The following is a 43,518-nucleotide window of genomic DNA, read 5'->3' as shown; positions in this document are numbered from 1 at the left end:
AGAGTATTTTGATTATCATCTTAAAGAAACAGAATGGCGTTGGATGAGGGAGCCTAATGAGCTAGCAACAGAGTTGTGGGACCTCATTAGGTAAAACTAAGTGCAAATCTGCTAGTCTAGAGCCTTTTTATTATGGCGCGAACGGGATCGTATTTGCTTATCCGCTGTATGAATTGGCGAGCTACGCAGAGGGCATGCCTGAGCTAAAACTTCCATATTTTATGGCTAAAGGGCTATTTAAACCTGAATATTTACCAAGTTTGCCAAATTACGAAACCAAATAAGACAATTTGCAGCAAGATTATTGGTCTAATAAGGGGCAGCTGTAAGCTCGGTCACTGTATTTTTGAGTGTTAAGAGCTTACACTATAGCCAGTTTTTTTCTTTACTTAAGATTGGCTATGATCGACCCGAAATTACTCAGAAATAATATTGAGGCTGTAAACTTAGCCTTAGCAAAACGTGGTGTTCAACTCAACGTAGCAGAGTGGGCAGACCTTGAAGCTCGCCGTAAGGAAATTCAGTCTAAAACTGAGTCGTTACAAGCTGAACGTAATGCTGGTGCAAAACAAGTTGGTCAAATTAAAAAAGCTGGCGGTGATGCATCTGAAATCATGGCACGTATGTCTGCCATTGGTGATGAAATTAAAGCGGCAGAACTCGCACTTTCTGACCTTCAGGCTGAACTCGAAGCCAAATCTTTATCGATTCCAAATTTACCTCATGAGTCTGTGCCAGAAGGTAAAGACGAAAATGACAATGTTGAAGTTCTAAAATGGGGTACACCACGTCAGTTTGATTTTGAAGTCAAAGACCATACTGATCTTGGTGAAATGATGGGCGGTTTAGAATTTGAAACCGCAACTAAATTGACAGGTACTCGTTTTAGCGTACTCAAAGGCCCATTGGCGCGTTTACAACGTGCAATTACCCAATTTATGTTAAATACACATACCTTGGAAAATGGCTATACCGAAGCTTATGTACCTTATTTGGTTAATGCAGACTCTTTACGTGGTACAGGCCAATTGCCTAAATTTGAAGAAGATTTATTTAAACTTCAAGGCGAAAAAGAATACTACCTGATTCCTACTGCAGAAGTGCCTGTAACCAACTTCGTGCGTGACGAAATCATTGACCCAGAACGTTTGCCATTAAAATATGCAGCGCATACACCATGTTTCCGTAGTGAAGCAGGTTCGTATGGTCGTGATACGCGTGGCTTAATTCGTCAGCATCAATTCGACAAAGTTGAAATGGTTCAAATTGTAAAACCTGAAACGTCAATGGAAGCATTGGAACAGTTAACAGGTCATGCTGAAGGAATCTTGCAAGCGCTTGGTTTACCATACCGTAAAGTCGTGCTTTGCGGCGGCGACATGGGCTTTGGCGCAATCAAAACGTATGATTTAGAAGTTTGGGTACCAAGTCAAAATACCTACCGTGAAATTTCATCTTGCTCATGCATGGGTGACTTCCAAGCACGCCGCATGAAAGCGCGTTACCGTGCTGACCAAAAGAAAACTGAGTTTGTGCACACGCTGAATGGCTCAGGTTTGGCCGTTGGCCGTACTTTACTTGCCGTGATGGAAAACTATCAACGTGCAGACGGTTCAATTGAAATTCCAGCAGTACTTCGTCCATATATGGGCGGTGCTGAATTTATCGATTAATAGTCGATAAAGTGCATACATTTGTGCACAAAAATTGCTTAAGACAATCAGATTTAAACTATTGAGGTCGTGTGTGGATATCTTTCCAATCTCTTTGAAGTTGCAGCAGCAACCTTGTCTGATTGTTGGTGGTGGTCGAATTGCATATCGAAAGGCTGTGCTGCTTGCAAAAGCGGGCGCTCAGCTGACAGTTTGCTCACCTGAAATTGAAGATGATTTATTGAGCTTGGTTAATAAAACCCAAGGTCAATATCTCAACTCGATTTATCACGAATCGGTTTATCAAGAAAATGCCATTGCGCTGCGTCAATTTCGTTTAGTGATTGCAGCAACCAATGACAAAGCAGTCAATCAGGCGGTTTTTGAAGCCTGCGAAGCTGAAAATGTCTTGGTCAATAGTGTTGATGATCCGCCGCATTGCCGTTTTATGGTTCCTGCGATTATTAACCGTTCTCCGCTGGTCATCTCCGTAGCATCCAATGGCACATCGCCAGTACTCTCGCGTCAAATACGCACCCAGTTAGAAAGCTCAATACCGCATGGCATGGGCAAACTGGCTGAGTTCTCAGGTAAGTGGCGCGCAGCCGTTAAATCCAAAATCGTCAATCCAGATGAACGCCGTATTTTTTGGGAAGACTTGTATGCAAGTCCGCTCAAAGAGCAGGTATTTAATGACAATTTGACCGAAGCCAATCGTTTGATTGAACAGGCCATATTGGAATGGAAACAGCCGAAAGGCGAGGTGTATTTGGTGGGTGCAGGGCCGGGTGATCCTGAACTGCTGACCTTAAAAGCCCTGCGTTTAATGCAGCAAGCGGATGTGGTGATCTATGACCGTTTGGTTTCTCAGCCGATTATGGACCTCTGCCGCCGTGACGCTGAAAAAATTTACGTAGGTAAAGCACGATCTAATCATGCTGTTCCGCAAGAAGGCATCAATGCCTTACTGGTGAAATATGCAAGTGAAGGCAAACGTGTCTGCCGTTTAAAAGGCGGAGATCCATTCATCTTTGGCCGCGGCGGTGAAGAAATTCAGGAACTTTTTGCGGCAGGCGTTGCCTTCCAAGTCGTTCCAGGGATTACTGCTGCATCAGGTTGTTCGGCTTATGCAGGGATTCCTTTAACGCATCGTGATTATGCGCAAAGTGTACGCTTCCTGACAGGCCATCTGAAAGAAGGTTCGCCTGAGCTGCCTTGGAATGAGTTGGTTTATCAAAATCAAACGCTTGTGCTGTATATGGGCTTGGTCGGTCTAGAAAAAATTTGTGAGAAACTCATCGCGCATGGGCAGCGTTCAGACATGCCTGTCGCATTGGTTTCTAAAGGGACGACACCTGAACAAAAAGTCGTGGTCGGGACATTGGCAGATATTGCATCTAAAGTCAGTGAATACCAAATTCAGGCGCCTACATTGACGATTATTGGTGATGTGGTGAGTCTGCGTGAACAGCTTCAATGGCATGAGCGAGGATAAGCAACGCAACGCGTTGCCCGAGCGCAAGGCGAAGGCTATGCCTGAGCAAAGAGGATAAGCAAGTTCTGGTATTGTCCAATTGCAATGCGCAAGCTAAGCAAAGAGGATAAACAAGTTCTGGTATTATCCAATTGCAATGCGAAAGCTAAGCAAAGAGGATAAACAAGCGCTTGTAGTATCATCTAAACTTATGCTTTAGCTTTGTAACTATAGCCTGAGTTTTAAGCCATTATTTAACTAAAGAGTAGAGAAAAAAACTGTGATCCATGTTGTTTTATACGAGCCAGAAATTCCTGCAAATACAGGGAATATCATTCGTTTATGTGCCAATACTGGAGCGCAGTTGCATTTGGTCAAGCCATTAGGTTTTGAGCTGGATGATAAAAAACTTCGCCGCGCCGGTTTGGATTATCATGAATGGGCGCACATGAAAGTGTGGGAAAACTTTGAAGAATGTCTTGCGGGCTTAAAAGCGCAAGGTATTGAGATGGATGCCATTTATCCATTAACCACCAAAGGTTTTGAAACACCGCATACCTCCAATTTAAACCGTCCTGTGGCGCTGTTGATGGGGCCAGAAACACGTGGTTTGCCGAAAGATGTCCGTATGATGTTCCCGAAAGAACATTGGATTCGCCTACCTATGGCACCAAATTCACGCAGTTTAAACTTGTCTAATGCTACTGCTGTGATTTTATATGAAGCTTGGCGTCAGCAAGACTTTAAAGAATTGGTCTAAGTGTGATCTGTTCAAAAAGCCGCTCTATCGAGCGGCTTTTTTATTGGGAGTGAACACAGTGAACCATTTACAGCAATGAAGTTTTGTAAAATAAGGGCTTAAAAACTTCAGCATCAATATAAAAATGTGTATAAGAACACTGTGAAGAAATAAAATGGGTACTTAAAACTTGAAATCTATAAATTTAAAAGCTTTTGGTGTCGTATTTGCGACCGGATTCATTTCATCAATGAGTTGGGCTAATCCAACCGTATCAACCACAACGGAACAGACAGCAGTGACCGTCACTGCAACTACAGAAAATGTTCCAGTTGTACCGAAGGTTGAGGTGATCAAGCCTTTTACTAAGGCTGAAATCCAGCAGGGCATGCTGGAAATGCAGCAAAGACAAAATCAGCGTATTGAGGAATGGGGAAAAACACTAAAAGCCGACGATTTTGAACGTTCATGGTATGGTGGTCGTCAATTGAAAAAGTCCAAGCGTCAGGAAGTTTGCGGGATCTATCAGGGTTTAGTGAATGAAACCTATGGGTTGGCACAAAAAAATAAAGCAAGATTGAGTCAAGCGGATCAAAAACAAATATCAGACCGCAATCAATTTATTCAAAGCTTAGGTTATGAAAATAATATCGTTGATACCAAGATGGGTTTTAATTGCCGCTTAAAATAAGTGATTTTTATCACTGCTTTGATTTATGTGAATGATCCATGTCCTTGATGTAAAAAATAAAGGACATGGAAAAGCTCGAGATACCTCATGAATTAATCAATTAAATTAAAGTCACTCAGTTCTGTTTGTAGATGTTTTGGATTATTTGCAAACAGCAGTTGACCGCTGGTGTATAACCAACCCAATTGACCTTGCTGCTGAAGACGTTTCAGTAAGACGTCGTTAAATGTCGACGTTGCAAAGACAGTTTCACTAAAGACTTTAAACTCACCGACATTAGTGTTTTCGCTGTCTTTCATAAACAGCATGCCGTTTTTGGTGGTTGAACTCATATCTAAAGCACGGCTGACTAAGCGGTAACCGTCTTTAGCTTGCTCATCAATCAACTCCTGTAATTTTAAGCTGCGCTCTACACTATTGCTGCCGGTTGGGTAAGTTTTATAGCGATAGCTGTAGGTGCCATGGTGTGCGCTGCTATTTATACAGGTTGCAACTTTAGGACTGTTTTGATTGCCGTTTAGAATTTCAGGACGTAAACCAGTGAAATAGCTTTTGAATTGAATAATACGGCAGCCTTGGGCACCCAGTGTATTGAGCATTGTTTCTAGCTGCACTGGGTCAACGAGTGGGGAAACATAGCCGCTGTCATAGGTATATGTCGCGGTATCATTTTCCTTTTTAATGAAATAATCTTTGAAATTCAGGGTATTGGTTGGTCTGACGCTATGCAGGTATTGATAGCCTGATTTGCCTTTTTCGTTTAACTGATTACGCCATGTAAAATAAATGTCAGCGGTAGAGGGTGCTGTACGATCTGCCACAACATGATTGAAACGCGTATTTTCATTGGCAAGTTTCATGTAGCTATTAACATTGCCATTGTCCAAAGTTTTAGAATCATAGCCAATTAACTTATAACCGCTTTGTCCCATTGTATTAAGCTGAGCCAAGAAGTTCACTGTGTCGGTGGTATTAATAAAACTCTCAGACTTAAAGTCTGCAGTTGTGATTTTGGCTTTCGGTTTTAAATTAGTGAAGAATTCATTGGAGTTTTTTGTATAGCAGCGGCTGTCCTTGAGTGGGTCAGTAATTAGACCGCGTTGCATGATGATATAGCTTGGATTTGAAATCGTCGCGTTGATCACGCAGAAAGAATTATTATTTAAAAAAGTTAAGACACGGTTGCTCGTCGCGCCACCCCTGACTGGTTGAAACTTAATCGCATGATATTCAAAGTTATTTAGTGTTGCAGCCGGCTGTATTTCACTTATAACCATGTCATGAAGTAATTGATAGCGTTTGGAAATAAATTCGCCGCTGCAGGTTTTGCTTGAACTATTGTGTACCGCATATTTAAGTTCTTCGTTCAGTGCACTGACTGAGTTTTCACTGGTTTTATGAATTGAAATTTGTGGTAAATCGCAATTACTGTTACCGAGGGCAGAGTTCCCTTGAATCCATTCACCTGTGAATTTATCCGCTACAGTTGTTGGCGTTGGCGTTGGCGTTGGCGTTGGCGTTGGCGTTGGTGTAGGTGTAGGTGTAGGTGTAGGTGTAGGTGTAGGTGTAGGTGTAGGTGTAGGTGTAGGTGTAGGTGTAGGTGTAGGTGTCGCGCCATCATCATTGGAGCTTGATCCACCACAGCCCACCAATGTCGTAAATACAGCAGCGATAATGCTGATTTTGTGATTATTATTCATGACTAGTGCTCAATAGAGTGAAGTTGTTATGTACGGCTGATGCAGTTGTATACACTTTTAAAATCTAGATTTATTGCACAAGGTGTGACTCAATCCAGCCATTGCCATGTTCTGTAGTGACTTCGATCAAACCTGTTTTAGTCATGTTTCCCGCAAAAATAATGTCTGCATTTTTTGACAGTTTATTAATGACTTGGCTCGACTTATCGGCAGTTTGATAAAGCGTTAGATTATTAATTTTAGGTCTGAGTTGCTGTCCCATACTGAAACCATTCGCAGCATAATTTGAGTTAGTCGTGGCCCGACTGCCTGTCCATTCTTTTGCGGTATTCGATACTTCTTTGGATGTTTCATTAAATTGATTCAGTGTATTTCTTAAATCACGCATGGTATCGGCAAAACCTGCATATACCGGTATTGAAGCTAAAGACAGACTGCTAACGATGACTAAATGACGAATTTTCATGAACTTTCTCCTTTACTTTGTTATGTCATTCCGCATGAGTTTTGTCGGATTCATAACATTCGCGGTGTTTAAATAATTATAAAATGCGAAAATTTAGCATTTTTAAAATAGATCATTTATACTTCACTTGTAAAGAGGGTGGAGTGGTGAAGATGAATGTAGAAAGCCAGAGTGAACATCTAAAGCAAAGTAAAAATTGGTATCAATCCTTACCGATGGAATGGCAAAATTGGTTGAATGAAAATATTGAAAATGGTTGTGATGTACAGAAAATAAGTCTAATTTTACAATCACATGGATTAAGCCCAAGGGCGGATCAATACTTATTTTCTGATGCAGACCAACTTTCAGAGCAGCTGCAAAATGAACTTTTGGACTACTGTCTTGAGGGCTCAGAGACAGTTGAAATTTTAGAAAAAATTAAGCAAAAAAATATTTCAAATCATTTGATCATTCAGTTTTTAAAGCATGTAAACAATAACGTAATTTTTAAAAAACTGAAGCAAGTACAGCAACAGCAGAATAAACAGCGTTGGCTATTACAGGTGATGGGTCAATTGAATCAATTGAATGACCACAGTCCATCCACAATCGATTGCATAGAAACACCTGATTTTAAAACATTTATAGAGCAGTATTATAGTCAGATGCGACCGGTCATTTTAAAAGGTGGGATGCAACATTGGCCTGCATTGCATAAATGGAGTCCTGAATATTTTGCACAGCATTTTGAAAATGAGTTGGTTGAAGTCCAGATGCATCGTGAGCAGTATCAAGATTTTGAAAAAAAATCGGTACAGTTGAAACGCATTATTTTGATGCAAGATTTTGTCGCACAAATCAAAGCCACTAAGCGTAGCAATGACATTTATTTAACTGCGAATAACGCCGCTCAAAATAAGCAGTTCATGCAAAAGATAAGTGAGGATCTAGGTGACTTCGCCAAAGGTTATTGTCAAAAAGAGATCAAAGATCGACATTTTTTATGGTTTGGCCCTGCAGGCACATTTACACCACTGCATTATGACTTAACCAATAATATGTTGGCACAAATCTATGGACGTAAAAAAGTGACTTTGATTCCTGCATGGCAGATGCCGTATATGTATAACGATCATTGGGTATTCAGTCAGGTTTCAGATGTTGCAAAGGCTGATCTCGCAGCCTATCCATTGTTAGAAAACGTGACGCCGTTCGAGTGCATTTTGCAGCCAGGGGAAACCTTATTTATCCCAATTGGTTGGTGGCATAGTGTTGAAAGTTTAGATATCTCGATCAGTGTTTCTTTTACGCATTTTAATGTAAATAATCATTTTTTTACTGAATATCCTCAAGATCTCATCAGATAAAAATTGTGAAGTAGATTAAACAATGCGAAAATTTCACTTATGCAGTCTAATTTTCATGGCAATTCAATGAGCAAACTTCTCACTAATGAGGCAGATCAAAATTTACAGCAAGTATTGGTGCTGATGAATGAGCTGAGCCAATGGCTGATTCGCTCCGGTGTGGGGTATACCGAGTTTACTGCTGCATTGAAACCAGTTTTTTTCCAACAAGCTGTACATGAGTTAGAGCGTATCGATCAAAAACCGACGATTTCCGCGATCAGTTTACTTTCTGGTCTACACCGTAAGGACGTGACTGCTTATAAAGAAGTGATTTCTGAAGGTAAGGATCTGACTGAAGCGACTGTTTCGGAGCCGATTAGTGTGCCATCACGTGTGATTGGTTTGTGGCTTGCAGAAGGCTGGGGGGATTCATTGCCCTTTAGTAGTGAGTCAGAAAATAGTTTTGAAATGTTAGTGAAACGAATCTCCACCGAGCGCCATCCACGTTCGGTACTCAATGAACTTGTGCGTTTGGAAATTGCCACTGAAAAAGATGGGCTGGTGTATTTACAACAACGTCGTTTTATTCCTGATCCTTCGCAGTTAGAAGCACGTAAAATTTTAACGCGAAATGTTCAAGCACATTTAGAAGCGGGTTTGCATAATTTATTGAATCCTGATGAAATACCTTACTTAGAACAAGCCATTTGTGCCGACGAATTAACAGAAGAATCGATTAATAAATTACATGAAATGAGCTTGGAGCTTTGGCAGAAATACTCACTACAACTTTTAAAACTTGCCGCGGAGCGTTGCGCAATGGATGACGGGAATCCTGAAGCAAATCGTGCATTTCGCTTTGGAGTTTATCAACATGATGCGAAAATTAAATTTTAAAATACTGACACTTTGCAGCCTGATGTCCGTATTGTCAGGCTGTGAGATTGATTTTTTTTCGAGCGGTGGGGTAACGATCGAAGGCACAGGTGATCCAATTATTGATATTGGTCATGCGGGTGAGCAGAATGGTAGCTTTATACTTGGAACACGCTATCTAGAATTTTCTACGCCTGAGCAAGATACCTGTCATGGTGTAGAGCGCGAATTGACGTTCTTAAATCCGCTTGACCGTGAAAAAGTAGACACTCAGACGTTTGTAGAAATACCAGCTGCACTGTCTGAACTAAATTCACAAAATGTACGTCTGACATTAAAGAACACCAATAGCGTGCCAGTCACGATTCAATTGCAATGTGATATGCCATTAACTATGCATTTGGATGAGCAAGTTCGACCGTATTTTCCAAAACAGACTTGCGAAACGCCAAGTGAAATCAAGCTGTATCCGCAGCAGCAGCATGTCTTTGAAGCAGCAGTCAATCTAGAAACCGTGGAAGTAGGTACATGGACCCACGGTGTGGGAACCGCTGTTGAGTTTAAAGGCAATACAGGCGAGAAGTGCGAAGAAATGACAATCCACTTTAAGCAATCAGCTAAGCGTATTCAGCCTTAGAGATCATTAGGCTAGACATAAAAAAAGGCGCTTAAAGCGCCTTTTTTATGAGATGGAAAACTTATAGTTTGTCATCAAATTCGTTATGTTGTGGTGCAGGGTGTTTAAAACCTTTAGTTTTATAACCAAGGTATAAAATACCGAACATTGCCCACCATAAACCATATTTCAAAGCAGTTTCTTCAATTTCTAACCACATCGCAAAGATACTGATAAAGCCAAGCATTGGAATAACGACAAAGCTAAAAATATCTTTGGCTGTTTTTGTGCGGCCATCACGAAGTGCATAACGTGAAATCACAGATAAGTTCACGAAAGTAAAGGCTGTCAATGCACCAAAACTAATCATCGAAATGACAATATCAAGATCCATAAAGCCCGCAGTTAATGCAACCGCACCTACGATCATGATGTTATATGATGGTGTGAAGTTTTTCGGACTAATATGACCAAAGATCTTCTTGTTAATGACGCCATCACGACCCATCACGTACATCAGACGTGATACGCCAGCATGTGCAGAAATACCTGATGCCATTACTGTCACAATCGCAAAAGTTAAAACATAGGATTGGAACAGTGAGCCGCCGACGAGCATGAGTATCTCTGGCTGCGTTTCAGCAATATTCTTGAAATAGTTGCCCGGCTCAGCAGGGAAGAACAGCTGCATGAAGTAGGTACTAATAATGAAGATAATCCCTGCGATTAAAGCAGTTAAGAAAATCGCTTTCGGCAGTGTTTTCTCAGTATCTTTGGTTTCTTCTGCCAATGAACTTAATGAGTCAAAACCAGTGAACGAGAAGCACAGTAATGTTGCACCTGTAATCAGTGCACCCACAGACGTCAGTTCATTCCAGAATGGCTCAAGGCTCCATAATTGGTAGCGTTCTGCCGCAGAAATCGGGCCATCAGCATTGAAGCCCATTTGAAGCTTGCTGTAGACCATCCACGTGAAAATACCAATTACTAATAACTGCACAAGTACAATCAGGCTGTTAAAGTTAGCAACAAAACGCGCGCCGCGTAAGTTAATTCCAGTCATGAATGCCGTTAGCACAATGACCCATACCCAGTGGTTTACTGTTGGAAATAGTGCTTCAAGGTAAATCACTGCAAGAATAATATTCACCATTGGAGACAGCAGGTAATCTAGCCATGACGACCAACCCACCATGAAACCAACGTTCGGGTGAATGGATTTTTGAGCATAGGTATACGCCGAACCCGATGATGGATAGCGACGGATCATATGTCCATAACTGATAGAGGTAAACAAAATTGCAATCAGGGCAATAATGTAAGATGTCGGCACGTGTCGATGACTTTCTTCAGAAACTAGACCGAAGGTATCGAACAAGGTCATCGGCTGAATGTAAGCCAAACCAATAATAATAATGTGCCAGAGTCCAAGCGTTTTTTGCAGTTTAGCTGCCGATTGAGTCCCAGAGATATTTGTCAACGGCGTTATCCTCTTATCGTTGATCAAGGATCAGTCATATTCTAAGGATCGTTTGAGACGAACGATCCCCCCTACGTTTTAAAACAAAAGTGCGCCAATCTACTCCAAATTGGTACATTTTGTCAGTAACTTTGAAATTATTTTTAGCAGAAATTATGCCAGTTTGTTTAAAAAATAACTGATATTGCGTTCTGCAAGTGAAAAGCCCGATGTTTAAAAAAACATCAGGCTTAATTTTTCGCTATATTCGCTTATTTTTCAGCAATTACCAAGCTTTTTTTAGAATAGTTTTGAGGTCTTCTAAGCTGGCTTCTTTAGGGTTGTAAATAATCGATCCATCATTCAGTGCTTTCTCTGCCACTTCATCCAATTGAGCTTCTGTCACCTTGCCAGTTTCACTCAAAGTACGAGGTAATTTGGTTAAACTAAATAGGCGGTCACGCATGGCTAAAAGCGTTGAAATGGCTTTTTCAGCACGGAGGTTGGCCGGTGTTTGTGCGTAAATATCAGGACCAGCCAGTGGTAATAGCAATTCAGCAATCTTATCGCCATTCACTTCTTTGTTGTATTCCAACACATACGGCAAGAATAAATTCATGCATAAGCCGTGGGGCAGATGAGCGACTGCACCCAGCGCATGACCTAATGAATGCACTAAACCGACCATTGAGTTCGAAAATGCAATTCCTGCCATCGTAGAGGCTTGTGCAAGTTCTAAGCGCCCATGTGCATCACTGGTATTATCTAAGACACCAAATAAGCTATTGCTAATTTTCTTGATTGCGGCAGTTGCATAGGCATCTGAAATCGGGTTCGCCGCCATGCACGTATAGGCTTCAATGGCATGCGTCATCGCATCCATCGCTGTCATCGCCGTAAGATGAGGTGGCAAAGTTTGCGTCATACGTGGGTCAAGAATTGCCGCATGTGGCATCAAATAATTCGATGCAAAGGCCATTTTTACATTCTTTTCAGGGTCAGAAACCACAGCGACCATAGTCACTTCTGAACCTGTACCCGAGGTTGTTGGAATCACAAAAAATGGTTTTAACGGTTTTGGTAAGTTGTGCGCACCTGAGTATTTCAGTAGGTCATCACCACCTTCAGATACCAAGATATTAGTTGCCTTAGAGGTATCAATAACTGAACCGCCACCGACTGCAATAATGGCATCACATTGGTTGTCGCGGTAAAGTTGAGCCGCTTTACGTACGGTTTCTAAACTTGAGTCTGGCGGTACATCATCAAATATATAGCCAATCACCGTCTCGGTGCTTTCAAATGCCGCTTCAATCGGTGCGAGTAATTGATTGCTGCGAACGCCTTTGTCAGTAATGATCATGGGGCGTTTAGCACCCAAAGTAGACAGTTCGAATGGGATGTGTTCTAAAGCAGCATGGCCAGCAATCACTTTTACAGGACAGAAAAATTCGTAATATGGTTTAGCCATGTGTTATGCGCTCCGTTTTAAATAAGACTGGGCTACTTTTAAATAAATATTTGCAGCACCGCTCAGTTTTTCTTTTAGGCTTAAATGTGTTGGATATTCTTTGACAGCCAATTCAGCCACCAATTTAGGTAAAATTAACGCTTCCATTTTGTTGAGACAACGCACCAATCGGATTGCATAAGACAAATCACCATCGGCGATCATGCGGTCATTGGCAAAGGCTTGTGCGGTACTTTCTTGAAATGAGAAGACCAAAAAGGCATGACTCAAATGCTTAAACGTAATGGTTAAGTCAGGCTTTTGAGTGCCGGGTGTGAGGAGTTTGAGTTGGTGGTCTTCCGTGACTTGCGCGACAAATGCAGCACCATTTGGAAAAACATTCATAGATAAAATAAAATTAACTGGAAATTTAGCAACTTCTTGTTTAATTTCTTCATCGACCTGGCTCGCCATGACCAGACCTCTGCCAATCACATCCATCATGAGTTTGACATAGGCCTGCTGGAGCGCGGGTTTAACGGATTTAGTTGCAATCACGTGTACATCCCTTATCTATAATTATTAAATTTAGAGCTTTTACTCTAAATTATTTTATTTGAGAAAGCAAAGTCTTTTATAGTTGTTTGACTGTTACGTCTTTAAAGTAACCACTGTTTTTCAAAGTATCAATGATATCGACGCATAAGTTTTCAAATTTAGGGTAGTCCTGTACTAAATCTTGTATGCGCACCATTTCCAATCCTGCATAGCCACATGGATTGATGGTATGAAACCCAAATAAATCGCAATCAATATTCAGTGCTAAACCATGATATGAACGGCCTTTACGAATTTTAAAGCCCAAGGAACCAATCTTTCGTTCATTGACATATACACCCGGTGCATCAGGCTTGGCATAAGCTTGAATACCATATTTGTTCAGCAAATCGATCATGAGGGTTTCGGCATACGAAACCAATGTACGAACATTCCATCCCAAACGGTTTAGGTCAAACATGAAATAAGCCACCAATTGACCCGGCCCATGCCAAGTGACTTGCCCACCACGGTCTGTTTGTACCACAGGGATGTTACTATGCACCAAAATATGTTCAGGTTTGCCAGCTTGCCCCTGAGTTAATACATCGGGATGTTGCAAAATCCACAGTTCATCAGGTGTGTTTTCATCGCGCTGTTCAGTGAGTGTTTTCATCTCTAAAAAGCGGTCTGCATAAGGGGTCAGGTCGTTATATTGACGAATGATTAATTCGGGTTTTTGAACAGTTTCAGTCACGTATTTCGTGTCCTTTTCTATCAAAGTCATGTATGGATTATAATGAATTAGACGTACAAAAGGGGGGTTAAATACTGAATTACTTGAGGGTATTACTATTATACTTAGACATAAAAAACACGCCCTAAAGCGTGCTTTTTTATTTAAATCAACAGAATTACAGCGCGGTACGAATGTGTTTACAAGCTGCTAAATCCGCATAGACCGCATGTACTTGTTCTAACTCTTCGAAACGTAATTGAGCAGTAATTGAATGATATTTACCTGTACGAGATGGAGTCACAGTCATTTTACTGCCATCAAAATCAGGAAAATGTTTAACAAAAATTTCATTCACTGCAAGGCGAAGTTCTTCACCTGCATTACCAATCAATTTAATAGGGTAGTCCATAGGGAAGACCCAAAGATGCTCTTGCAATTCACGTGAAGGAGCGCGATTAGTCATATCAGTCATGGGACACCTCATTATTTAAAAATACCTGCAATGAGCAGGTATTTGGAATCATTTGCTACATGCTCATAATATGGGGCGGAAAACCCCATATTCAAGCCTGCATTGTCCTAGTTATAGGTTAATCATTCTCAAGGAATGAACGCAAATGCTCTGAACGTGATGGATGGCGAAGTTTACGTAATGCTTTCGCTTCAATCTGACGAATACGTTCACGTGTTACGTCAAACTGTTTGCCCACTTCTTCCAAGGTATGGTCGGTTGGCATATCGATACCAAAACGCATTTTCAAGACTTTTGCTTCACGTTCAGTCAAGTTTTCAAGAACTTCACGTGTTGCTTCTTTTAAGCCTTCAGACGTTGCAGCATCAATCGGAGAGGTGATGTTGCCGTCTTCAATGAAGTCACCAAGATGGGAATCTTCATCATCACCAATTGGTGTTTCCATTGAAATTGGTTCTTTCGCGATTTTAAGCACTTTACGAACTTTCACTTCGTCCATTTCTAGACGTTCACCTAATTCTTCAGGTGTCGGTTCACGACCCATTTCTTGAAGAAGTTGGCGAGATACACGGTTGATCTTGTTAATGGTTTCGATCATGTGTACTGGAATACGAATAGTACGTGCTTGGTCGGCAATCGAACGTGTAATCGCCTGACGAATCCACCAAGTTGCATAAGTAGAGAACTTATAACCACGACGATATTCGAATTTATCCACCGCTTTCATCAAGCCGATGTTACCTTCTTGGATCAAGTCGAGGAATTGCAAACCACGGTTGGTGTACTTTTTCGCAATCGAAATTACCAAACGTAAGTTGGCTTCAACCATTTCCTTTTTCGCACGGCGAGCTTTTGCTTCACCAATCGACATACGTTTAGAAATGTCTTTGATGCCTTTAACATCTAAGCCAAGTTCTTTTTCGATGTCAGCGATTTTTTGTTGGAATGCCAGAACGTCAGGGCGGACTTTTTCAAGATAGTCTTTCATTTCTGCAGGTGCTTTAGCAATTTGTTCATCTAACCAAGCAAAGTTAGATTCTTGACCTGGGAAAGACGTACGGAATTGAGTACGGTCCATACGACCACGACGTACTGCATAGCGCATAACTTCACGTTCAGAAGTACGGATTTGGTCATGGGTATTACGAATCAAATCAGAGATGATGTCGAATAAACGTGGTGTGAATTTGAACATCATGAACACAGTCGCAAGTGCTTCAAGTGCAGCAGCAGCTTCTTTACTGTTACGTCCATTTTTTTCAATAGCAGCTTTAGTCACTAACCATGCTTGTTCGAGCTCAGTAAAACGTGCTTTAGCAATTTCAGGATCTGGACCAGATTCGCCTTCAGAATCATCATCACCTTCAGACTCTTCTTCTTCATCGTCATCATCAAGTTTGACATCTTTAGTTGGCTTGTTGGTTGACGCTTCATCTTCATCGATCTCAGAATCATCTTCGTCGATCACTTCAGGGATGGCTTCGTCAGATTCTGGATCTAAATAACCAGAAAGAATATCAGCTAAACGGCGTTCACCCGCTTCATAATCTTTATATTCTTGCAATACAACTTCGACTGCATTTGGCCAATAAGCAATAGAATGTAAAACGTCACGAATACCTTCTTCGATGCGTTTTGCAATGCTAATTTCGCCTTCACGTGTCAAAAGCTCAACTGTACCCATTTCGCGCATATACATACGCACAGGGTCAGTGGTACGACCGGGTTCATTTTCAACAGATGCAAGTACAGCAGCGGCTTCTTCTTCAGCAACTTCGTCAGTCGCTTCGCTGCCACCTTCAAACATTGTATCGTCAGTTTCTGGTGCACGATCATGTACCGGAATACCCACGTCATTCAACATCTGAATGATGTCTTCAATCTGTTCACTTTCAGTGATTGAGTCCGGGAGATGATCGTTAACCTCGGCGAAAGTTAGGTAACCTTGCTCTTTGCCTCGGCTAATCAGAGCCGCTACTTGAGAAGTAGGGGAAGTCATATCGCTCATCTTTGCTTACTCTTCGTTGAATCTGTGGCAGTAAAAAACCGTGCATTTTAGCACGATCGTCTCATTAAATCTTGTTAATAGCTGGCTTATCCCATTAGGACGGTACAGCATCAAGCTGTCCAATGAGATATTAAAAATTTAAATTCAGTAATTTAGGTGGGGCTGAAATTGTTGTTTTCAAGTTCATCCCATGCATCGATTATTTTACGAGTCATCTTTGACTGTCATAAAAATGAAGGACGCAGGGTGGATTATATCATGCCACAGGTTTTGGTAAGAAAAAAAGACCTATTTTTAAAGTTTAGTTGTTAAAAAAACAAATAAAACTTGACAATATTTTATATCCCATATAAATAGCGGCTAGACCCCTTCAATTTTTTTCATTATGAGGTAGTTTTGGTGTCTTCTACAGATTTTGAACTAGATGATAACTACGGTGATGATGATGTGAATTTCGATGAGGCCAGTGCAAAAACTAGCGCGAAAGAATCGTTAGAAAAGCGCCGACTTATTGATGACCTTCTGGCTCAGCGCCGTCTTGAACGTGAGCTTAAAGATTTTGATTACGACATCGACGATGACGATGATTTTGATGACGAAGAAGACTAAATAGCGATTTAGCATAGCGCTTGAAAATGCTATGCTTACGCATTAAGTTTCTAACTCTGGATTTGAAATGAGTGCTTTAGATTTAGACCTTTTGAGTGACTATTTAGACGGCGATGACAACGAGCATGGTCTAGATTTTGCAGCGACTCATGGTTTTTTATGTGCAATTGCAGTAGGCCCAGCTTTTGATAAATGGCTAGACGAACTTTTTGATAACAATCAGAAAAAAGTACCTGCTGAAATTATTGCACAAGTAAAAGCATGGCTCGAATCGATTCGTCAGAATCTTGCCAATGAAGATGGTATTGAATTTCCATTTGAAATTGAAGAAGCCGATGTTGAATCAAGTCTTGGTGACTGGAGTGTTGGCTTCGTTGATGCCATGTTCCTAAACGAAGATGCATGGTTCACCGACGAGTTTGAAGAACAATTGGTAGATTTAACTTTGCCAATCATGGTGTTCAGCGGCATTGATGAAGAAGATCCACAAATGGAATCTTTCCGTCGTAATGGTCAGTTGATGGATGAACTTGCAGAAGAAATCCCAACCAATTTGAACGAATTATATTTGATGTATCACACACCAAATTAATTTCGACGAAATTTAAAAAAAGCACCTTGGGGTGCTTTTTTTAGCGCTATACCTTTTCAATTCAAAGTTAGTCTAAAGGCTTAACTACGTTTGGCTTTTAAGAAGCTCTTTGCCATCCATCCAAAAGATAAAGCCAACATGAGATAATGGATGAATAAGGTAAAGCTGATAGCAAGCAGCCAGACCCAAGCGGGTAATTGCGTTAGCGCCATTTGAATAAAGGCTTGGGTTTCAGGGAAGATCAAGAGACAAATGACTGTAGCAACGACACTGATGAGAACCGAAGCTAAAATACAGCTCCAAATCAAAGTTCGCTTTTCTAACTTATTTGGCACTCGCTGATGGTCTTTAACAAAGCTGGATGCCGCAGCAAAACCGCCCACGATGAGACAGGTAATAGATGAACCACCGGGTAAATCAAAGAAAGACTCTATGGCTGCGACAGCGACCATGGCGAGGGCATAAGCAATGCTAAATGTGATGATGTATTTTTTCATTATTTAATGTTCATGTTTTCGTTTTATAAAGAGCGAGTATAGCTTGCCCGAAGTTTCTTCACTCAATTTTAAGTTTCAGTGAAGGGTATTGATTCAAATTCTAACGGAATAAGTTAAAAAAATTTATAATTTTTTAGCGCAGTAGTCTGCATACCAACCGTAGGCAATATGAAATATCGTGCCATGAATGGCGACCATGCAGAGCATAATTACAGCAGTTAGCCCAATGCCTGCATTATCCACAGACTTCATAATGCTTTCGGCATTGGGATTCATCAGCACCAAGAACAGCACAAAAAAGCTACCAATGATGATTGCAACGGCACTGGAGCCCCAAACCAGTTGGATCTTTTCATGGTTGCTAGGCACACGTTGTTCTTTCTTTACAAAATGCCCAACGCTGATTAATGCACATGCCACCAATGTAGGAATTAATGTAATACCACCAAGATTTAATCCAAAAATTAATACGGTAATCAAAAGCACCAAGGCGATGCTATAAACAGCAGCAAAGTGTAGGAGATAGTGTTTCATTTAAGCCCCAAAACAAAAAATTAACGAGGTCGACGTTGATGTCGACGGTACAAAATCCAACTAATAATGATGACTGTGATCAGAATAATCACATGGCCAACTTTACTAAATATTTGCTGCATTAACTGCTGATTTTCACCTAAATAAAAACCCATACAAGCTAAAAAAGTGGTCCAAATAATCGTACCTAAACCACTATAAAACATAAACTTCCAAAATGGCATGCGGCTCATTCCAGCAGGAATACTAATGAGAGAACGCACAGCTGGAATCATTCGTCCGAAAAATACAATGCGGTGACCGTATTGCTCAAACCATGCTAGAGATTTTTTTACATCTGCCGATTTGATAAATAAATACTTTCCATAGCGATCGACGAAGTGAAAGATGGATTCATGCTTAAATTTATAACCAATCCAATATAGCAATGCAGCCGCCAGTAAAGAGCCGACACAACCTGAAATAATGACACCAATGAGCAGTAGTTGACCTTGGGAGGCAGAATAGCCAGCCGAGGGCATGATGATTTCTGAGGGGATTGGGGGGAAGACATTGTCAAGGAACATGAGTAGGGCAATACCGAGATAACCCAATTGTTCCATGATTGAAATGATCCATTCAGTTAAATTCATGGCAGCCAAGGCAGAGAAAAGGTGTATTTATCCTATGTTGAAAAGCGCAGTGGGTAAAGTTCCGTTTTAAATATTCCTGAAACCACCTAAGCAAAAACAACAAATGTTGAGTTCATCTTGTATTAAGTAGCACGTAGGCTTAATGAGAAGGAAAATGTATGAATGAGTAATGGTATTGAGCAATGCTGAATGATATAAGATTGAAGAATTGAAAGGCTTGGATCATAGTTTTTATAGTATTGAGTGTACGCTGTTCAGTTTGGATTTTATTTTTGATTTTTGGCGCTTTAGCAGCCTTAAAAATCGTTTTATGTACTGAACAGCGTAGGACAAAGTTGCAATAAGTAGCGTTGCAAGGTGCATAAATTAATCATCATGTTCCATATTTAACAGTGTGTGAATATAGACTTGGCGTAAGCTCAGAGATAAAGCAAATGGAATCACACAAAGTCCAAGAATGTTGAGCATAGTGGGTTGTAAGTGCAATGTATAAGCAATAAATAAGGCAAAAATTGCACCAATGCATGTAGCAATACTGACTATCAAAATATGCGACTGTTGGTTAAGGAGGTGTTTTAATTCTCCTACACTTTCTTTTACACGGGGAGCGGGTAAAACAAGGTGCCTTGAGGTTGCAATTGGAGAGTTGATTAATTTTGGCATAATGCTTTCCTTTTCAATTATCTATAATGATTTTCTCGGATCAATTGATCAGAATAAGCATAAATGCGCGAACTGATTCTCGTAAATAACCAGATATAGTTATTTTGTCAAAAAAATTAAGTCACTGTTGAGAATGCGTAAAAAAAGCCCTAAAAATAGGGCTTTTATTTATATATCGTTACAACAAATTTTCCTTAGAGACGCTTACGTTTTGCTGCCACAATTTGTGATTGACGCATACGGAAGCCTGCTTTTTGCTGTTCAGTAGTTTTGTCGATACAGTATTTGCATGATACGCCGTGTTCGTAGCTCGGAAGTTCAACTTCAGCAGGAGCCAGTGGCCAACCGCATGCGTGACATTTGATATTTTCGCCTTCTTCCATACCGTGAGTGACAGCAGTACGACCGTCAAATACGAAACATTCACCTTCCCACATGCTTTCTTCAACAGGGGTTTCTTCTAAATATTTTAAGATACCGCCTTTAAGGTGATAAACCTCATTAAAGCCTTCTTGAAGTAAAAGTGAGGTTGATTTTTCACAGCGAATACCGCCTGTACAGAACATGGCAATTTTCTTATCTTTATGCTGCTCAAGCTCTTTTTTCACGTATTCAGGGAATTCACGGAAAGTCTCAGTTTTCGGGTCAATCGCACCCTTAAATGTACCTGCTTTGTACTCATAGTCGTTACGTGTATCAATTAGGATTACGTCATCACGTGTAATTAGTTCATTCCATTCTTTAGGATCAAGATAGTGACCGACTAAATCACGTGGTTTCACTTCCACACCTAAAGTCACGATTTCTTTTTTCAGTTTGATCTTCATTTTACGGAATGGTTTATCCGCACTATGCGATTCTTTGTATTCCATCGCATTGAATCCTTCGTTGAGAAGGAACTGATGGATGATATCTACAGATTTACGGTCACCAGCAACTGTACCGTTAATACCTTCACCTGCCACAATTAGAGTACCGCAAAGGTTGATGGTTTTTACCAAGTCTAAAAGACGTTGTTGAAGATCAGCAGGATCTTGAACTTCTTTGAATTGATAAAGTGCGGCAACAACCCAACCAGAGGTCGCTTGCTGTTCTACAGGTGCAAGCTGTTCTACAGTAGCGTTCATGGAGTACTCCAAATGAATAAAACAGGATAAAAATTAAGGCGCACATTCTACCGCGATTTGGATGAATAAGCGAGTAATGCGGTGGCTTTTAGCCACACATTTCATCATGGCTTCATTTCAGCAGTTTTAGCGTGTATAGTCATGCCGAGTTGTTTCTATCCCATAAATATTGATTGAATGGAGCCGGTTTTGAGTACTGATCGTCGAATTGCCTCGTTGACCCCATGTGCAGGGCGTTGTTCTACGGTATTTGGTGATTCAGTCTGCCGTGGTTGCCGCCGCTTTAACCATGAAGTCATAAAATGGAATACCTATACAGCCGAGCAACACACGGCCATTTGGTGTCGTTTAGATGCGCAGTTAGATCAAATTTTAATACCGATGTTGCCGCAAGCAGATATCGTTCATGTCGAAGGCTTTGTTTTGTCTAAGCGAGTTCGCTTACGTCCAGATGCAAGTAAAGGCCGTAAACTGTATCACGCACTCAAGCTCTGCGAAAAAAACCGTCATTTCACAGATGAAAGTGGACTCGGGATACATTACAAACAGGTGCGACCGTTGTGGGATGAATTTGAGCGTCGTGTTTTAGCACTCGCCACAGCCAGCTATGATTTGGCATTTTTAAGAGCAGATGCCATTCGCTTGCATTTATTGCAAAACATGGATGAAGAGGACTAAGTCCTCTTTTTTTATTTATGAAATTTATCGTGATGTAAAAAAAATAAGTGAAGGAATCTCAGCGTGAATTATTCGGAGTACTTTTTATATTGTGTGGCAGTCATCGTAATGATTGCAACACCTGGACCTGTCATGCTGTTGGTCGCGAGTGCAGGTTTACAAGGCGGATATAAAAAGGCATTTCAAACCATTGTCGGGACAAATTTTGCGTCACTGATTTTGATTGTGCTGTCAGTGTGTATTTTAAAAGGCATTTTAAATGTGAATGCGCACTGGCTCGATGGCATTAAAATACTGGGTTGTATATATATTGCTTATATTGGGTTTGATATTTTAAAAGAAGTGATGACACAGCCCACTGAGCAATCTCTGCAGTTAAAAGCAGCTCAAGGGGGCTTTAAGCAAGGACTGATCGTGGGGATTTCAAATCCTAAGGATATTATTTTCTTTGCTTCATTTTTTCCGCAGTTTGTAGGAATTACTCCTCATCTTGATCTGAGTTTAATTGTGTTGACCCTCAGTTGGATCGTTTTAGATTTTGCGACCTTGTCTTTGGTGTATTTATCTTTTCATCGATTGTCGAAATCACGTTGGTATAAAAAATTGTTGGCCCTGTGTGGGTTGATTTTAGTGGTGGTTGCCATCTATGGCATCTATAGCACATTCACGGCTTAATTCTTAACTTGAAATGTGCAGTAAAAAATAAAAAGGCTGATTCAATCAGCCTTTTTATGAACGTGTAGAGCTTTAATTTATTCGAACTAGAGATTGTGCTGTAAGCGATATTGCACAATTTCGTCAATGGTGAGTACAGTCAAATGATGGGTTTGTGCATACGCTAAAACTTGTACGCCATTCGCCATCGTACCGTCTGGGTTGGTTAATTCACACAAAACACCTGCAGGTTTTAAACCGGCTAGACGGGCCAAATCAATAGTCCCTTCAGTATGTCCACGACGGGTCAATACGCCGCCTTCACGCGCACGTAAAGGAAAAACATGACCCGGACGGTTTAAGTCAGCAGCAACAGCACCATCTTTAATTGCGGCTTTGACTGTAGTTGTTCGGTCTTTTGCAGAAACTCCAGTAGTAACACCTTCCGCCGCTTCAATGGTGACGGTAAAGGCAGTTTTAAAATGGCTAGAGTTATCAGACACCATGGGTGGAAGTTCTAAATGATTAGCCTGAGCATCGGTTAAACACAGGCAGACAATCCCTGAACCGTCACGAATCATACGTGCCATGGTTTCTACAGTGAGTGTTTCTGCAGCAACAATCAGGTCGGCTTCATTTTCACGGTCAAAATCGTCCATGACTAAAACAGGCTTGCCATGACGAATGTCTTCTAAGGCTTGCAGCATGCGCTGTTCTGCAGGTGGAAGGGCAGAAAAGAAAATTTCGGGTTGAATTAAACTAGACATTGAAACGCTCGCGTAAATTTTAGATACGGTTGAACATTTCAGGACATGTGAAATAGTGGCGTTACGATATATATTGAAAATGATCAATGATATAGAGATGTGACGTCGTCTTCTTTCATCCGGACTATACCGTCGGCTCAGGCATTGCACCTGATCTGCGAATCGCGTTTAAACGATTGGCTCGTGGGCTTTTTGCAGGGCGTTCAACCCAGCAAATTTACCACCGGTGGGGAGTTTCACCCCGCCCTGAAGCGATGTGTCTTGAGTATAGACCTGTTTGTGTGGTGATGGGGAATTATTGCGTAGAATCATTTGCAAAATTTTAGATAAGTAAAGTTATAAGATTGGATTTGTAAGCATTTTTATAAAGTGTGCCAAAGCATGCTATCGTGCCGATAAATCAACCATGATTGCATAATGATAAAAAATGACGCTTCCTCAGCATTCTCAGCAGCAGAATATAAAGCTGCATCGTTCACAGTTAGATCAAGAGTTTTCAACAGATCTGTTCCAAGATGTACAGGTCATTCGGTATCTGCAAGTGATCGGTGTTGCACTGATAGCAGCCAGTTTCGTGTATTTGATCGCGGCAAACTGGCTGATGTTACCCAAATTTATTCAATTGGCAATTCCAATGTTGCTGTTGGTACTGAGTGCTGTGACGAGTGTATATTTTGTAAGGCATGCTTGGATTCAGCAAAGCTTAGATGCTTTAAGTGCTTTGTTGCTCGGATTAAGTTTAGCTGTGATTGGGCAGGTCTATCAAACAGGAGCAGACAGTTATCTGTTATTTTTGGTCTGGGCTTTGCTGCTTTTACCTTGGTTATCTCGACCGAATATTGGAGTCTTTGCGTTACTGTGTTTGATCAGTCAATTGGCATTATTTTTATATTTTAAACAAAGCTATTTAATCGTTGATCATTCATGGTGGTATTTACTCTGCATGAATGTATTGACCGCAATATGTGTGACCTTGTGTTTGAAATATTATGCTGCACTGCGCTTTGTATTTGTTGCATTTATTACACTAATGTCGATGTATTGCATGTTTTTATACTGCGGAAATGGGGCAGAGCAGTATCAATGGCAATATTTAATTTTTGCATTGTTGCTTCCAATTTATCTGATTATCTATTTTTATCGACAACATCGTGCATTAGAAACCAGTTTACAAGCTGCAGGTCTCGCCGCGAGTTTCAGTATTTTGATTTTCCAATGGGCAGAACATATTTTATCTGACTCGAGTGCAGGATTGTTGGTTTTTGCCTTGCTGATATTTGCTTGGTTTGCGGTGATCAGTTGGGCACTGATGAAATTTCTGCCACAGACTAAATTTGCAGTTATTCCTTTAGCGATTGGGGCATGGTTCGCAGGCATTATTTTATCGAGCTTATTGCTGACCTATTGGAAGGCGTTTTCAATCGTCATGGGCTTAGTTTTTGTGGCTGTGGCTTGGTGGTTGATTCGACGAGCTAAAAGTATCTTTAGTCGCCAATTTGCTTACTGCTTATGGGTATGTGGCCAATCTGCGGTCTTCATACATACAGAGAGCTTGACCGATAGCATTGGGTTTATTTTAGTATTACAAATTGGCGTTATCTTGCTCTGTTTGTTTAGTCGAATGCATTGGTTTATTGTTTTTATTCAACTCATTGCAGGATATGGCCTTGCAGTGGCCACACTATTTGATGCCGATCTTTTTATGAGCGATGAACATGTCATCTTAGCTGTGATTGGATTGAATTATATTCTACTGATTTTCTTGCTCGGGAGTGCAACAGCTTGGTTGCACTCGATGTATCGAAAAAGTGTTGTGTTGTGGATGTTATGCATCGTATTGGCGGGTGTGGTGTTGCAGACCTTGTCAAATAACATTCTACAGTTTGAACAGACCCAACATGGTGTTCTTGACCTGTTTATCGGTTATCTGTTGCCTGTAGTTTGGCTTGGCCTTTACATCGCAAATCAGAAAAAACAGGCGGGGAGCGAAAAATGGCTGTTACTGCTATTGGGCCTTGTGCTGATTGCGATGGGCTATTTTGAAATTTTCTTGTTATTGGTTTTATTGGCATGGGCGCAGGTCTATCAGCAATCTTTGGTTAAAGCCCTTTGCATCGTGTTGATCATTTTTAGCTTATGGATGCTGTATTACAATTTAGGGTTGAGCTTTTTACTGAAAAGTTTAACGATTTTGATCTCTGGTCTTTTGCTGCTTGGCATCACCAAAATGTTAACTGCGATACAGCATAAACAAGGGGAAGGAGCATGATGAACATACTCAATAAAAAAATGCTTCCTATTGGTTTGGCTGTACTCAGTATTCTTTTATTTGTACTGATGATTGCACGGCATGAATGGCATCTGGCAAACAGTCAGAGTATTTATGTAAAGCTGCAACCGGTCGATCCTCGCTCTTTGATTCAAGGAGATTATATGGCCTTGAATTATCAGCTCTATTTTGGTGGTCAGCCTTCTGAAGAGCAATCTGCTAATGGGCAGACTGCCAAAGCGAACAAAGAAGAAAATGTACACCGTGACTATTTTGTCGATCAAAAAAGTATTGTGAGTTATGTGCAGCTTGATGCACAGCGTAGAGTGATTCGAACCAGTTTCAATCCAAAGTTATTAGTGCAGTATCCAAGCTCATCTACAAAACTGGTGCTCAAAAATCCTGACAATAGATTTGAGGGTTTATATCCCGCTGCAAGCAGCTTTTTGTTTGCCGAAGGCTTGGAACCGTGCTATCGCGATGCGCAATTTGCAGAGCTGAAAGTACAGGAAAATGGTCAGCCTTTATTGGTGGGTCTAGTGGGTGAAAACCTGCAGTCACTTCTGTGTGAGCAGAAGAAAGTTTGGTGGAAGGGGCCACGAAGTGAATAAAAGCGGATTATGTGATTGATCGCATAAAAAAGCCCGCAAATTTGCGGGCATTTAGAATCTTTGAATGCTTGAATTAAGCAACTTGAACTGGAATACAGTTCGCTGTGTGGTTCACTGTGTTATTTGGGTTCGCATAGACTAAACGTGGCTTATGTGCATTTGCTTCAGCTTCTGTGAAATCGCCAAAAGTTGCAATAATCATCAAATCACCAATATCTGCTTGGTGAGCAGCACCGCCATTTACAGAGATAATGCCAGAACCTTCTTCACCACGAATGGCATAAGTGGTAAAACGCTTACCATTAGTCACGTTCCACATATGAATTTCTTCATATTCACGGATACCGGCTAAATCTAGAAGAATACCGTCAATTGCACAAGAACCTTCATAATGTAATTCTGCTTGTGTAACGACGCAACGGTGGATTTTAGCTTTTAATAAACGAGATAGCATGGCTAGCGTCTCCTTGGTAGACCTAAGATCGTATCTTATGGTGGAACAATCTCTTGAATGCTGGGTGAGCAGTCAAATGCAAGCGCATTTTGCTCTGAAATCATTCAGATGGCAATAAGTATTGTTCAACAATTTGTGGAATTGTCAGTTCTATTTGTAAGCGTTGATCTGGTTCATGGCTTGCTGAATCTCACCACTTACCAACAATTTAGTACGTGATAAGGCATGTGCAATAGCATCATCCATTAAACCTTGTTCACTACTTGGTGCTTTACCTAAGACATGGCCTGAGACACGTTCTTTAGAACCAGGATGACCAATACCAATACGTAAACGATGGAAATTTGGACCAATATGCGGGACGATATCGCGCAAACCATTATGACCACCATGACCACCGCCAGTTTTCAGGCGAATGACACCAGGGTTCATATCAAGTTCATCGTGTGCGATAAGCATTGCTTCGGGAGCAATTTGATAGAATTTGGCGAAGGGAACAACACTTTGACCAGAGAGGTTCATAAAGGTTGTAGGTAACAGCAGACGAACGTCTTGACCTTCGATATTACCACGACCACTGATGCCTTTATATTTAGGATCAGCTTTAAGTTGGATGCCATATTGTTCTGCAAGACGTTCTACAAACCAGAAGCCTGCATTATGGCGGGTTTGGGCATACTCAGAACCTGGGTTACCCAAACCAACAATCAGTGAAAGTTTACTCACTCATTTACACCATTTAACACTTATGCGCGTTTGAAGTCAGCGTGCATAGGAGTGTTTTTAGCTGGGTGACGTTGTAAAGCTTGGATTTTAACGCTTTCAGCTTTACCGTCAATGTTGATTTCAACAACTTCTTCAAAGAATGCGTTGTTTTCTAAAGCTTTAACAAGTTCGCGAAGTTCCAAAGTAACTGCTACAGGTTCAGCTGCACCACCGTAGATGATTGCTGGTACTTTATTTTGAAGACGAAGGCGGCGGCTCGAACCTTTCCCTTGTACTGCTTCTTCACGTGCTACTGCATTTAATACGAAGTTTGCCATGATAGACATTCCTATTTAAGTTTAATTGACTAGACCTTCGACCAGTCTAGTGATAGAAAGCCCCACCAAAAGGTAGGGCTTTTAAATTTAGCGCTATATTATAGATAAGAATCGAACATTGCGCTAATAGATTCTTCGTTGTTAATACGACGAATTGTTTCAGCAACCATACTTGCAACTGAAACTTGGCGAATCTTACCAAGAGCTTGAGCTTCTTCTGAAAGCGGAATGGTGTCTGTTACAACCAATTCGTCAATCACAGAGTTTTTCAAGTTTTCTAAAGCTTTACCAGAAAGTACAGGGTGAGTTGCGTAAGCAACAACTTTGCGAGCACCAAAAGTTTTTAGTGCGTCAGCAGCTTTACACAATGTACCTGCTGTATCCACCATATCATCAACGATGACACAGTCACGGCCTTTAACGTCACCGATCAAGTGCATTACTTGAGATTCATTCGCTTTTTGACGGCGTTTGTCGATGATCGCAAGATCGATATCACCCATTTGCTTAGCTACAGCACGCGCACGTACTACACCACCAACGTCAGGAGAAACAACCATTAAGTTGTCGTGTGACTGTTGACGAAGATCTGCTAAAAGTGCAGGAGTACCGTAGATGTTGTCTACAGGAATATCGAAGAAACCTTGGATTTGGTCAGCATGAAGGTCGATCATGACAACGCGGTCAATACCAACAGTTGTGAGCATATCTGCAACAACTTTTGCTGTAATTGGCACACGGCTTGAACGTGGACGACGATCTTGACGAGCATAACCAAAGTAAGGAATGACAGCAGTGATACGACCAGCACTTGCACGACGCAAAGCATCAGCCATAACTAAGATTTCCATAAGGTTATCGTTAGTTGGGGCACAAGTTGGTTGTACGATGAATACGTCTTTACCACGAACATTTTCAGTAATTTCGACAGCGATTTCACCGTCAGAAAATTGACCTACAGATGCAGCACCTAGAGGGATGTGAAGGTGGCTAACGACTTTTTGGGCGAATTGTGGATGTGCAGATCCACTAAAAACGACAAGATTGGGCATGAAGCACCCTTGGCGGTTGGCAAATTAGGGAATTAGATGGCAGGGGCGGCTGGATTCGAACCAACGGATGCCGAGATCAAAACCCGGTGCCTTACCACTTGGCGACGCCCCTAATGCGGCAGAACTTTAATATTTTTGCGGTATTTTGTCAAGTTGAAACAACAAAGATACTGCAAATTATGCTCTGTCTTTTTTGAAGTTAATGGCAGGGGCGGCTGGATTCGAACCAACGGATGCCGAGATCAAAACCCGGTGCCTTACCACTTGGCGACGCCCCTAAATTGATGAAATAGCGAATAAAGTAAATGGCAGGGGCGGCTGGATTCGAACCAACGGATGCCGAGATCAAAACCCGGTGCCTTACCACTTGGCGACGCCCCTAATACTTTACAGCAATTACATCTACAGGTGAAAAATGATGGCAGGGGCGGCTGGATTCGAACCAACGGATGCCGAGATCAAAACCCGGTGCCTTACCACTTGGCGACGCCCCTATATCAAACTTCAAAATGACGTAATGGTGATTCTTGTAAACTGCGAACCAAGTAAGATTTACATGGTGCATTTTTCAATATGTCATCAATATTCATATTTTCAGTTACTTCAGTAAATACACAAGCACCTGTACCTGTAAGCTTTGCTCCACCGAACTGATCTAAGTACTGCATTGCTTCATCGACTTCGGGATATAAGCTTCGTGCCACAGGCTCAAAGTTATTTCCAAAATCAGATGGTGTTTCCTGATAGCCGCAAAATTTAGTGGGCTTTGAGTCTCTTGTCAACGTTTTTTGTGAAAAAAGCAGTTGAGTGCTGATAAAACAGTCAGGTTTTAACACAATGTACTGTTTTTGAGCTAAATCTATGAATGTTAAGTGTTCACCGATGCCTTCTGCCCATGCATTTAGACCATGTACAAACACGGGAACATCTGCCCCAAGTTGTAAGCCGAGCTCTGCAAGGTGTTCAGTATTTAGACCGCATTTCCATAGTTGATTGAGCACGATTAGGGTGGTGGCTGCATTGGATGAACCACCACCGAGCCCTGCACCCATGGGAATATTTTTTTCAATGTGGATTTTTTGTGCAGTCAGTGCTTTAGCAAACGGTTTGAGTATTTGAGCAGCACGATAAATTAAATTTTGCTCTAGATTGACGCTGTTTAAGCCCTCAATTTGAATAAAATCTTCATCAGCTGAATTTGCAAGTGGGTGAAATTCCATCCAATCCGATAAATCGATGAGCTGAAAAATCGTTTGTAATTCGTGATATCCATTCGGACGTCGGCCAGTAATGTGCAAAAACAAATTGAGTTTTGCAGGAGAAGGTACACGAATCACAGAAGTCATAGCTCAGCTTTTAGGCAAATTAACGATTTTGAATCACCATTGTAATACGGTTTTCCTGACCGGATTCAAGTGCTTGTTTTAAAATTAACTTGTTCGGTACCGTTGCAGTTTCATTATAACTCAGGTCAACCGTCCAACCATCTTCAATAATCTGTTGTGGGCGCTGCGCAGTATCGCGTTGAATTTTTGCTTGCGTGGTTGCAGGGCGCGCCTGTACCCAGTCGACAAGGTGGGTAATGGGAGCTTGCCAACCGGTAGCACGTTCGAGTAATTCTTCTGGTGTTGCTGCTTCAATCAAACCGGTTTTTGCACTATTGAGTTGAACTTGACCGGGTTTACCGTTGATTTGAGTTTTTCCAACACCTAATATGCCACTCAGTTCGATATCATATTCATTGCGGTCTTGAACCCAAGTAAAAAAAGCACTTCCTGACTGTTGTGGCGTGCGCACACCAATCTTACCTTGTAAGTTGAATTGATTTGCAGCGACCTCTTCAGGGCTAGGTTGAGCGGGTGTTTTAACATATTGCTGACAACCGGTAAAAAATAAAGCGCAGCAGGTCAGGGCAGATACCCCAAATTTTGAAGATACTTGCATAAAGTCTTTCTAACTCTTTTTCATGGGTTGGGGTAACAATAACGAATGTAGTTGCTCTAATTGCGGATCATTCGGATGTTTTTGTTGGAGTTGTTGTAACAACGCGTCAAACTTATTCATATCACCTTGCATGAAGACTGATCGTGCGTAGCGAATGCCAATTTTTAAACTATTACTCAGTTCATACGCTTTGGCCAAAACAGATGCAGATGTACTAAAATCATTTTGCAAATAACAAATATAACCGAACGTATCTAAAATTGAGGCTTGCTCAGGAGCATATTCTAAGGCATGTTCGACGTATTTTCGGGCTTCATCTAAGCGTCTATTTTGTACCGCCAAGGTATAGGCATATGCATTTAAATAGGTCGGGCTATTGGGTTCAATTTCAAGTAATTGTTTTAGTAATTGGTCGAGTCTATCTTTATCTTGATGGGCGTCGAGCAGTAGAACTTCGGCATAAATGAGCTCAGGATCTTCGGGCAAGTTTTTTACCGCTTCATCAAGCAAACGAACTGCTGCTTTTTTATTGTTCATGCGTTTTAAAATATCTGCCTGAGCAAGATATAAAAAACTGGCATGTTGAGGATAATTAACCCGCTCTTGGGTTAAAAAACGCAGCGCATCATGCAGCTTATTTTGCCGGCTAAAAATGCTGATCATATTGCGCCGTGAAACCGTATAAAGGCTGCCATCTACAAGGCGATAATAGGCTTTTGCCGTTTCATAATGCTGTTTGCGTTCAGCATTTACTGCGAGATAGTAATACGCTTCATTTTGGTATTTGCTCGAATAACGTAACTCCACCAAATACTTTTCGGCTTTTTCATAAAGCTCTAAGTCAATACTGGTCAAACCTGCCATAAATAGCGGTTCTTCAGCAGATGGCCATTTCTTTAGTATATCTTCGAGTTTTTCTAGACCTAATTCTGACTGATTGATTTTAATTAAATATTTTGCTTCTGCTAAGCGAACTTCCATATTGTTGCGGTGTTTACGGCTGGATTTTTCGAACCATTTTAAGGTTTCTTCTTCATCACCTAATGACATAAGTAAATTGGCTTTCATTAAGATATAGCCAGTCACTTTCGGGCGTTTTTTTAGTGCTAAATTAATGGTGTCTAAGGCATCAGCAAAGGCACCATTTTGAGCTTGTAAACCTGCGACTAAGACCAAAATAGAGGGATTGGTTTTTTCTTTGCTGGCGGTCAGTGCTTGGATCAGATAAGCACGATCTTCCTCTGACTCAGGGGAAATACCCGCCAAAATTTGTTCTAAATCTGCATTCGGGTCAATGGTTAAAATTTTATCAAGTGTTTCTGCGGCAAGCTCATATTCATGGGCTTTCAGGGCAATATGTGATAAATAAAATAATGCCGGGACATCTTCAGGTTCTTGGACGACCCAATGTGTGGCAATGTCTAAAGCTGCTTGTAGATCATTTTGCTCAATTGCAACGTTTAAAGCACGTTGTTTGACCATGGTGGATTTACTTTTGATTGCAAGCACGGTGTAGTTATGAAGCGCGGTTGGAATGTCGTTATAGGCTAAGGCAAATTCCGCAATCATACTTTGTTTAATTGCATCATATCCTGAATTTGCATGGTAAACTTCTCCCACGGCCCGAATTGGGGCAGTAGAAGCCATGCTACCGACAAGTAAGAATGTGGTAGAATACTGCTTTATTGTCTGGCCGTTCAGTCGGCTATTTGTTAGACGCAATTTTTCTTGATCCAAGTAATGCTTTTTATGACACCGATGTTGCACAATAGCATAAATTTAGCGAAATGATGATCTGATATGTCTTTCTTTGCATTGGGTGTCAACCATCAAACCGCTTCTGTAGAGCTGCGTGAACAGATTGCATTTAACCCTGAAAAGTTAACTGCACTGCTTGAACAGCAAAGCCATACGCCTGAACTCAATGACATGGTGGTGGTGTCTACATGTAATCGTACCGAAGTCTATGCGATGTCTGAAAATGCAGACGTGGTATTGAATTGGCTCGCCCAATCAAATGGTATCGATGTAAAGCAATTGTCAAATCATGTGTATCGTTATGAAAATGCACAAGCGGTGACACACCTCATGCGTGTGGCTAGCGGCTTGGATTCGCTCATGCTTGGTGAGCCTCAAATTTTAGGTCAAGTCAAAACGGCTTTGTCCTTAGCCAAAGATGCCGAAACCGTTTCCCCAAATTTAAACCGTATTTTTGAATATGCCTTTTATGCGGCAAAACGTGTGCGTTCTGAAACAGCCGTTGGAAGTCATGCGGTGTCGATGGGCTATGCTGTTGCTCAGCTCGCTTTACAGGTCTTTAGTCAGCCTGAAAAATTGACGGTGATGATTGTTGCTGCTGGTGAAATGAATAGCTTGGTTGCAAAGCATTTGGCCGAAATGGGTGTGGGCAGAATTATTATCTGTAACCGTACACGTGCCCGTGCCGAAGCTTTATCGCAAGAGATTGCTCATCGTGTAGAAGTTGAAATTATTGATTTTGCAGATTTGGCAGACAATTTACATCGTGCAGATGTAATTTCAAGTTGTACCGGAAGCTTGCATCAAGTGATTTATTTTGCGGATGTCAAAGCAGCACTGAAAAAACGTCGTTATAAACAAATGCTATTGGTTGATTTGGCTGTACCACGAGATATTGAAGCCAAAGTTGAAAGTCTAGATGGCGTTTATTTATATGGTGTCGATGACCTGCAAACTGTCATTGAAGAAAATTTGGCTCAGCGTCGTCAGGCGGCAGTTGAAGCCGAAGTGATGGTCAATCAGCTTGCGACAGATTTAATCACACAGCAAAAAGTGAATTTGGCTGGTTCGACGATTCATGCATACCGTGAACATGGTGAGTCATTACGTCAAGAAGAACTGACTTTGGCGCTGAATCGTCTACAAAAGGGTGAAGATGCTGCGAAGATTATGCAAGAAATGTCGCATCGTTTAACCCAAAAGCTATTGCATCCGACCTCTATCGTGCTGCGCAATGCAGCGATGGCGGAAGACCCTGCTTATTTTGAAATGTTAGAACAAGATTTAGTCAATGTTGCTGAAAATCGCCGTAAACCAAAGAAATAAATAAGCTGATTCATTGAATAGTATGTTGTTCACAGCTTGAACTTGAAGTTAAAACTTAATCTTCAAGGAGGGTGAGCGATCTTTTTTTATCAATATCATAAATACGTTGTTTTAAATTACGCATTTCAGCAAGGCTAGAAAACTTATTCGACTTGATCTTGAGTTGTAAGAATTGATATTGCAATTTTGTCGATAAATCTGCTGCAAGTTTATCTGCCTGTTCAGGTGATGACGTATAGTCACTGATATTGGCATGCTCTAAAATATGTTGTAATTCATGATGATGCGCTGCACATGCACCGAGTACATAATAGGTCGATAACTCTGGGTCATCAGGCAATTCATCAAAAATCACATTGAAAATATTTAAAACGTGATAAAGCAAGAGATCTTGTGAAACTAAGGCGCGTAAAGGCTCAAAATGAATGTAGAGATAAGGATGATTGATTAAAATCGCAATCACATATTCTTCGGCATCAATTTTTGTACTAAAGCTCAATGATGCATCATTATTGACTTGAGGCTGCCACTTTCGGCTAAACCCTAATTTTTCACGGAAATATTGCTGTAGCAAATAACGATATGAACCACCTTTCGGCAACAGTTCAGTCAGTTGTCTGAGTTCACCCATCACCTGACTTTTACCTTCAGGCGAAGCAACATTATGATTTTGCGTTAAATGTGCAAAAACAAACTCAGAAAGTAGCGGTGAGGTGTCCAGTAAACGTCGAAAATTTTCAATACCTTCACGGCGGATCAGTGAATCTGGGTCGTGGTCATTTGGCAAAACAAAGAATTTAAGTTCACGTCCATCATTCAGTAATGGCAGTGCAATTTCGAGCGTACGACGAGCTGCTTTTTGACCTGCGGCATCACCATCAAATGCAATAGTAATACGGCTATTTTGCTTAAATAAAATGTTTAAATGTTCAGTATTACTGGCTGTCCCTAAAGTCGCTACAGCGCCATGAATGCCATATTGCTGTAGGGCAATCACATCCATATAACCTTCGACCATTAACCAATCTTGGGCTTTTTGTTTACGGCCTTCGTATAAACCATAAAGTAACTGGTTTTTATGGAAAACTTCAGAGTCAGGGGAGTTGATGTACTTCGGTTTGATTTCATCATTTAGGGCACGACCACCAAAACCGACCACACGACCTTTCGCATCTCGAATCGGGAAAATCACCCGCTCGCGCAGTAGGTCAAAGTCACGACCACTATCACTGGTGCGAATCAAACCGAGAAGTTTGAGTCCTTCGATATCTTGTGGAAAGGCTTTTTCCAGATGTTGCCAATCTTCAGGAGCATAGCCTAAGCGCCAATAGGCGATGGTGTCTGCACTGAGACCCCGTTGTTTAAAATAAGCTTGCCCAATTGGACTGAGCGGAAGTTGTTGCTCATAAAACTGTGCGACATTTTCCAGCAAGTCATATAAGTTTCCGTCTTGCAGTACATCTTCAAATCCATTGGTAACTTGGTCAAAGTGAGCAAACGGATCGTTCCCATAAAAGGCATCTTCGTTATTTTGAAACTCAGCAAATGGGTCGTGTTCGAAATTTACTGCAGCAGGATTTGTGTCGGTTTCGCCTGTTTTGGGTGGCAGAGCTTTTGCTTCGATTGCAGGTTTTTGTACAGGTTTGGGTTTAGATTCGCGTTTATATTTGAGTTTATTGGAATCGTTATTGTCTTTCGGTAGTTCAATACCCGTTTGGCTAGATAAATCCTTCATTACTTCGATGAAGTTACGGCTACCAATATCCATTAAAAAACGGATGGCATTACCATTGGCCTGACAACCAAAGCAGTGAAAATATTGTTTATCACGATAGACATGGAAAGATGGCGATTTTTCTTGATGGAATGGGCAGCATCCTGAGTAGGTGCGTCCAGTCTTTTTCAATTTCACAAATTGACCAATCACATCGACAATATCGGTGCGATCTAAAATTTGATCAATTGTATGTTGAGGAATGGCCATGCTGTTTTATCTGTCTATCTATTGAATTTGGGCAGTTCGTGAAATATGTTGAAATCAGCAATGCTGTAAGTTCAGTGGGAATGCAGTACAGCATCGTCCATCGAACTATTGTATACCTTTTAATCTAACCGAATCTGTAGATCCTGAAAAGATAAAAGGGCAAGTATTCTAACTTGCCCTTTGTGAAAAATCGACCTTCGTTGCGACTATATTATTCAGCTGATTCTGATGACTCAGTTTTTTCGCTATGAGGACGATCCAATAAGCCAAAGCTTAAACGATTGGTTAAACTGCGTTTTTCTTCATCAGTTTCAACCGCGTCTGCAGAGGTTTGCTCAGACATCGTTTGTGCTTCTTTACCGAAAATACCTAAGGTTGCACGGTTAAGGAAGCTGCCTTCACTACGTGCAGCACGCATATTGACCGTACCGTCTGACTTCACAAGTTTTGGATAGTTCAGTTTAAGCACGTCAATGTATTGTTGAGACGTGGTTTTATCACCAAGTTTGTCATAACCATAGGCTACAGTCGCTAGAGCTTCTGGAACTTGTGGTGCTTGAGGATAATGTTCGATCACCCAAAGTGAACGTTCAACAGCAGCTAGCCATGCTTTACGCTTCACATTAAAACGTGCCGCATTCATTTCGCTTTCAGCCAATTCTTGACTGATGAACTTCATACGTTGTGCGGCATCGACTGCATATTCGCTCGATGGGTAGCGACGGATAAAGTCGACAAAGTTTTGATAAGCCACTTTGAGATAGCTCACATCACGATGCGATTGCTTTAAAGAAGTATAGCGAAGCAAACCATTGTAGTTTTGCTCCATGTTTGAAACACCACGCACGTAGTACGCATAATCAACTTGCGGATGCTGTGGGTTCATACGAATAAAACGGTCTGCAAGTGCAATCGCACCTTCATAGTCTTTTTGCTGAAACTTTACATACAATAGTTCAAGTTGTGCTTGCTGCGCATAGTTACCTGTAGGGTAATAGGTCTCTAGAGCTTCAAGGTGTTTTGCTGCATCTGTATATTGGTTACGTTCAAGCGCTTTTTGTGCTTTTTCGATATAAATCTGTTCGCTTGATTGTGGACCTGTGTCGACCACTTCTTTCTTTGGATTACTGCTACAGCCTACCATTGCCGATGCAATGCCTATTGTTAGAGCAAGCATTGTCATTTTATATTTTGGTAGCGACATAAAAATTCCTCTGTTAATACGGGCAATGAGCTACAATTGAACTATTAAACCACTTTTGTCTGAATGAGCAAATGAGTCAAGCACAATCTTCCAATTCTAATTTCCCTGAAACTGATTTCAATTTACTTGAAGATTCTGAGGATGCAGATAACCATACTTCAGACTCAACTGCAACACGTTTATCGTTGCAATTTCAATTGGATGAAAGCTATTTAGGACAACGTATTGATCAGGTTTCAGCACTGGTTTGGACTGATTTTTCTCGTGAAAAGCTAAAACAGTGGCTCAAAGAGGGCCATTTGTTGGTCAATGGTAACACTGTGAAACCAAAGTACAAATGCGAAGGCACAGAGTTACTGACTTTAGACGTCGAGTTAGAGGCACAAACCCGTAGCTTACCTGAAGATATTCCACTCAATATTGTCTATGAAGATGACGATATTATGGTGATTAATAAACCTGTCGGTATGGTAGTACATCCGGGTGCAGGTAATAGTAGTGGAACGTTAGTGAATGCAATTTTGCATCATTATCCAAAATCGGCTGAACTTACACGTGCGGGCTTAGTTCATCGTATTGATAAGGATACATCAGGTCTACTTGTTGTAGCTAAAAACTTAGAGTCACAATTTTCATTGAGTAAGCAGCTTGCGAAAAAGTCTGTTTATCGCGTTTATGATCTTGTAGTGTACGGCAATATTATTGCAGGTGGCACGATTGATGAGCCAATTAAACGTCATCCGGTTGATCGCGTAAAAATGGCGGTGTTACCAGGCGGTAAAGAAGCAGTGACTCACTATAATGTGAAAGAACGTTTCCAAAACTTTACTCGTATTCAAGCACGTCTTGAGACAGGTCGTACACATCAAATTCGTGTGCATCTGATGTATATTGGTCATGGTCTTGTTGGCGATCCCGTTTATATGCCACGTGTACGTATGCCAGCAGGCGCATCACAATTACTTGACGACACTTTGCGTGGCTTTAAACGTCAGGCATTGCATGCTGTGCAACTGGGCTTAGTTCATCCACGTACAGGTGAAGACATGATGTTTGATGCACCATGGCCAGAAGACTTCAATCATTTAGTTGAAGTGCTCCGTACAGAAAATAAAGCTTACTAAGCTTAAGACTGATTTACTCGCTATAGTTACAAAGGACGACAACATGCAATTTGTTCAGGGACTGCCACACGGCGTATATGTGGGCCAAACACGTGTACATCATGAGCAAATGCAGTCATCAGATGTACCTGAATTAGCAGGGTTTAACCTTGCTTTGCATGTTGGTGACAATCCTGCACGTGTGCAAAAACACCGGATGCAATTGCTTCAAGACTTTGCAGGCTATGGCGTGGATAAAATCAGTTGGATGAATCAAACTCATAGTACCATTTGTCATACGATTAATGAGCAAATGTATTTTACTGCGCCTGAAGGCGATGGTATGACAACTCAGCGTAAGCACCACGTATTAATGATGATGACAGCAGATTGTTTGCCGATAGTATTAGTTAATGCGGATGGAAGCGAAGTTGCCAACTTACACGCAGGTTGGAAAGGTTTAGCACACGGTATTGTTGAAAATACTATTGTAGCTATGCAAAGTCAGCCTGTTGTGGCCTGGTTGGGTGCAGCCATTAGCCAAGACTGTTTTGAGATCGGTGCTGAAGTTAAGACGGCCTTTTGTTCCAAGTATCCTGAACTAGAGACAGCTTTTAAAGAAGGTGTTAAAGCAGGGAAGTACTATGCGGACCTGTATTCTATAGCCACTTATATACTTAAATTACATGGTGTTAAAACTGTACTGGGTGGAGACCAATGTTCATTCAGCCAAGCGGATCAATATTATTCATACCGTAGAGAAGCAAAAACAGGTCGTATGGCAACATTCGTTTTTATGGCGTGAAAATGCTAAACTTGACTGAATCTATCGACTTTTAATTGTTATGTCTTTGACTGCTAAATCTCTTGCTGTTGTTTATCACAGTCCATATGGACATACTGCTAAAGTAGCCCAATATATTACGCAAGGTGCTGAAAAAGCGGGTGTAAAAGTCCATCTCATGAATGTAGAACATGTGGATTGGGATGTGTTGGACAGCGCAGATGCCATAGTCTTTGGTTGCCCAACGTATATGGGTAGTATGAGTGCGGCAATGAAATTATTCATGGAGCAATCATCTAAACGCTGGTTAGCACGGACATGGCAAGGCAAGTTGGCTGCTGGTTTTACCAATGGTGGCGGCTTAAGTGGTGATAAATTGGCAGTATTGCAGCAAATTAATTTATTTGCCATGCAGCACGGCATGTTGTGGAGTGGTCTTCCATTGATGCCAACTGGACGGAGCACAACAGATTTAAATCGGATGTCGAGCTTTTTAGGTTTGATGACACAATCGGATAATGCGCCTGTTGAAGTCACTCCACCTACGGGCGATTTAGAAACCGCCATTTGGTTTGGTGAATATCTGGGGTTGTTGTTAAATAAAGTTAATTAATTTGTAAATAAATTATTTGAACTATCATTTATAAATCTTTGAAAACCCTAGTGATGGAAATGTTACTGGGGTTTTTATTGGCCTAAAATCTGTGAAAATTGGCATTTCGTATAACTAAGATGTGATGTGCGTCACATATTGCCATTCATTTGCGCCAAAGCTATTGATTTAATCTTCTCATAAATTTCACTCTGGATGAGTGGTAAATATTAAAAAAGATTAAACAATAGTAATGGCATTGACCTTATGTGTTTCTGACGTTGTTTTTGCAGCAGAAGGCTTGGTGGGATTAGCCGATGAAGAATTGTCTGCCATCAATGGTGCGGCATTGATGAATATGTCCTATACCGACCCTATTTTAGTCAACCAACAAATGGTCGATGAAAATATTGGTTTCTACAAACTCAGTTTAGATGCCGTCATGGATTTGAACGTCAATGTCAAAAGTTTGCAACTCGGCTGTGGTGGGGTAAATGGGTCAAATGGCTGTGATATTGATATTCGTCATCTAGCGCTGAGTGGTAATGTAACGTTGACCGATGCCAATGGTAATCCCGTCTTTAATGGTGATCGAGCGTCAACAAGTGCCAAACTAAAAAATCCATTTATTGAATTTGCAATTAAAAACCCTAAACAAGCCGCTTTACGCGAAGTTAAAGGCTTTCGTGTCAGTGCTGAATCTATTACGGGTTTATTGACCACAGGTATTCAAAATACAGGTGTGTCAACAGACGGGATTAAGTCACTGAGTGGTTATATGAAAATTGCACCGACCACAGGAACAGCAAAGACCCAAGCAGCGCTCTTTGGTGATAGTAGCAGCGAGATTTTATCGGGGAATTTGGTGATTAATACGATTTGGAACAATGATCGTAGCTTTGTCAGCCAACCTGAAAATAGTCAAGGATTAAAAATTCCTTCAATGAATGTGCCGTTTACCGTTCCTGAAATTACGATTAATGGAAAACGACAAACTCAAGCCATTGCCAAAAATATCAGTGCGACTGTGCCATCGATTCAGCTCAATCGAGATAGCGGTAGCATGCAGGTCAAACTTGACCGCAATTTGTTATGGGTTGAAGGGGCGCAGTTCTTTATGGATTCGGGCTCATCAATTGATGGTTTGAAAATGAACATTACCTTTGAGCAAGCCTTAAATATGATTCATAACATTCCATTAAATGGCACAGCCGGTTATTTATCGCTTCAATCTCAAGATATCAGTTGGCCAGATGCCAATGCAGATGATATTGCACGTACAGGTTGGTGGATGTCATTTAAAGACCCGATCAATATTGGTAAATTAAATCCAACATCTGAAGTAGATATTTCAGGCGTCTTGCCACAAGTTGCAGAAAAAGTATCGCAAATTTTAACCAATGAACCGATTTATATTCCGTTAGGTTCTGCTGTTGGTGCTGCATTTGGTTTACCGATTTATAAAAATGTCGGTTCAATTAACCTCAGCAATGCAGGTGCGGCCAATTTAACTTTAAAAAATCAAGTCTTGGGGAACCAGGAAGTTCGGACCAACTGTTTTGGTGGGTTGAAATTCTGCTAAATCTGCAATTTAAAAATAAAAAAACCTCCAAGAAGGAGGTTTTTTTTAATGAACTTATTTATGAAAAATACGGGCTTTATCGCGCTGCCAATCACGGTCTTTTTCCGTTGCACGCTTGTCGTGAAGCTGCTTACCTTTTACTAGGGCAATTTCAAGTTTGGCATGAGGACCTTTCCAGTAACATGCCAAAGGCACACATGAATAACCTTTTTGGTTAATCGCACCTTGTAGTTTTTCAATTTCACGGCGGTTCAGCAATAATTTACGAGTACGAGTCGCTTCAGGCACCACATGCGTTGAAGCACTCAGTAAAGGTTGCACTTGAGCGCCGAATAAAAATGCTTCGCCATTTTTAAACGTAATATAGCTTTCTACGATGGTCATACGACCTGCACGCATTGATTTGACTTCCCAGCCTTGTAATGAAAGACCCGCTTCAAATTTTTCTTCAATGAAATAATCGTGACGCGCACGTTTATTGAGGGCAATCGTACTGCTACTATTTTTTTTAACTACTGCTTTCGTCATAATCAAAAACTTCCAAACTTAGCACTATTGTACCCGAACTTTGAATAAGATGAAGTTTTTAAATTTACAAGCTGACTTCACCTATAAATCAAGATTTTGTTAAAATACCCATCTACAAAATAACAGAGTACAACTGGATGTCTAAAACTCGTGTAATTTATCCGGGCACATTCGATCCAATTACTAATGGTCATATCGACTTAGTGACACGTGCATCACGCATGTTTGACGAAGTTGTCGTGGCAATTGCAATTGGACATCACAAAAACCCTGTGTTTAGTCTGGAAGAACGTGTTGCACTAGCGCAAGAGTCTTTAAGTCATTTGTCAAATGTTGAGTTTGTAGGTTTTGATGGGCTGTTGGTCAACTTCTTTAACGAGCAAAAAGCAACAGCCGTGTTACGTGGTTTACGTGCAGTTTCAGATTTTGAATATGAATTTCAATTGGCAAATATGAATCGCCGTTTGGACAGTAAATTTGAAGCCGTGTTCTTAACCCCATCAGAGCAATATTCGTTTATTTCATCTACGCTCGTGCGTGAAATTGCACGTTTAAATGGTGATGTCACTCAGTTTGTACCACAAGCTGTTGTGGAAGCCTTTAAGCGTAAACAACAGCAAGGTTGGTAGAGTGTCTTTATATATCACTGATGAATGCATCAACTGCGATGTCTGTGAACCTGTATGCCCCAATGAGGCGATTTTCATGGGGGAACTCATTTATGAGATTAACCCTGATTTGTGTACGGAATGCGTTGGGCATCACGATAAACCGCAGTGTCAGTTGTTCTGTCCGGTGGATTGTATTCCATTGGATCCGGCTCATCCTGAAACTCAGGAACAGCTTCAACAAAAGTACGAAAAACTAACTGCTCAAAAAACATCAAGCAATTAGTTGTCAGATTTGTTAGAATGCGCCCCGAAGTGAACCAGACGATCGCTGCTGTGTATAGGTCTCCGTGACTAAAGCAGGGGAGGAAAGTCCGGGCTTCATAGGGCAAGGTGCCAGGTAACGCCTGGGCGGTGTGAGCCGACGGAAAGTGCAGCAGAGAGTAGACCGCCTTCATTATGGTATCGAGCAATCGAAATCGGAGGTAAGGGTGAAAGGGTGCGGTAAGAGCGCACCGCATGACTGGTAACAGTTCATGGCATGGTAAACCCCACCGGAAGCAAGACCAAATAGGGATCCTTTAGGCATGGCCCATGCTGGATCCGGGTAGGTCGCTTGAGCGTATGAGTGATTGTACGCCTAGAGGAATGATCGTCCTCGACAGAACCCGGCTTATCGGTTCACTTCAACAAATTTTGATCAAATACGCGCATTATGGGCTTGACGATATTTAAATATCCCTCCATAATGCGCGCACAGTTTAAGGCTATGTAGCTCAGTTGGTTAGAGCACCGCACTCATAATGCGGGGGTCACAAGTTCAAGTCTCGTCATAGCCACCATATTCAAAAAAAGACCACTCCGATTGAGTGGTCTTTTTTTATGTCTAAATCTTCCAAATTTAAAAAATTAACGGTAAACAAAACGACGCATGCCTGCACGTAAGGCAAATGCGCCATGCATATATACGCCACCCAGCCAATACGGCACATTGTAAATATCTTCATGGCGATATTTCACTAAAGCAAACTCAGCTAATAGTCCTTCAAAGAACATACCGCCAATGGCAAGCATGATGGCTAATATCAGTAGCCATGTACGCTCATAGCTAAATAGCCAGCGAATAAAAAAGCTCAGGTAAAAAATCCAACAAAGTGCTTCTGGATGAAAATTGCCAAATCCGCTGAGTATATAGACGATGGTAAATAGTATTAGGCTCTCGACGAGTGGCGCAGTGCCGTCATGATGGCAACTGAGCTGAGTCATCACATTGTGTTTAAGTCGTTGCGTAAGTTGAATATAGCTATATGCCATGAAAGCAAAGGCAATAAAAAAGCCGGGGAATACCCACCAAGCCTGATGGAAAAATAATGGGTTGGGATAATTAAGCGTTTGGGTATAGACATGAATCGCATCGCAAAATGTCGCGACAATTGCTGCCAGCAGGGCAAGTATAAATATGCCTGAGAATTGAGTGGTTCTCGTCATCATTCATCCTGAAAAGTGGGGTCTTTTTATTTTATGAGTTCTTTATAGTCTGAATTTGAGGAAAAGGCTATGACAAGTTACGAGATGCTTATGGGTTAAATGTTAAGGCTCTAGACTAGCAGATTTGCACTTAGTTTTACCTAATGAGGTCCCACAACTCTGTTGCTAGCTCATTAGGCTCCCTCATCCAACGCCATTCTGTTTCTTTAAGATGATAATCAAAAT

The 43,518-nt window shown here is 41.2% G+C and carries 45 protein-coding genes, 5 tRNA genes, 1 other RNA gene, 3 pseudogenes and 1 riboswitch; of the genes and pseudogenes, 24 read left to right on the top strand and 30 right to left on the bottom strand.

Annotated elements, in window-relative coordinates:
- From FTU17_RS10560 to FTU17_RS10535, 6 genes and pseudogenes are all read left to right on the top strand, one after another.
- Positions 1–94: pseudogene (locus FTU17_RS10560) on the top strand (IS1595 family transposase); the annotation flags it as partial.
- A gap of 31 nt (positions 95–125) precedes the next feature.
- Positions 126–284: pseudogene (locus tag FTU17_RS10555) on the top strand (RsiV family protein); the annotation flags it as partial.
- A 117-nt stretch (positions 285–401) separates the two neighbouring features.
- A complete protein-coding gene (gene serS / locus FTU17_RS10550) occupies positions 402–1,673 on the top strand; it encodes a serine--tRNA ligase (RefSeq protein ID WP_168378122.1) in 1,272 nt (423 codons plus the stop codon).
- Between the two features lie 73 nt (positions 1,674–1,746).
- Positions 1,747–3,147 (top strand): siroheme synthase CysG, encoded by a 1,401-nt coding sequence (gene cysG, locus FTU17_RS10545; RefSeq protein WP_168378121.1) that lies wholly within the window; start codon positions 1,747–1,749, stop codon positions 3,145–3,147.
- Between the two features lie 259 nt (positions 3,148–3,406).
- Positions 3,407–3,886, top strand: coding sequence for a tRNA (cytidine(34)-2'-O)-methyltransferase (locus FTU17_RS10540; protein ID WP_180135426.1), 480 nt, complete (start codon positions 3,407–3,409; stop codon positions 3,884–3,886).
- 229 nt (positions 3,887–4,115) lie between these two features.
- A complete protein-coding gene (locus tag FTU17_RS10535; protein ID WP_257227388.1) occupies positions 4,116–4,556 on the top strand; it encodes a hypothetical protein in 441 nt (146 codons plus the stop codon).
- A 92-nt stretch (positions 4,557–4,648) separates the two neighbouring features.
- On the opposite strand, the gene FTU17_RS10530 is transcribed toward FTU17_RS10535, so the two are convergent.
- The gene (locus FTU17_RS10530) at positions 4,649–6,256 is read right to left on the bottom strand and encodes a PT dipeptide repeat lipoprotein (RefSeq protein ID WP_180135424.1); all 1,608 of its coding nucleotides are present in this window, start codon (positions 6,254–6,256) and stop codon (positions 4,649–4,651) included.
- A gap of 70 nt (positions 6,257–6,326) precedes the next feature.
- Positions 6,327–6,722 carry a hypothetical protein gene (locus tag FTU17_RS10525; RefSeq protein ID WP_180135422.1) on the bottom strand — a complete coding sequence of 132 codons (396 nt, stop codon included), beginning with the start codon at positions 6,720–6,722 and terminating at the stop codon, positions 6,327–6,329.
- Positions 6,723–6,874: 152 nt separating this feature from the next.
- Between FTU17_RS10525 and FTU17_RS10520 the strand changes: the two genes are divergently transcribed.
- The 3 genes from FTU17_RS10520 to FTU17_RS10510 all read left to right on the top strand — a co-directional run bounded on the left by FTU17_RS10520 (position 6,875) and on the right by FTU17_RS10510 (position 9,566).
- Positions 6,875–8,071 carry a cupin-like domain-containing protein gene (locus FTU17_RS10520; protein WP_180135420.1) on the top strand — a complete coding sequence of 399 codons (1,197 nt, stop codon included), beginning with the start codon at positions 6,875–6,877 and terminating at the stop codon, positions 8,069–8,071.
- Between the two features lie 66 nt (positions 8,072–8,137).
- Entirely contained in the window at positions 8,138–8,950 is an 813-nt protein-coding gene (locus tag FTU17_RS10515) for a DUF6502 family protein (RefSeq protein ID WP_180135418.1), read from the top strand.
- A complete protein-coding gene (locus FTU17_RS10510) occupies positions 8,928–9,566 on the top strand; it encodes a hypothetical protein (protein ID WP_180135416.1) in 639 nt (212 codons plus the stop codon). The genes FTU17_RS10515 and FTU17_RS10510 overlap by 23 nt, the downstream gene beginning before the upstream one ends.
- Positions 9,567–9,627: 61 nt before the next feature.
- Here FTU17_RS10510 and FTU17_RS10505 read toward each other — a convergent pair whose 3' ends face one another.
- The 6 genes from FTU17_RS10505 to rpoD all read right to left on the bottom strand — a co-directional run bounded on the left by FTU17_RS10505 (position 9,628) and on the right by rpoD (position 16,210).
- A complete protein-coding gene (locus FTU17_RS10505; RefSeq protein WP_078191378.1) occupies positions 9,628–11,025 on the bottom strand; it encodes an APC family permease in 1,398 nt (465 codons plus the stop codon).
- Positions 11,026–11,290: 265 nt separating this feature from the next.
- The gene (locus FTU17_RS10500; RefSeq protein WP_111885299.1) at positions 11,291–12,475 is read right to left on the bottom strand and encodes an iron-containing alcohol dehydrogenase; all 1,185 of its coding nucleotides are present in this window, start codon (positions 12,473–12,475) and stop codon (positions 11,291–11,293) included.
- A gap of 3 nt (positions 12,476–12,478) precedes the next feature.
- Entirely contained in the window at positions 12,479–13,012 is a 534-nt protein-coding gene (locus FTU17_RS10495; protein WP_168378113.1) for a hypothetical protein, read from the bottom strand.
- A 76-nt stretch (positions 13,013–13,088) separates the two neighbouring features.
- Positions 13,089–13,748, bottom strand: coding sequence for a lipoyl(octanoyl) transferase LipB (gene lipB / locus FTU17_RS10490; RefSeq protein ID WP_373684068.1), 660 nt, complete (start codon positions 13,746–13,748; stop codon positions 13,089–13,091).
- Positions 13,749–13,905: 157 nt separating this feature from the next.
- On the bottom strand, positions 13,906–14,193 hold the full coding sequence (locus FTU17_RS10485; RefSeq protein ID WP_078191448.1) for a YbeD family protein: 288 nt from the start codon (positions 14,191–14,193) through the stop codon (positions 13,906–13,908).
- A gap of 127 nt (positions 14,194–14,320) precedes the next feature.
- Positions 14,321–16,210 (bottom strand): RNA polymerase sigma factor RpoD, encoded by a 1,890-nt coding sequence (gene rpoD, locus FTU17_RS10480; RefSeq protein WP_180135412.1) that lies wholly within the window; start codon positions 16,208–16,210, stop codon positions 14,321–14,323.
- Between the two features lie 399 nt (positions 16,211–16,609).
- On the opposite strand from rpoD, the gene FTU17_RS10475 reads away from it, so the two are divergent.
- The gene (locus tag FTU17_RS10475) at positions 16,610–16,819 is read left to right on the top strand and encodes a PA3496 family putative envelope integrity protein (protein WP_078191373.1); all 210 of its coding nucleotides are present in this window, start codon (positions 16,610–16,612) and stop codon (positions 16,817–16,819) included.
- 67 nt (positions 16,820–16,886) lie between these two features.
- Positions 16,887–17,411: a YecA family protein gene (locus FTU17_RS10470; protein WP_078191372.1), complete on the top strand. Its 525-nt coding sequence runs from the start codon at positions 16,887–16,889 to the stop codon at positions 17,409–17,411.
- 80 nt (positions 17,412–17,491) lie between these two features.
- On the opposite strand, the gene FTU17_RS10465 is transcribed toward FTU17_RS10470, so the two are convergent.
- The 5 genes from FTU17_RS10465 to FTU17_RS10445 all read right to left on the bottom strand — a co-directional run bounded on the left by FTU17_RS10465 (position 17,492) and on the right by FTU17_RS10445 (position 20,864).
- A complete protein-coding gene (locus tag FTU17_RS10465; protein WP_078192190.1) occupies positions 17,492–17,908 on the bottom strand; it encodes an ABZJ_00895 family protein in 417 nt (138 codons plus the stop codon).
- 123 nt (positions 17,909–18,031) lie between these two features.
- Positions 18,032–18,442 (bottom strand): ABZJ_00895 family protein, encoded by a 411-nt coding sequence (locus FTU17_RS10460; RefSeq protein ID WP_180021958.1) that lies wholly within the window; start codon positions 18,440–18,442, stop codon positions 18,032–18,034.
- A 20-nt stretch (positions 18,443–18,462) separates the two neighbouring features.
- Positions 18,463–19,074 carry a DedA family protein gene (locus tag FTU17_RS10455; RefSeq protein ID WP_180135394.1) on the bottom strand — a complete coding sequence of 204 codons (612 nt, stop codon included), beginning with the start codon at positions 19,072–19,074 and terminating at the stop codon, positions 18,463–18,465.
- A gap of 366 nt (positions 19,075–19,440) precedes the next feature.
- The gene (locus FTU17_RS10450) at positions 19,441–19,737 is read right to left on the bottom strand and encodes a hypothetical protein (protein ID WP_180005055.1); all 297 of its coding nucleotides are present in this window, start codon (positions 19,735–19,737) and stop codon (positions 19,441–19,443) included.
- A 194-nt stretch (positions 19,738–19,931) separates the two neighbouring features.
- Positions 19,932–20,864, bottom strand: coding sequence for a rhodanese-related sulfurtransferase (locus tag FTU17_RS10445; RefSeq protein ID WP_180135392.1), 933 nt, complete (start codon positions 20,862–20,864; stop codon positions 19,932–19,934).
- Between the two features lie 189 nt (positions 20,865–21,053).
- On the opposite strand from FTU17_RS10445, the gene FTU17_RS10440 reads away from it, so the two are divergent.
- Complete coding sequence (locus FTU17_RS10440) at positions 21,054–21,542, top strand: DUF1289 domain-containing protein (protein ID WP_111885315.1); 489 nt, start codon at positions 21,054–21,056, stop codon at positions 21,540–21,542.
- A 63-nt stretch (positions 21,543–21,605) separates the two neighbouring features.
- Positions 21,606–22,217 carry a LysE family translocator gene (locus FTU17_RS10435; protein ID WP_180106142.1) on the top strand — a complete coding sequence of 204 codons (612 nt, stop codon included), beginning with the start codon at positions 21,606–21,608 and terminating at the stop codon, positions 22,215–22,217.
- An 86-nt stretch (positions 22,218–22,303) separates the two neighbouring features.
- On the opposite strand, the gene ribB is transcribed toward FTU17_RS10435, so the two are convergent.
- Entirely contained in the window at positions 22,304–22,963 is a 660-nt protein-coding gene (gene ribB / locus FTU17_RS10430) for a 3,4-dihydroxy-2-butanone-4-phosphate synthase (protein WP_180106143.1), read from the bottom strand.
- Between the two features lie 103 nt (positions 22,964–23,066).
- A riboswitch (FMN riboswitch) is annotated at positions 23,067–23,220 on the bottom strand.
- A 170-nt stretch (positions 23,221–23,390) separates the two neighbouring features.
- Here ribB and FTU17_RS10425 point away from each other — a divergent pair.
- Together FTU17_RS10425 and FTU17_RS10420 are read left to right on the top strand one after the other, a co-directional pair.
- Positions 23,391–25,232, top strand: a complete 1,842-nt coding sequence (locus FTU17_RS10425; RefSeq protein ID WP_180135390.1) for a DUF2157 domain-containing protein — start codon at positions 23,391–23,393, stop codon at positions 25,230–25,232.
- Positions 25,229–25,843 (top strand): GDYXXLXY domain-containing protein, encoded by a 615-nt coding sequence (locus tag FTU17_RS10420; RefSeq protein WP_257224835.1) that lies wholly within the window; start codon positions 25,229–25,231, stop codon positions 25,841–25,843. The genes FTU17_RS10425 and FTU17_RS10420 overlap by 4 nt, the downstream gene beginning before the upstream one ends.
- 73 nt (positions 25,844–25,916) lie before the next feature.
- Here FTU17_RS10420 and panD read toward each other — a convergent pair whose 3' ends face one another.
- The 11 genes from panD to FTU17_RS10365 all read right to left on the bottom strand — a co-directional run bounded on the left by panD (position 25,917) and on the right by FTU17_RS10365 (position 32,058).
- Complete coding sequence (gene panD, locus FTU17_RS10415) at positions 25,917–26,297, bottom strand: aspartate 1-decarboxylase (protein ID WP_078192181.1); 381 nt, start codon at positions 26,295–26,297, stop codon at positions 25,917–25,919.
- A 150-nt stretch (positions 26,298–26,447) separates the two neighbouring features.
- Complete coding sequence (gene pth, locus FTU17_RS10410) at positions 26,448–27,023, bottom strand: aminoacyl-tRNA hydrolase (protein WP_168378106.1); 576 nt, start codon at positions 27,021–27,023, stop codon at positions 26,448–26,450.
- Between the two features lie 20 nt (positions 27,024–27,043).
- On the bottom strand, positions 27,044–27,340 hold the full coding sequence (rplY, locus tag FTU17_RS10405; protein ID WP_078192179.1) for a 50S ribosomal protein L25: 297 nt from the start codon (positions 27,338–27,340) through the stop codon (positions 27,044–27,046).
- Positions 27,341–27,438: 98 nt separating this feature from the next.
- Positions 27,439–28,392, bottom strand: a complete 954-nt coding sequence (locus FTU17_RS10400; RefSeq protein WP_078191360.1) for a ribose-phosphate pyrophosphokinase — start codon at positions 28,390–28,392, stop codon at positions 27,439–27,441.
- Positions 28,393–28,429: 37 nt separating this feature from the next.
- Positions 28,430–28,504 (bottom strand) — tRNA-Gln (locus tag FTU17_RS10395).
- A 91-nt stretch (positions 28,505–28,595) separates the two neighbouring features.
- Positions 28,596–28,670 (bottom strand) — tRNA-Gln (locus FTU17_RS10390).
- A 28-nt stretch (positions 28,671–28,698) separates the two neighbouring features.
- Positions 28,699–28,773, bottom strand: a tRNA-Gln gene (locus FTU17_RS10385).
- 38 nt (positions 28,774–28,811) lie between these two features.
- Positions 28,812–28,886 (bottom strand) — tRNA-Gln (locus FTU17_RS10380).
- Positions 28,887–28,889: 3 nt separating this feature from the next.
- The gene (gene ispE, locus FTU17_RS10375; protein WP_180135428.1) at positions 28,890–29,729 is read right to left on the bottom strand and encodes a 4-(cytidine 5'-diphospho)-2-C-methyl-D-erythritol kinase; all 840 of its coding nucleotides are present in this window, start codon (positions 29,727–29,729) and stop codon (positions 28,890–28,892) included.
- A gap of 28 nt (positions 29,730–29,757) precedes the next feature.
- Entirely contained in the window at positions 29,758–30,336 is a 579-nt protein-coding gene (lolB, locus tag FTU17_RS10370; protein ID WP_180135388.1) for a lipoprotein insertase outer membrane protein LolB, read from the bottom strand.
- 9 nt (positions 30,337–30,345) lie between these two features.
- Positions 30,346–32,058, bottom strand: a complete 1,713-nt coding sequence (locus FTU17_RS10365; protein WP_180135386.1) for a hypothetical protein — start codon at positions 32,056–32,058, stop codon at positions 30,346–30,348.
- Between the two features lie 78 nt (positions 32,059–32,136).
- Here FTU17_RS10365 and hemA point away from each other — a divergent pair, with 78 nt between their 5' ends.
- Positions 32,137–33,420: a glutamyl-tRNA reductase gene (gene hemA, locus FTU17_RS10360; protein WP_180135384.1), complete on the top strand. Its 1,284-nt coding sequence runs from the start codon at positions 32,137–32,139 to the stop codon at positions 33,418–33,420.
- A 55-nt stretch (positions 33,421–33,475) separates the two neighbouring features.
- Here the strand turns inward: hemA and FTU17_RS10355 are convergent, their stop codons facing one another.
- Positions 33,476–35,404, bottom strand: a complete 1,929-nt coding sequence (locus FTU17_RS10355) for a DNA primase (protein WP_180135382.1) — start codon at positions 35,402–35,404, stop codon at positions 33,476–33,478.
- Positions 35,405–35,615: 211 nt separating this feature from the next.
- Positions 35,616–36,608 carry an outer membrane protein assembly factor BamD gene (locus FTU17_RS10350; protein ID WP_180113748.1) on the bottom strand — a complete coding sequence of 331 codons (993 nt, stop codon included), beginning with the start codon at positions 36,606–36,608 and terminating at the stop codon, positions 35,616–35,618.
- 71 nt (positions 36,609–36,679) lie between these two features.
- Here FTU17_RS10350 and rluD point away from each other — a divergent pair, with 71 nt between their 5' ends.
- From rluD to FTU17_RS10330, 4 genes are all read left to right on the top strand, one after another.
- A complete protein-coding gene (gene rluD / locus FTU17_RS10345; RefSeq protein WP_180135380.1) occupies positions 36,680–37,732 on the top strand; it encodes a 23S rRNA pseudouridine(1911/1915/1917) synthase RluD in 1,053 nt (350 codons plus the stop codon).
- Positions 37,733–37,775: 43 nt separating this feature from the next.
- The gene (pgeF, locus tag FTU17_RS10340; protein WP_067764269.1) at positions 37,776–38,516 is read left to right on the top strand and encodes a peptidoglycan editing factor PgeF; all 741 of its coding nucleotides are present in this window, start codon (positions 37,776–37,778) and stop codon (positions 38,514–38,516) included.
- Between the two features lie 40 nt (positions 38,517–38,556).
- Entirely contained in the window at positions 38,557–39,108 is a 552-nt protein-coding gene (locus FTU17_RS10335; protein WP_180135378.1) for a flavodoxin family protein, read from the top strand.
- A 232-nt stretch (positions 39,109–39,340) separates the two neighbouring features.
- Entirely contained in the window at positions 39,341–40,669 is a 1,329-nt protein-coding gene (locus FTU17_RS10330) for a hypothetical protein (RefSeq protein ID WP_180135376.1), read from the top strand.
- A 54-nt stretch (positions 40,670–40,723) separates the two neighbouring features.
- On the opposite strand, the gene smpB is transcribed toward FTU17_RS10330, so the two are convergent.
- On the bottom strand, positions 40,724–41,197 hold the full coding sequence (gene smpB, locus FTU17_RS10325) for an SsrA-binding protein SmpB (RefSeq protein WP_078191351.1): 474 nt from the start codon (positions 41,195–41,197) through the stop codon (positions 40,724–40,726).
- Positions 41,198–41,334: 137 nt separating this feature from the next.
- Here smpB and coaD point away from each other — a divergent pair, with 137 nt between their 5' ends.
- The 4 genes from coaD (at position 41,335) to FTU17_RS10305 (ending at position 42,647) form a co-directional block, all read left to right on the top strand.
- Entirely contained in the window at positions 41,335–41,826 is a 492-nt protein-coding gene (coaD, locus tag FTU17_RS10320) for a pantetheine-phosphate adenylyltransferase (RefSeq protein ID WP_078191350.1), read from the top strand.
- A 1-nt stretch (position 41,827) separates the two neighbouring features.
- Positions 41,828–42,091, top strand: coding sequence for a YfhL family 4Fe-4S dicluster ferredoxin (locus FTU17_RS10315; protein ID WP_078191349.1), 264 nt, complete (start codon positions 41,828–41,830; stop codon positions 42,089–42,091).
- Positions 42,092–42,117: 26 nt separating this feature from the next.
- An RNA gene (rnpB, locus tag FTU17_RS10310) (RNase P RNA component class A) lies at positions 42,118–42,497 on the top strand.
- A gap of 73 nt (positions 42,498–42,570) precedes the next feature.
- Positions 42,571–42,647 (top strand) — tRNA-Met (locus FTU17_RS10305).
- A gap of 67 nt (positions 42,648–42,714) precedes the next feature.
- Here FTU17_RS10305 and FTU17_RS10300 read toward each other — a convergent pair.
- Entirely contained in the window at positions 42,715–43,293 is a 579-nt protein-coding gene (locus FTU17_RS10300) for a hypothetical protein (RefSeq protein ID WP_180039564.1), read from the bottom strand.
- A 136-nt stretch (positions 43,294–43,429) separates the two neighbouring features.
- A pseudogene (locus FTU17_RS10295) lies at positions 43,430–43,518 on the bottom strand (IS1595 family transposase); the annotation flags it as partial.

It is taken from the genome of Acinetobacter sp. YH12070 (assembly GCF_013419625.1).
GTDB lineage: Bacteria > Pseudomonadota > Gammaproteobacteria > Pseudomonadales > Moraxellaceae > Acinetobacter > Acinetobacter amyesii.
This window is presented reverse-complemented; position numbering and strand designations above follow the sequence as displayed.

Bases quoted from the DNA above. Each gene is read 5' to 3' on its own strand.
- serS (WP_168378122.1), top strand. From the start codon at position 402: ATGATCGACCCGAAATTACTCAGAAATAATATTGAGGCTGTAAACTTA.
- FTU17_RS10535 (WP_257227388.1), top strand. From the start codon at position 4,116: ATGAGTTGGGCTAATCCAACCGTATCAACCACAACGGAACAGACAGCA.
- FTU17_RS10530 (WP_180135424.1), bottom strand. From the start codon at position 6,256: ATGAATAATAATCACAAAATCAGCATTATCGCTGCTGTATTTACGACA.
- FTU17_RS10525 (WP_180135422.1), bottom strand. From the start codon at position 6,722: ATGAAAATTCGTCATTTAGTCATCGTTAGCAGTCTGTCTTTAGCTTCA.
- FTU17_RS10520 (WP_180135420.1), top strand. From the start codon at position 6,875: ATGAATGTAGAAAGCCAGAGTGAACATCTAAAGCAAAGTAAAAATTGG.
- FTU17_RS10515 (WP_180135418.1), top strand. From the start codon at position 8,138: ATGAGCAAACTTCTCACTAATGAGGCAGATCAAAATTTACAGCAAGTA.
- FTU17_RS10510 (WP_180135416.1), top strand. From the start codon at position 8,928: ATGATGCGAAAATTAAATTTTAAAATACTGACACTTTGCAGCCTGATG.
- FTU17_RS10500 (WP_111885299.1), bottom strand. From the start codon at position 12,475: ATGGCTAAACCATATTACGAATTTTTCTGTCCTGTAAAAGTGATTGCT.
- FTU17_RS10485 (WP_078191448.1), bottom strand. From the start codon at position 14,193: ATGACTAATCGCGCTCCTTCACGTGAATTGCAAGAGCATCTTTGGGTC.
- rpoD (WP_180135412.1), bottom strand. From the start codon at position 16,210: ATGAGCGATATGACTTCCCCTACTTCTCAAGTAGCGGCTCTGATTAGC.
- FTU17_RS10470 (WP_078191372.1), top strand. From the start codon at position 16,887: ATGAGTGCTTTAGATTTAGACCTTTTGAGTGACTATTTAGACGGCGAT.
- FTU17_RS10465 (WP_078192190.1), bottom strand. From the start codon at position 17,908: ATGAAAAAATACATCATCACATTTAGCATTGCTTATGCCCTCGCCATG.
- FTU17_RS10460 (WP_180021958.1), bottom strand. From the start codon at position 18,442: ATGAAACACTATCTCCTACACTTTGCTGCTGTTTATAGCATCGCCTTG.
- FTU17_RS10455 (WP_180135394.1), bottom strand. From the start codon at position 19,074: ATGAATTTAACTGAATGGATCATTTCAATCATGGAACAATTGGGTTAT.
- FTU17_RS10450 (WP_180005055.1), bottom strand. From the start codon at position 19,737: ATGCCAAAATTAATCAACTCTCCAATTGCAACCTCAAGGCACCTTGTT.
- FTU17_RS10445 (WP_180135392.1), bottom strand. From the start codon at position 20,864: ATGAACGCTACTGTAGAACAGCTTGCACCTGTAGAACAGCAAGCGACC.
- ribB (WP_180106143.1), bottom strand. From the start codon at position 22,963: ATGTCTAGTTTAATTCAACCCGAAATTTTCTTTTCTGCCCTTCCACCT.
- FTU17_RS10425 (WP_180135390.1), top strand. From the start codon at position 23,391: ATGACGCTTCCTCAGCATTCTCAGCAGCAGAATATAAAGCTGCATCGT.
- FTU17_RS10420 (WP_257224835.1), top strand. From the start codon at position 25,229: ATGATGAACATACTCAATAAAAAAATGCTTCCTATTGGTTTGGCTGTA.
- panD (WP_078192181.1), bottom strand. From the start codon at position 26,297: ATGCTATCTCGTTTATTAAAAGCTAAAATCCACCGTTGCGTCGTTACA.
- rplY (WP_078192179.1), bottom strand. From the start codon at position 27,340: ATGGCAAACTTCGTATTAAATGCAGTAGCACGTGAAGAAGCAGTACAA.
- FTU17_RS10400 (WP_078191360.1), bottom strand. From the start codon at position 28,392: ATGCCCAATCTTGTCGTTTTTAGTGGATCTGCACATCCACAATTCGCC.
- lolB (WP_180135388.1), bottom strand. From the start codon at position 30,336: ATGCAAGTATCTTCAAAATTTGGGGTATCTGCCCTGACCTGCTGCGCT.
- hemA (WP_180135384.1), top strand. From the start codon at position 32,137: ATGTCTTTCTTTGCATTGGGTGTCAACCATCAAACCGCTTCTGTAGAG.
- FTU17_RS10355 (WP_180135382.1), bottom strand. From the start codon at position 35,404: ATGGCCATTCCTCAACATACAATTGATCAAATTTTAGATCGCACCGAT.
- FTU17_RS10350 (WP_180113748.1), bottom strand. From the start codon at position 36,608: ATGTCGCTACCAAAATATAAAATGACAATGCTTGCTCTAACAATAGGC.
- rluD (WP_180135380.1), top strand. From the start codon at position 36,680: ATGAGTCAAGCACAATCTTCCAATTCTAATTTCCCTGAAACTGATTTC.
- pgeF (WP_067764269.1), top strand. From the start codon at position 37,776: ATGCAATTTGTTCAGGGACTGCCACACGGCGTATATGTGGGCCAAACA.
- FTU17_RS10335 (WP_180135378.1), top strand. From the start codon at position 38,557: ATGTCTTTGACTGCTAAATCTCTTGCTGTTGTTTATCACAGTCCATAT.
- FTU17_RS10330 (WP_180135376.1), top strand. From the start codon at position 39,341: ATGGCATTGACCTTATGTGTTTCTGACGTTGTTTTTGCAGCAGAAGGC.
- smpB (WP_078191351.1), bottom strand. From the start codon at position 41,197: ATGACGAAAGCAGTAGTTAAAAAAAATAGTAGCAGTACGATTGCCCTC.
- coaD (WP_078191350.1), top strand. From the start codon at position 41,335: ATGTCTAAAACTCGTGTAATTTATCCGGGCACATTCGATCCAATTACT.
- FTU17_RS10300 (WP_180039564.1), bottom strand. From the start codon at position 43,293: ATGACGAGAACCACTCAATTCTCAGGCATATTTATACTTGCCCTGCTG.